The organism is Brevundimonas sp. TWP3-1-2b1 (assembly GCF_049896165.1).
Classification (GTDB): Bacteria; Pseudomonadota; Alphaproteobacteria; order Caulobacterales; family Caulobacteraceae; genus Brevundimonas; species Brevundimonas subvibrioides_B.
Genome location: NZ_JAFCTT010000001.1, coordinates 228,452 through 283,852 on the forward strand (window position 1 = coordinate 228,452; position 55,401 = coordinate 283,852).

At 66.7% G+C, this 55,401-nt stretch carries 54 protein-coding genes, 1 tRNA gene and 1 pseudogene (2 of these 56 only partly in view); 35 read left to right on the forward strand and 21 right to left on the reverse strand.

Annotated elements, in window-relative coordinates; all coding sequences use genetic code 11:
• On the forward strand, window positions 1-463 hold the 3' portion of the coding sequence (gene fliP / locus ACP7AB_RS01100; RefSeq protein WP_425988285.1) for a flagellar type III secretion system pore protein FliP. It extends 302 nt beyond the left edge of the window; the window shows 463 of its 765 coding nt (coding positions 303-765); its start codon lies beyond the left edge, outside the window; it ends in the stop codon at window positions 461-463.
• Window positions 464-580: 117 nt separating this feature from the next.
• Window positions 581-859 carry an HU family DNA-binding protein gene (locus tag ACP7AB_RS01105; protein WP_298162342.1) on the forward strand — a complete coding sequence of 93 codons (279 nt, stop codon included), beginning with the start codon at window positions 581-583 and terminating at the stop codon, window positions 857-859.
• 122 nt (window positions 860-981) lie between these two features.
• Here the strand turns inward: ACP7AB_RS01105 and ACP7AB_RS01110 are convergent, their stop codons facing one another.
• Complete coding sequence (locus tag ACP7AB_RS01110) at window positions 982-3,864, reverse strand: hypothetical protein (protein WP_425988074.1); 2,883 nt, start codon at window positions 3,862-3,864, stop codon at window positions 982-984.
• A gap of 111 nt (window positions 3,865-3,975) precedes the next feature.
• Between ACP7AB_RS01110 and ACP7AB_RS01115 the strand changes: the two genes are divergently transcribed.
• The 10 genes and pseudogenes from ACP7AB_RS01115 to ACP7AB_RS01160 all read left to right on the forward strand — a co-directional run bounded on the left by ACP7AB_RS01115 (window position 3,976) and on the right by ACP7AB_RS01160 (window position 10,393).
• Window positions 3,976-4,392, forward strand: a complete 417-nt coding sequence (locus ACP7AB_RS01115; protein WP_425988076.1) for a DUF983 domain-containing protein — start codon at window positions 3,976-3,978, stop codon at window positions 4,390-4,392.
• A 273-nt stretch (window positions 4,393-4,665) separates the two neighbouring features.
• A complete protein-coding gene (locus ACP7AB_RS01120; protein ID WP_426046054.1) occupies window positions 4,666-6,036 on the forward strand; it encodes a tyrosine-type recombinase/integrase in 1,371 nt (456 codons plus the stop codon).
• A complete protein-coding gene (locus ACP7AB_RS01125; protein ID WP_426046055.1) occupies window positions 6,036-6,854 on the forward strand; it encodes a hypothetical protein in 819 nt (272 codons plus the stop codon). The genes ACP7AB_RS01120 and ACP7AB_RS01125 overlap by 1 nt, the downstream gene beginning before the upstream one ends.
• A 100-nt stretch (window positions 6,855-6,954) precedes the next feature.
• On the forward strand, window positions 6,955-7,140 hold the full coding sequence (locus ACP7AB_RS01130; protein WP_426046056.1) for a helix-turn-helix transcriptional regulator: 186 nt from the start codon (window positions 6,955-6,957) through the stop codon (window positions 7,138-7,140).
• A 4-nt stretch (window positions 7,141-7,144) separates the two neighbouring features.
• A complete protein-coding gene (locus ACP7AB_RS01135; RefSeq protein WP_426046057.1) occupies window positions 7,145-7,459 on the forward strand; it encodes a hypothetical protein in 315 nt (104 codons plus the stop codon).
• The gene (locus tag ACP7AB_RS01140) at window positions 7,456-7,827 is read left to right on the forward strand and encodes a hypothetical protein (RefSeq protein WP_426046058.1); all 372 of its coding nucleotides are present in this window, start codon (window positions 7,456-7,458) and stop codon (window positions 7,825-7,827) included. Before ACP7AB_RS01135 ends, ACP7AB_RS01140 begins: the two co-directional genes overlap by 4 nt.
• Entirely contained in the window at window positions 7,820-8,074 is a 255-nt protein-coding gene (locus ACP7AB_RS01145) for a hypothetical protein (protein ID WP_426046059.1), read from the forward strand. Before ACP7AB_RS01140 ends, ACP7AB_RS01145 begins: the two co-directional genes overlap by 8 nt.
• Window positions 8,071-9,531: a replicative DNA helicase gene (locus tag ACP7AB_RS01150; protein ID WP_426046060.1), complete on the forward strand. Its 1,461-nt coding sequence runs from the start codon at window positions 8,071-8,073 to the stop codon at window positions 9,529-9,531. The genes ACP7AB_RS01145 and ACP7AB_RS01150 overlap by 4 nt, the downstream gene beginning before the upstream one ends.
• A 13-nt stretch (window positions 9,532-9,544) precedes the next feature.
• Window positions 9,545-9,772, forward strand: a pseudogene (locus ACP7AB_RS01155) (DUF1376 domain-containing protein); the annotation flags it as partial.
• Between the two features lie 276 nt (window positions 9,773-10,048).
• Entirely contained in the window at window positions 10,049-10,393 is a 345-nt protein-coding gene (locus tag ACP7AB_RS01160; protein WP_426046080.1) for a hypothetical protein, read from the forward strand.
• 355 nt (window positions 10,394-10,748) lie between these two features.
• Here ACP7AB_RS01160 and ACP7AB_RS01165 read toward each other — a convergent pair whose 3' ends face one another.
• Both ACP7AB_RS01165 and ACP7AB_RS01170 read right to left on the reverse strand, forming a co-directional pair.
• Entirely contained in the window at window positions 10,749-10,973 is a 225-nt protein-coding gene (locus tag ACP7AB_RS01165; protein ID WP_426046061.1) for a hypothetical protein, read from the reverse strand.
• Window positions 10,970-11,404 carry a thermonuclease family protein gene (locus ACP7AB_RS01170; protein ID WP_426046062.1) on the reverse strand — a complete coding sequence of 145 codons (435 nt, stop codon included), beginning with the start codon at window positions 11,402-11,404 and terminating at the stop codon, window positions 10,970-10,972. The genes ACP7AB_RS01165 and ACP7AB_RS01170 overlap by 4 nt, the downstream gene beginning before the upstream one ends.
• Before the next feature lie 557 nt (window positions 11,405-11,961).
• On the opposite strand from ACP7AB_RS01170, the gene ACP7AB_RS01175 reads away from it, so the two are divergent.
• The 6 genes from ACP7AB_RS01175 to ACP7AB_RS01200 all read left to right on the forward strand — a co-directional run bounded on the left by ACP7AB_RS01175 (window position 11,962) and on the right by ACP7AB_RS01200 (window position 15,002).
• Window positions 11,962-12,186, forward strand: coding sequence for a helix-turn-helix domain-containing protein (locus tag ACP7AB_RS01175; RefSeq protein WP_426046063.1), 225 nt, complete (start codon window positions 11,962-11,964; stop codon window positions 12,184-12,186).
• A gap of 447 nt (window positions 12,187-12,633) precedes the next feature.
• Window positions 12,634-12,942 (forward strand): hypothetical protein, encoded by a 309-nt coding sequence (locus ACP7AB_RS01180; RefSeq protein WP_426046064.1) that lies wholly within the window; start codon window positions 12,634-12,636, stop codon window positions 12,940-12,942.
• Window positions 12,942-13,814 (forward strand): hypothetical protein, encoded by an 873-nt coding sequence (locus tag ACP7AB_RS01185; protein WP_426046065.1) that lies wholly within the window; start codon window positions 12,942-12,944, stop codon window positions 13,812-13,814. Before ACP7AB_RS01180 ends, ACP7AB_RS01185 begins: the two co-directional genes overlap by 1 nt.
• A complete protein-coding gene (locus ACP7AB_RS01190; protein WP_426046066.1) occupies window positions 13,811-14,026 on the forward strand; it encodes a hypothetical protein in 216 nt (71 codons plus the stop codon). The genes ACP7AB_RS01185 and ACP7AB_RS01190 overlap by 4 nt, the downstream gene beginning before the upstream one ends.
• Before the next feature lie 2 nt (window positions 14,027-14,028).
• Window positions 14,029-14,619 carry a hypothetical protein gene (locus tag ACP7AB_RS01195; RefSeq protein WP_426046067.1) on the forward strand — a complete coding sequence of 197 codons (591 nt, stop codon included), beginning with the start codon at window positions 14,029-14,031 and terminating at the stop codon, window positions 14,617-14,619.
• Window positions 14,620-14,645: 26 nt separating this feature from the next.
• Window positions 14,646-15,002 (forward strand): hypothetical protein, encoded by a 357-nt coding sequence (locus ACP7AB_RS01200; protein WP_426046068.1) that lies wholly within the window; start codon window positions 14,646-14,648, stop codon window positions 15,000-15,002.
• A 248-nt stretch (window positions 15,003-15,250) separates the two neighbouring features.
• Here the strand turns inward: ACP7AB_RS01200 and ACP7AB_RS01205 are convergent, their stop codons facing one another.
• The 8 genes from ACP7AB_RS01205 to ACP7AB_RS01240 form a co-directional block, all read right to left on the reverse strand.
• Entirely contained in the window at window positions 15,251-15,427 is a 177-nt protein-coding gene (locus tag ACP7AB_RS01205) for a hypothetical protein (protein ID WP_426046069.1), read from the reverse strand.
• A gap of 544 nt (window positions 15,428-15,971) precedes the next feature.
• Window positions 15,972-16,358, reverse strand: a complete 387-nt coding sequence (locus tag ACP7AB_RS01210) for a hypothetical protein (protein WP_426046070.1) — start codon at window positions 16,356-16,358, stop codon at window positions 15,972-15,974.
• A gap of 189 nt (window positions 16,359-16,547) precedes the next feature.
• Window positions 16,548-16,913, reverse strand: a complete 366-nt coding sequence (locus tag ACP7AB_RS01215) for a hypothetical protein (protein ID WP_426046071.1) — start codon at window positions 16,911-16,913, stop codon at window positions 16,548-16,550.
• A complete protein-coding gene (locus tag ACP7AB_RS01220; RefSeq protein WP_426046072.1) occupies window positions 16,910-22,420 on the reverse strand; it encodes an LPD38 domain-containing protein in 5,511 nt (1,836 codons plus the stop codon). Before ACP7AB_RS01220 ends, ACP7AB_RS01215 begins: the two co-directional genes overlap by 4 nt.
• 287 nt (window positions 22,421-22,707) lie before the next feature.
• Entirely contained in the window at window positions 22,708-24,036 is a 1,329-nt protein-coding gene (locus ACP7AB_RS01225; RefSeq protein WP_426046073.1) for a hypothetical protein, read from the reverse strand.
• A gap of 3 nt (window positions 24,037-24,039) precedes the next feature.
• Window positions 24,040-24,618: a hypothetical protein gene (locus tag ACP7AB_RS01230; protein WP_426046074.1), complete on the reverse strand. Its 579-nt coding sequence runs from the start codon at window positions 24,616-24,618 to the stop codon at window positions 24,040-24,042.
• A 1-nt stretch (window position 24,619) separates the two neighbouring features.
• Window positions 24,620-25,120 (reverse strand): hypothetical protein, encoded by a 501-nt coding sequence (locus tag ACP7AB_RS01235; RefSeq protein WP_426046075.1) that lies wholly within the window; start codon window positions 25,118-25,120, stop codon window positions 24,620-24,622.
• Window positions 25,121-25,261: 141 nt separating this feature from the next.
• Window positions 25,262-25,338: transfer RNA gene (locus ACP7AB_RS01240), tRNA-Arg, on the reverse strand.
• A 283-nt stretch (window positions 25,339-25,621) separates the two neighbouring features.
• On the opposite strand from ACP7AB_RS01240, the gene ACP7AB_RS01245 reads away from it, so the two are divergent.
• The 6 genes from ACP7AB_RS01245 (at window position 25,622) to ACP7AB_RS01270 (ending at window position 31,404) form a co-directional block, all read left to right on the forward strand.
• Window positions 25,622-26,356, forward strand: coding sequence for an SDR family NAD(P)-dependent oxidoreductase (locus tag ACP7AB_RS01245; protein ID WP_425988078.1), 735 nt, complete (start codon window positions 25,622-25,624; stop codon window positions 26,354-26,356).
• Window positions 26,353-26,952 (forward strand): 2-hydroxychromene-2-carboxylate isomerase, encoded by a 600-nt coding sequence (locus ACP7AB_RS01250; protein WP_425988081.1) that lies wholly within the window; start codon window positions 26,353-26,355, stop codon window positions 26,950-26,952. Before ACP7AB_RS01245 ends, ACP7AB_RS01250 begins: the two co-directional genes overlap by 4 nt.
• A 206-nt stretch (window positions 26,953-27,158) precedes the next feature.
• On the forward strand, window positions 27,159-29,639 hold the full coding sequence (locus ACP7AB_RS01255; RefSeq protein WP_425988083.1) for a helicase-related protein: 2,481 nt from the start codon (window positions 27,159-27,161) through the stop codon (window positions 29,637-29,639).
• A 160-nt stretch (window positions 29,640-29,799) separates the two neighbouring features.
• Window positions 29,800-30,105, forward strand: a complete 306-nt coding sequence (locus ACP7AB_RS01260) for an RNA-binding S4 domain-containing protein (protein ID WP_425988085.1) — start codon at window positions 29,800-29,802, stop codon at window positions 30,103-30,105.
• Window positions 30,106-30,189: 84 nt separating this feature from the next.
• Entirely contained in the window at window positions 30,190-30,531 is a 342-nt protein-coding gene (gene fdxA, locus ACP7AB_RS01265; RefSeq protein ID WP_303695112.1) for a ferredoxin FdxA, read from the forward strand.
• 312 nt (window positions 30,532-30,843) lie between these two features.
• Window positions 30,844-31,404: a CarD family transcriptional regulator gene (locus ACP7AB_RS01270; protein WP_303695111.1), complete on the forward strand. Its 561-nt coding sequence runs from the start codon at window positions 30,844-30,846 to the stop codon at window positions 31,402-31,404.
• A 104-nt stretch (window positions 31,405-31,508) separates the two neighbouring features.
• Here the strand turns inward: ACP7AB_RS01270 and ACP7AB_RS01275 are convergent, their stop codons facing one another.
• Window positions 31,509-31,976, reverse strand: coding sequence for a DUF3617 domain-containing protein (locus ACP7AB_RS01275; RefSeq protein ID WP_425988088.1), 468 nt, complete (start codon window positions 31,974-31,976; stop codon window positions 31,509-31,511).
• Window positions 31,977-32,216: 240 nt separating this feature from the next.
• On the opposite strand from ACP7AB_RS01275, the gene rpmB reads away from it, so the two are divergent.
• The 3 genes from rpmB (at window position 32,217) to ACP7AB_RS01290 (ending at window position 36,219) form a co-directional block, all read left to right on the forward strand.
• Complete coding sequence (rpmB, locus tag ACP7AB_RS01280; protein ID WP_303695109.1) at window positions 32,217-32,513, forward strand: 50S ribosomal protein L28; 297 nt, start codon at window positions 32,217-32,219, stop codon at window positions 32,511-32,513.
• A gap of 222 nt (window positions 32,514-32,735) precedes the next feature.
• On the forward strand, window positions 32,736-34,493 hold the full coding sequence (locus ACP7AB_RS01285) for a M1 family metallopeptidase (protein ID WP_425988091.1): 1,758 nt from the start codon (window positions 32,736-32,738) through the stop codon (window positions 34,491-34,493).
• A 7-nt stretch (window positions 34,494-34,500) separates the two neighbouring features.
• Complete coding sequence (locus ACP7AB_RS01290) at window positions 34,501-36,219, forward strand: M1 family metallopeptidase (RefSeq protein WP_425988094.1); 1,719 nt, start codon at window positions 34,501-34,503, stop codon at window positions 36,217-36,219.
• Here ACP7AB_RS01290 and ACP7AB_RS01295 read toward each other — a convergent pair.
• From ACP7AB_RS01295 to ACP7AB_RS01315, 5 genes are all read right to left on the reverse strand, one after another.
• The gene (locus ACP7AB_RS01295) at window positions 36,180-36,998 is read right to left on the reverse strand and encodes a transglutaminase-like domain-containing protein (RefSeq protein ID WP_425988096.1); all 819 of its coding nucleotides are present in this window, start codon (window positions 36,996-36,998) and stop codon (window positions 36,180-36,182) included. The genes ACP7AB_RS01290 and ACP7AB_RS01295 overlap by 40 nt on opposite strands.
• A 104-nt stretch (window positions 36,999-37,102) precedes the next feature.
• Window positions 37,103-37,663, reverse strand: a complete 561-nt coding sequence (locus tag ACP7AB_RS01300) for an HNH endonuclease (protein WP_303695104.1) — start codon at window positions 37,661-37,663, stop codon at window positions 37,103-37,105.
• A gap of 120 nt (window positions 37,664-37,783) precedes the next feature.
• On the reverse strand, window positions 37,784-38,458 hold the full coding sequence (locus ACP7AB_RS01305) for a trimeric intracellular cation channel family protein (protein ID WP_425988098.1): 675 nt from the start codon (window positions 38,456-38,458) through the stop codon (window positions 37,784-37,786).
• Window positions 38,455-39,150, reverse strand: a complete 696-nt coding sequence (locus ACP7AB_RS01310) for a DNA-3-methyladenine glycosylase family protein (protein ID WP_425988101.1) — start codon at window positions 39,148-39,150, stop codon at window positions 38,455-38,457. The genes ACP7AB_RS01305 and ACP7AB_RS01310 overlap by 4 nt, the downstream gene beginning before the upstream one ends.
• A complete protein-coding gene (locus ACP7AB_RS01315; protein ID WP_425988103.1) occupies window positions 39,147-39,500 on the reverse strand; it encodes a hypothetical protein in 354 nt (117 codons plus the stop codon). Before ACP7AB_RS01315 ends, ACP7AB_RS01310 begins: the two co-directional genes overlap by 4 nt.
• 228 nt (window positions 39,501-39,728) lie before the next feature.
• Here ACP7AB_RS01315 and ACP7AB_RS01320 point away from each other — a divergent pair, with 228 nt between their 5' ends.
• Both ACP7AB_RS01320 and gluQRS read left to right on the forward strand, forming a co-directional pair.
• Complete coding sequence (locus tag ACP7AB_RS01320; protein WP_425988105.1) at window positions 39,729-40,853, forward strand: JmjC domain-containing protein; 1,125 nt, start codon at window positions 39,729-39,731, stop codon at window positions 40,851-40,853.
• Complete coding sequence (gluQRS, locus tag ACP7AB_RS01325; RefSeq protein ID WP_425988108.1) at window positions 40,850-41,698, forward strand: tRNA glutamyl-Q(34) synthetase GluQRS; 849 nt, start codon at window positions 40,850-40,852, stop codon at window positions 41,696-41,698. Before ACP7AB_RS01320 ends, gluQRS begins: the two co-directional genes overlap by 4 nt.
• A 246-nt stretch (window positions 41,699-41,944) precedes the next feature.
• Here gluQRS and ACP7AB_RS01330 read toward each other — a convergent pair whose 3' ends face one another.
• Together ACP7AB_RS01330 and ACP7AB_RS01335 are read right to left on the reverse strand one after the other, a co-directional pair.
• Window positions 41,945-45,601, reverse strand: coding sequence for a tetratricopeptide repeat protein (locus tag ACP7AB_RS01330; RefSeq protein ID WP_426046076.1), 3,657 nt, complete (start codon window positions 45,599-45,601; stop codon window positions 41,945-41,947).
• A gap of 144 nt (window positions 45,602-45,745) precedes the next feature.
• Window positions 45,746-46,477 (reverse strand): hypothetical protein, encoded by a 732-nt coding sequence (locus tag ACP7AB_RS01335; RefSeq protein ID WP_425988111.1) that lies wholly within the window; start codon window positions 46,475-46,477, stop codon window positions 45,746-45,748.
• A gap of 254 nt (window positions 46,478-46,731) precedes the next feature.
• Here ACP7AB_RS01335 and ACP7AB_RS01340 point away from each other — a divergent pair, with 254 nt between their 5' ends.
• A complete protein-coding gene (locus ACP7AB_RS01340; RefSeq protein ID WP_425988113.1) occupies window positions 46,732-48,108 on the forward strand; it encodes a transposase in 1,377 nt (458 codons plus the stop codon).
• A gap of 214 nt (window positions 48,109-48,322) precedes the next feature.
• A complete protein-coding gene (locus ACP7AB_RS01345) occupies window positions 48,323-49,231 on the forward strand; it encodes a DMT family transporter (RefSeq protein ID WP_425988116.1) in 909 nt (302 codons plus the stop codon).
• Window positions 49,232-49,260: 29 nt separating this feature from the next.
• Here ACP7AB_RS01345 and ACP7AB_RS01350 read toward each other — a convergent pair whose 3' ends face one another.
• Window positions 49,261-49,464, reverse strand: coding sequence for a cold-shock protein (locus ACP7AB_RS01350; protein WP_303695099.1), 204 nt, complete (start codon window positions 49,462-49,464; stop codon window positions 49,261-49,263).
• 207 nt (window positions 49,465-49,671) lie between these two features.
• Window positions 49,672-50,433, reverse strand: a complete 762-nt coding sequence (locus ACP7AB_RS01355; protein WP_425988118.1) for an extensin family protein — start codon at window positions 50,431-50,433, stop codon at window positions 49,672-49,674.
• 121 nt (window positions 50,434-50,554) lie between these two features.
• Here ACP7AB_RS01355 and ppk2 point away from each other — a divergent pair, with 121 nt between their 5' ends.
• From ppk2 to ACP7AB_RS01375, 4 genes are all read left to right on the forward strand, one after another.
• Window positions 50,555-51,301 carry a polyphosphate kinase 2 gene (ppk2, locus tag ACP7AB_RS01360; protein WP_425988120.1) on the forward strand — a complete coding sequence of 249 codons (747 nt, stop codon included), beginning with the start codon at window positions 50,555-50,557 and terminating at the stop codon, window positions 51,299-51,301.
• A gap of 119 nt (window positions 51,302-51,420) precedes the next feature.
• Window positions 51,421-51,768, forward strand: a complete 348-nt coding sequence (locus ACP7AB_RS01365) for a DUF1428 domain-containing protein (RefSeq protein ID WP_426046077.1) — start codon at window positions 51,421-51,423, stop codon at window positions 51,766-51,768.
• A gap of 357 nt (window positions 51,769-52,125) precedes the next feature.
• Window positions 52,126-53,829 carry a type IIL restriction-modification enzyme MmeI gene (locus ACP7AB_RS01370; RefSeq protein WP_425988124.1) on the forward strand — a complete coding sequence of 568 codons (1,704 nt, stop codon included), beginning with the start codon at window positions 52,126-52,128 and terminating at the stop codon, window positions 53,827-53,829.
• 30 nt (window positions 53,830-53,859) lie between these two features.
• On the forward strand, window positions 53,860-55,401 hold the 5' portion of the coding sequence (locus ACP7AB_RS01375; RefSeq protein ID WP_425988126.1) for a hypothetical protein. Its footprint extends 255 nt past the window's final position; the window shows 1,542 of its 1,797 coding nt (coding positions 1-1,542); its start codon is at window positions 53,860-53,862; its stop codon lies beyond the right edge, outside the window.

The window sequence follows — 55,401 nt, forward strand, 5'->3', positions numbered from 1 at the left end:
CGCCATCGTCATGGCTCCGACGTGGCAGGACGCCTATGATTCGGGCATCCGACCCCTGATGGATCAGCAGATGGAACTGCCCCAGGCCTTCGATCTGGCGTCGGAACCTGTGAAGACTTTCATGCTCGCCCAGGTGGACCAGGGAGACCTCGCCCTGTTCACCCGGCTGAGCCGTCTGGAGGTCCCCACGACGGCCGCCGAACTGCCCCTGCGGGTCATCGTTCCCAGCTTCATGATCTCGGAGTTGAAGAAGGCCTTCGAAATCGGATTTCTCCTTTTTATTCCGTTTCTTGTGATCGATCTTGTGGTCGCCAGCGTGCTCATGTCCATGGGTATGATGATGCTGCCGCCGGTGGTGATTTCACTCCCGTTCAAGCTGATCTTTTTCGTGCTGGTTGATGGCTGGAGACTGGTCGCCGGAAGCCTGGTCGAGAGCTTCCGACAGGCGTCCGGAACGGGCTAGGTTCCCACCCTCAAAGGCTTTGCGCGCCATTGGCGCTTGCCAAGTCGCCCAAAAGGCGTGTTGATCCATCCGTCGTCGCCCGGAATCACGGGCGAGCTTTTCGGGAAACGACCCATAATGACCACTCAAGCTGAACTCATCGCCGCCGTCGCCAAGGATGCCGGTGTCAGCCAGGCCGACGCCGGCCGCGTGCTGGAAGCCATCGTCAAGAACATCCATTCGTCGCTGACCGGCGGCGGTGATGTCCGCATCTCCAACCTGGGTGTTTTCGACACCGCTGCCCGCGCCGCTCGCGAAGGCCGCAACCCGGCCACGGGCGCGACCATCAAGATCGCCGCGTCAAAGGCCGTGCGCTTCCGCGTATCGAAGCCGCTCAAGGATGCGGTCAACAAGTAAGGATCAATCCTCCCCCACCGGGGGAGGTGGCATGGCGCGGCTTCGCGCCATGACGGAGGGGGCCAACCGCGAAGAGGGTGTCTGGGGCAAACCCCCTCCACCGCTACGCGGTCCCCCTCCCCCTACGGGGGAGGATTAGTCGCGGCAGCGCGATTCCCGCCCGTTCTTTCTCTGAGCTGGGTCTTCATCTGGTTGACCCAGCCGGTGAAGGTGTCGGCGCCGGCAGTCAGTCCGGCGAAGTCCTGGGCGTTCGCCGCCCCTTCCATTCCATCCAGACCGTCCAGGGCGATGCGCAGGGCCGCCCCCGACCGCGCACGGTCCTCGAACGGGCCATAGTTCCGCGACAGTCGCGACAGCGCGCCAGCATCCCTCGCCAGCGAGTAGCCGACGCCGGCCCGGATCACCTGGCTTTCCTCGGCCGGCGTCAGCGCCGTGGCCGTGTCCTTGTAGCGATCGCCCAGCCGGGCCTCGTACAGCGCCGCCGCCCCGGCCCAGTTCTCCTGCTTCCAGAAGATGTCGGCCCGGACCTGCTGCGCCTCGGGGCTGCGGTCGTCGGCCAGGGTTTCCAGCGCGTGGTCGTATCGGCCGAGATCCATGAGCGCCCGCGCCTCCAGCGCCCGGCGCTCGGCGTTCAGGGCGGTCGGCAACAGGGTCGTGCGCGAGGCCCAGATGGCCTGCAGAGCCGGCTCTGGCTGGCGGTCCATCAAGAGGACCGTGGCCAGGGTCGTCGCGACCTGGGCCTTGGCGACACCCTCCAGCCGGTTCTCGACCTGGTATTTCAGCAGCTCGGCGGCCTGGTCCAGCAGGTCGACGTCGACCAGACGCCGGGCCAGACGACGCACCATCTCGTCCCCGTCGGCGCCCACCGGCGTCAGGTCGCGGAAGTCGTAGAACAGGGCCAGCGCCTGCACCGGCTGCAGCCCATCGGCGGCGCCGTCCAGGAACAGGGCGCGGAAGGCGTTCGACAGGTCGGTCTGCAGTTCGACGGCCCCCGGCAGGTCGGCCAGCCGCTTGCCCGCCCCGCGCAGCGCATCCAGCGCCTCGCGATAGCGCCCCTGTGACAGATAGAGGCCGCCCAGGGTGCGGATGACCGACAGTTCGGTCGCGTCTCCGCGCCAGCGCCACTTCAGCTGCTCCAGCTGGGCGGCCGCGGCCGTCGGCGTCAGCGTGCCCTTGGCGAGTTCAATACGGATCACGCCGAGTTTGGCCGGGGTGGCGATGCCGTCCAGCGGCGCCCGGCCGATGGCCTTGTAGACCGCCAGAGCCCGGTCGGTGGCCCCCTCCAGTTCGAACAGCCTCGCCTGCACCAGGCGGGCGACGAGTTGGTCGGCGGCCGGCGCCTCCTGCGAGAAACTGTAGGCCAGCAGCGACTTCGAAGCGTCCAGATCGCCGGTCTCCAGCGCCGCCATTGCGTGGGCCGCGCCGAAGCGGGCGCGCCAGATCGGCGGGAAGTCGTCGATGGCGGCGGCCCCGCCCGCGAAGGCGCGGCGCGCTTCCTCCCAGTCGCCTCGCTCGGCCGCCAGCCAGCCCTGCCAGACCTTGGTCGACGGGTCCCCGGCCAGAGCCCCGGACGAGAAGTCCAGCGTCGCCTCTTCCAGCCGCCCGATCGAGGCCCGCGCCGCGCCACGCAGGCCGCGCAGTTCCGGCTCGCCCTGCAGGGACGGTGTTTTCGCGAACATGGCGTTGACCACGCCGATGGCCTCGAAACCGAGGCCCGATCCAACCAGGAACCGCGTCAGGGCCAACCGCGCCTCGATCGGCGCGCGCGGGTTGTCGGAGGCGGCGATCGACTCCAGCGCCGCAGCGTCCTGGAGCTTGCGGTAACGGGTGGAGAAGCCCTCCTCGCCCGCATCGCCCCATTCGCTCAGGATCAGGGCGGGATACTTGGCCTTCCCCGGCGCCTCGGCATGGGCGGGCTCGACCGCCTCGAGCGCCATCGAAGGCGGCGACAGGAGCAGGCCGCCCGGCCGTGACAGGGTGACGAGATCGCCCTCGGCCTTGATCGACAGGTCGTCGGTCGGCGTCTCGATCGCCAGCCCCTGGGCCGTCGGCAACAGGGTCAGGTCGATCGTACGGCGCGTGTCGGCGAACCCCTTGCCGGGAGCCAGGACCGTAACGGCGGCGAACCGGTCGCCGACCATCGGATCGGTCAGCCAGACCGTCCGGGTCGCCCCGGCCATGCGGGCCACAAGCGCCGTGTCGCCCGTGTCGTCGCGATCGATCACGACGCTGGCTGGGGGCGCTGTCGGCCCGCCGATCGTGACGGTCCAGGTCGCGCCTTCTCCCCTGGCGGTGACCGACAGGGCTTCCGGCGCCGAGATGCGGATGGCGGTATAGTCTGGCCCCACGGCCCAGCGCGCGTCCCCGGCGACCCCCAGGTCGCTTGCCTTCGACATGTCCATTCGGGCGGCGGTGTCGAACACCACCCAGACCGCATCGCCGCGCCTGAACACGGCCGCGCCCACCGGCGCCCCCCAGGCGAACGACAGGCTGACCTGTTCGGCGGCCTTGGTCGCGATGACAGGCACCGCGCCGCCCGCGGGCACGGCCGCTCCGGCCGGCGCGGCCGGCGCGGCGCCGGCGGGATAGAGGTTCAGCCAGACCGCACCATCCGCGCTTCCGGTGCGGGCGTCCGACCCTTCCGCCAGGGTGATGACCAGTTCGGTGGCGTCCAGGGCCGCGCGGGTCTCGACCTTTTCCACGCCCGGGGGCGGATCGTTCTTCAGGCGGCTGACGTCAGGGGCGGCGGTCGAGCCGATCCGCACGACGACGGTCTGGCCGTCGCGACGCACGCGCGACCGCGATCCGACGATCCCGGCGAACTCGATCCGGGTGAAGCCGTCATTGGCGCCGACGCGGATGGTGATGGGATCCAGGGCCGCCGCAGCCTCCTGGGCGAAGGCCGGAACGACGGCGCCCGCGATCGGCGCGAGCGCAATCGTCCCTGCGACGCCGAGCGCCGCCGTGGTTCGTCCTATCGCTGTGCTGGTGCGCGGGCCTGCCATTCGCGCGCACACTCGCGCGATCGCCCTTTAGAGGCGGTTAATGGGATGTGACCGAAGGCCCCCTTGCGGCGTTGTATCAAAGCGCCGACCTGAGCGGCGTCAGGAGCGACCATGATCCCCGCCGAAGCCCCCGTCTATCCCCGTCTCTCGACCCTCTCGACCGGTCTGCGCTGCCGTTGCCCGCGTTGCGGCGAGGGTCCGCTACTGCAGGGATATCTGACCATCCGGCCCGCCTGCCCCGTCTGCGACCTGGACTACGGTTTCGCCGAACCCGCCGACGGCCCGGCCTTCTTCGCCATGTCCGCCATAGGCATCCTCGGCATGATGGCCTTCATGGCTTTCGAGTTCACGGTCCACCCGCCGATCTGGGTCCATTTCGCCTTCACCTTCCCCCTGATCGCGGCCGCCTGCCTGCTGGTCCTGCGGCCGTTCAAGGGCTGGATGGTGTCCGAGCAATACGTCCACAAGGCCGCCCCGCCCGAATGGGAGAGCGTCGGCGGCCACGGCGAAGGCTCGAGGTGGCGATAGCTCGCTGAAGGGATGGCGACCCCGGAGGGACTCGAACCCCCGACCTCTGCTTTAGGAAAGCACCGAAGTAGGGTGTCAACGGGGATTAGCCGTGTCATCCACACCTTAGCAAATCCCCGCCCCGCCTAGCCCGTTGCGTCAACCGTATCAGCGGCGCACAGTGCAGTTCATGTTCTGTGTGTCCCCACGATTTGCCGGGGACACAGGACATTCCGGATAGGATGACAAGTTGTCACCCTTTCGGATCGCTTGGCGGCGAAGGGACAAAGACGAATGGCACGGGTCAACCTGACCGACCGCGCCGTGCAGGCTGCGAAGGCGAAGCCCGGCGAACGGCTGGAGCTTCACGACGCCCTCACGCCGGGACTGACGCTCCGGGTTACGGACAAGGGCGTCAAATCATGGGTGCTGCGATATCGCGCACCGGACGGACGCTCGCAGCGCCACAAGGTAGGGGACGCCGCGCGCATGGGCCTACGGGCCGCGCGTCTGGAAGCGGGCAGGCTCAAGAACGAAATCGACAAGGGCGCGGACCCGTTGGGCGAGAAGCGGAAGGCGCGCGTCATCGCGAAGGCCCTCACCGTCCGCACCTTCGGCGACCTCGCCGCCGCCTATTGGGTCGCCTGCGAAACCGGCGAGTGGAAGCCGAAGAAGAAGCGCAAGCGCCCCCAGACCATCGCCTATGAGAAGGGCATCTACACCCGACATATCGAGCCGGGCCTAGGACCTCTCGCCCTGGCAGAGATCACCCGCGCCACGATCAAGGGCCTGCTCCGGGACATGACGGCCAAGGGCATCGGAGCGCAGACCAACCGCACGCAAGCCCTGATCCGGCAGATATTCAACTTCGGCATTGCCGAGGAACACGTCGTCATCAACCCGGCTATGGGCTTCGACTCCTTCCATGACGCGAAGTCCCGCCGCCGCATCTGGTCCGATCCAGAACTGAAGCTGCTTTGGACTGCCCTGTCAGACCCGAGCGACCTTCGCGACAAGGACGGCGAGCGGCTGCATGTCGGCCGCCCCGTGGCAATCGCGATCCAGCTTTGCGCCTTGCTGCTTCAGCGCCGCGTCGAAGTGGTCGGCATGGCGATCGATGAGCTGAACCTAGACGCCGGCACTTGGATCATTCCGCCCGAGCGGATGAAGAACGGCAAGCCGCATCAGGTGGCGCTACCCCCTCGCGCCGTCGTCCTGATCCGGGAAGCCCTCGCCATCGCGGCCGAAGCGCAGGCGAGACGGGAGGCGGCGGATAGCAATGCCAAGCGACCGAATCGCATTGTCGTGTTCCCCGGGCCTCGCGATGCGAACACGCCTATCCGCCCCGACAGCCTCACCCACGCGATGGACAAGTTGCGTTCCAGCATCGGCGTTGAGGGCGCCACGATCCATGACCTCCGCCGCACAGGATCCACGATCCTCACCAGCGAACGTCTCGGTGTCTCGCCCTTCATCCGGTCGAAGGTGCTCGGCCACGGCACGGACGCAGGCGGAGGGGCGGCGGTCTCTTCGGCGCACTATGACGTCAATGAGTACGTGAGCGAGAAGCGGCGGGCACTGGAAGCGTGGGAAAGCCTGCTGCTGGAGATCGTCGGCGAGAAGCGCAGGCCGTCGAATGTCGAACATCTCCGAGCACTCGGCTGATGACTGCGGGAAAGCCGCGGCTTGACCCGGCCTCATCCAAACGAAGCTTCAGTCCGTCATCCAACGATTGGGATGCCTTCGCCGCTGCGGCCTTCCCGCTCGGCAAGGATGACCGCCGCCGCCGGATGACGGAGGGTGATCGCGACATTCTCATGAGGGCGGGTGAGCGCTATTTGTCGATGCTCAATTTCGAGGCCGCTCCGCCGATTTCAGACGGGCTCGATGAGTTAGCAAAGATGCGTAAAGCGGTGACGCTGATTGGGCGTCAGCTTACCGGGAGGGGTGAGGTCGCTGTGGCGGTCCAGTCGGTGATCGAGAGCCAGCTCGCGGACCCGGAGTTCGAAAGGCTCATGGCGCGCGGCTTCAGCGCGGAAGCGGCCACCAAGAAGGCGTTGAACTCTGCGCCGGAAATGTTCGCGATCATCGAGGCGATCGCAACCCTGAAGCGCGCCATCGAAGACGCCCAGCAGGAACTGCAAGACCGCTCGAAGGCCGAACGGGCCTGGCGGGCAGGGGGCAACGACAGCGGGCCATTACTTTCAGATAAGACGCTGTTCACCGACCTAGCGGACTTCTTCCCGGATCAATGGCCGGTGCGTTATCGCAATGACCATTCGTTCGGTCGATCGACAGCCTTCATCACCTTCGTCTTGCAGTTCTTGAAGCTATTGGGAATCGATCCCCCGCCAATCAACGAGGACGATCCAATCGCTGTCAGCAAGCGCGACAGGGCCTTCTCTGTCAGGGTTGAAAGAGCAGTGCGCGCAAGGCGCAAGGAACTGCTTGAGCAGACGAAAGAGCACACGACCAGCGCATAAAATCTGCGGTCGTGTGCTGTGACAGAGAAGCTTCCAACTTCGATCTTGCTCCTGTCATCCAGAAGCAATCCCGCGATCTGTGATGTCCGGAGACAACGGCATGGGTCAAGCCCAATTCGTTTCGATCCGTGACTTCTGCAAACGCACCAGCCTGAGCAGAGGCACGGTCTACAACATGGTGGAGCGCGGCGAGATCGCGAAGCCGGTCCGCCTTACCGAAAACCGCATCGCCTTCCCGGCCGAAGTTGTGGACGCCTGGTGCGCTTCCAAGTTGGAGGCGGCGTAGGGACATGTTGATCAATGAAACGCCCGCCGTGCGCGGGCACGGCGGGCGATCCGTCTCTGTTCAGCTTGGCGGCATCGAACAGCGGGAAGATAAGCCCAAAACCCCTCAAGCAACAAGCCGCCTGTTCCACCCCCGGACCCACGCCGAAGCCGTCAGCAGCGCCCACGAGTTTAGCGCCGCCGCCCGCCGTTGCGCCGCTGCCGTGTCGGACTGCCCGGGGACCGCTGGGCTGGCGCTGGCAGCCCTCGCAGGGCGCTATGCTGCGCAGGCCCGCCACTTCACGGCTTTGGTCATGACGCTCCCCGAGGTGGCCTCGTGACCGCCCCCGACCTGTCCGGCCCCGGCCTCTCCCGCCGCAACTCCACCGGGGAGACCTCGCGTGATGCGGCCAAGGGCGACAAGCGCACCCTCCGCGAACGCGTTCTGGACCGCCTCGGGCGCGGCCCCGCCATCCCGGAGACCATCCTCGCCGATTTGAGGGCCGAGGGTATCTCGACTGTCCTCACGTCGATCCGCCCCCGGTGCAGCGAACTGCTGCGCATGGGGCTGATCCGCGATAGCGGTCAGCGTCAGACCGGCGAGGGCGGCAAGAAGGCCATAGTCTGGCGTTTGGCGGATGACGCAGAGCGCGCGGCCCATGTCTCGGCAAAGATCGCTGAGCAGCGGACGGAGGGGTCGGATGACTGAGTCCACCTGCCTGATCGCCACCATCGGCAAGAACGCCTCCGAAGAGGTGCGCGTCGTTCTGGACACCTACAAAGCCCATCGGCTCTGCGACATGAGGGTCTTCGCCAGCTTCTCGGCGGCGGCGGTCCCCATGCCGACCCGCAAGGGCCTGAGCGTTCAGGTCTCCCTGTTGCCCGACCTGATCGAAGCGCTGACGGCCGCGCGCGATCAGGCTGTGGCGCTGGGCTGGCTGGAGGTTAAGGCGTGACCGGCTTCGCTCTTCAACGCCCTGCCCCGCCCCGCAATCTGGAGGCGGAACAAGCCCTGCTCGGCTGCTTGATGATGTCGGGCGACGTCCTCGATGCCGTCGATGGGCTGGTTTCCGCGGAGACGTTTTCGGAGCCCTATCACCAGCTCGTCTTCGGTGAACTGGCGACAATGATCCGTAGTGGCCGGCGGCCGGACCCAACCCTCGTAATGGACAGTCTCAAGCTGTCCCCCGCGTTCGAGGAGTTCGGCGGCCTCCGCTACCTTGCCGACCTGATGGATCGGAGCCCTCCGGTCCATACGGCTCGTGACTATGGCGTTTCGCTGGCCGACCTCGCCACCCGCCGCGCGCTCATCGAGTCCGCCGACATCGCCGCCTTCAATGCTGCTGACCCTGGCATCGAAGGTCTGGATCATGTCGCCGCTCTGGAGGCGCGTCTGGCGGATATCGCCAGCGTCGGCGGCGCGCGTGACGAATGGGAGCAGGCCGGTGAGATGGTCGGTCGCGCCATCGACGCAGCGCAGCAGCGGGACGGGGTGATCCGCTTCTCGTGGGGAATCGCAGAGCTGGACGACCTGACGGGTGGGCTTCAGGCCGGAGAGGTCGCCATCGTGGCCGGCAGGCCTGGGATGTTGAAGACCGGCGTTGCCATCAGCATTGCCCTCGCAAACGCGGCGAAGGGGTTCGGGACCGCCTTCAACAGTCTTGAGATGTCCGGTGCCGCTCTCGGCCTCCGGGTGGCCTGTGCGGTCGCTCACGATCGCTCAGAGGAGACGTTCAGTGGACAGCCCGGGCCGGATGGGAATCCCTGGTACATCTCCGCGTCGAAGGGGACGCTGACCCGTCGTCAATGGGAGCGGTTGCGCGAAGCCCAGGCGGCGGTCGCCTCGATGCCTCTCCTCATCGACGCGCGCGCGGGCCTCACCGTCGCGCGTATCGAGGCGGCGGCCCGCCGGGCGCACCGGAAATGGCGGAAGAAGGGCATCGAGCCCGGGCCGGTCATCGTGGACCACCTCGGCATCGTGAGGCCCGACAAAGATCGGAAGGGGTCCCGGCACGCCGAGGTCGCCGATGTGTCGCGGGGCTTGGCGGAGATGGCGAAGCGCCTCGGCGTCCCCGTCGTCGCGCTCTGCCAACTAAACCGGGGCGTGGAAGGGCGGGACGACAAGCGGCCCCAGCTTTCGGACCTCCGGCAAGCCGGCGAGATTGAGGAAGACGCCCGCGCCGTCGTGATGCTCTATCGGGCGTCGTATTACCTCCGGCCCCCGATGGACCCGAGCAGGGAGGGGCCGGCTGAAGCCGCCGAGCGCGAAGCCAAACTGGCGAGGGCGAAGGGCAAGCTGACCTTCCTCGTGGAGAAGAACAGCCATGGCCCCGCCGGGGTTCAGGTTGAAGCCTTCTGCGATCCGGCGACCTCCGCCGTTGGGGATCTGATGATCGGGGGCGCTCGTGGCTAATGCCGACGCATGGATGCCCCTGTGGATCGGGGACTATCTGAAGGACACCTCCCGCCTGACGCTCTCCCAGCACGGGACCTATCTGCGCCTCTTGATGGACCAGTGGGTGAACGGCCCGACGCCCGACGACGACACCTCCATCTGCCGCATCCTCGGATGCACCGCCGCTGAATGGCGCAAAAATCGGCCAGAAATTTCCCGATTTTTCGAGGTTTCTGGAGGGCGCTGGACCCACGGACGTCTTGAGCATGAGAGGGCCGAAGCTCAGCGCCGGTCGGACAAGGCTCAGGCCAAGGCCAGACAGGGCGCGGAGGCCCGGTGGCGCGGCCGGAAGACCGGTCGGCGGGATGCCCCAAGCAATGCTCCAAGCATCGCCGACCCCATGCCCCAAGCAATGCTTGAGCACATGCCTATGCAATGCCCTTCACCATCACCTCTTTCCGTTCCTCCGGAACGGGCGACGCCGGATCAGAGGGCTTGGCAGGAAGCCGTTGGAGTTCTGACGGCGAACGGCCGGATGACGGAGGTTCAGGCCCGGTCGTTCTTCGGAAAGCTGATCTCGACCCACAGGCTACAGCCCCATCAGCTTCTGTCCTCGCTGGCGACGGCCTTCGTCAATGGCACGCCCGACCCAACGGCTTACCTCACAGCCGCAGCGAGGGCGGTTGCCGGTCGCAGCGGGCCGAGGCCCGCGCCGACCGTGGCCGACTGGTCCGATGACGTCTGGCGCAGCGCCGTCGCAGCCTACGAAGGCGATCCGGCGCGCTGGGATGTGGCAGTGATGGGGCCTAAGCCCGGTGTGGCCGGGTGTCTCGTGCCAGAAGCCGTCTTGGCCGGGTTTGTTCGGGCGGCCGCAGCGTGAGCCGGGGAGCCCCAGGGCAAACGCGAAGCCGCAGGTTGGTCGGCGGGGAAGGGCGGCAGCGGAAGAGCTACGCCACGACGCCCGAGCGCTTGTCTCGCATCGAGTCGCTCCGGCAGGCGTTCGGCGTGGCCCACGCTTCCGAAGTCATGGATAAGGCCATCGACGTTGTTTACGACATGATCGTGGAAGGTCGGTTTGGGTCTTCGCCTGCCGCACATTGTCGCGACCTCCTCCGAGCTTCCCGCGCCTCTCTCGCCATGGCTATCTCCCAGATGGAAGAACACGACGTGGCGCTGTCCCTCATTGAACGGGCGGCGTCGCTGGGGCTTGAGGACAGCCCGGACTCCGCTGATGGCTACGGAGCCGCGGCCCGGGCCGAATAGTCGGCGGGATCGGGGCGGCAGCTCAGAGGGCTACAGAACTCGCCTCGACCGGTGATGAGGTTCTGGCGATAGACCGCTCCCTCCCCGGCTGGCGTGGTCCGGGTCGTCATCGAGACCGCGCCGATGATCGACGCGAAAGATACGCAGAGCGCGGCGAGGATCAGGCTCGCGCGGGTGGCGGTATCGAGACGGATCATCGGTTGGCTTCCAGCATCGAGGCGATAGGGGAAGGCGGGGATCGAAGGATGGCAGCACCGTTCGGATCGTCGGAGACGGCAGCGCACCAATCCCAACGCCGGCCAGTCCATGGTGACGCCATGCCGCGCGCAATCATGGTCTCGCCAGCGTCCGTCCGCCCTCCGTCGTATGAGACGCGGGCAAGGGTCCGGCTGTAACGGTCCTGCCCCTCGCGGGTGATGCGGAAGCCGCCCGGCGTCCCTTCGCCCCGGATCCGCTGGAGTTCCATCGTCGCAGCGCGTGCGAGGCGGGCCTCTGCCCAGCACCGGGACCGGGGCGGCATCTCTGGAGCGTCGATGTTCGAGATGCGGATGACCTCGCCGGCTAGGCGGAAGGTGTCTCCGTCGATGATCCCGAGGCCTTGGGCAAGGGCCGTGTCGCCTTCGACCACGACAGCGGCGTCACTCCGAGGAAGGTCTGACGCGCGGTCGCCCATCTCCACGGGTTGGCAGGCTGCTAGGACGAGAAGGGCAAGCGGGGCGAGGCGCATGGTCTGACCATAACACCGCTCGCAGTTCTGAGAAGTGTTCTCTGTCCGTTCGGCAGGACGCCTATCGTCACGTGGTGAAGATCAAAGCAGCCAGAGCAGAGGCAGGCCCATCATGCCGAGCATCACCGCGCGGTTGTGGCGGTGCAGGAACGCAAGGATCTCGCCGAACATCGGGTCGCCTCCTCATTCAAAGAGGCAGGGTGACAGACGCCAGATGAACCTTGGCTGAAACCTCAGTTGGCCTCGCGCCATGTCGTGATCGGAGCGAAGCGACAACCCAGGAAAAAGACGGGCGCGAAGACAAAGCCTTCTCGCTCGAACACCTGATTAGCAGCGAACGGGCCTCCAGCATCTGGCCTTGCCGCCTGTGTCGGCCTTGTCATTCGAGGAGGAGGTGCGTTGCCATTTTCCGCCCCTGTCTTCAGGATCGGGCGGGTGGTTAGAAAGAGGCGGGCCTGATGACGTCACACGAGAGCCAAGCGCCCAGGGCACCCCTTCCCGATCCTCTGGCCTATGGGGTCAAGGATGCGGCGGTCGCCATGTCCGTCAGCGAGTGGACTGTCTGGTCGTGGATACGGCAGAAGAAGATCACGGCCATCAAGCTGGGTGGTCGGACGGTGATTGCCCGGACGGAACTACTCAAGCTTCTCTCACCAACAGTGTCCGAAGTTCCGGGCGACTGACTGCCTCGGCACTGGCCCGCCTACCCAGTGGGTCGGAATAGGGCGTCGGGTCTAGGCCTCACGCCCGGGTCCACCTGGACGCAGCCGAGCGCCGGGGCTGTCCCCGTTCAGTATCTTGACGCCGTGCGCGGCGAAGGTCGCAATCAGTCGAGCCTCTGTACTGGCTCGACCAGCGAGGCCGTTTTCAAGCCGATTGATGGTGGTGCCAGCCACCCCGCTTTCACGCGCCAAGTCTTCAGTCGTCCAGCGCAGGATAGCGCGTCCAGCGCGGCAGGCTTCAGGCAGCAGTCGAGTCATGCCCGGAGCCTAAACGCTAATGGCCATATTGACAAGGTGGGCGTAACGCTTATCATCATTAGCGTTAGGCAATACCGCCTCACTAGGTAGGGCGACCCGCTCCGGCAAAGAACCGGGCCGCCCCCAACCTCGAAAGGAAGGCTCACCGTGATGAGCACACTGACAAATAGGCCCGCCACCATTGACCCTCAAGACGCGGCCACGCTTGCCGCGCTTGATGAGGTCTTCTTCCAGCTCCGCGACACCATGAAGCCGAAGACCGCCGCCAAGGCGAAGGCCCGGCTGGAGGCCTACGCAACCCGTCTGGAGACATGGGAAGGTTGCCGCCTCCCCCGCAACGTGACGCCGCTCCGGGGCTTCCAGAGCCGCAGGGAACAGGCCAGCGCGAGCGAAGCCCAACGGCAGGAGCGCCTTGAACGCGCCGCCGCCGTGCGCGCTCTGATCGGGAGAGCCTTCTAATGGCCCGCCCAAACAAGCGGGGCTTCATCCCCCCGCAGCCCGCAGCCGCGCTGTCCTCGCTGGACTTCGCCGCCGCGTCTCAGGCGTTCGACCGCGCACAAGCGCTGGTCGAAAAAGATGGCAACACCGATGAACAGGTCCGGGCCGCCTTGTTCGCAGCAAAGGATTTCGCCGATAAACTCCTCGGCCTCCCGACCCACGATCCGGTCCAGATAGGACAGAAGATCGCTGCGTATGAGTGGCTCCACGGGGACAGCCCCGGCTTGCTCACTGACCCTGCCGTTCGCAAGTGGGTGGCGTCGAATGGGAAAGACGCCTCCAAGGGCCTGTTGGCGATCTACCTCGACCTGACAGCGAAGAGGCTGGACCCAAACGCCGACTACATCAGCCGAGCCACGGCGGCACTGGAACTGGAGCGCCGCGCCATTGCCGGTGATCGCGTGGCGGAGGCCGATGCCGACGAGCCTGTTTCGGCTGCAATCAACGAGGCCGATGCCCTTCCTGCCACGCCGGAAAACATCGGAGCGAAGCTGATGGGTCTCCGCCTGATCTACGAGAACAGCGGCGGGTTCGATGAACTGGAAGACGCGACGACCGACTGTCGGTTGATGCGCGACATCATGAAAGCCCTTCTGACCCAGGCGGGCGGCCCACATCCGGACGCTCTCAACCCCTGCATTTGGGTCCACAAGGTAGCGCGCGAGACAGGCGGCACCGTCGAAGTGGTAGGCGACGCCCTGCGCATCTCGTTCGATGACGGGGGCTTGCAAGACGGCGCCATGGCGAAGGCCGAGGCAATGTGGGAGGCCCTGTCCCCCCAGCAAAAGCTCGTCGTTCGCGATTGGCTGTCGGATCGCAGAGAGGCGGCATGATCGCCTCGCAACAGGGAGGGGCTTCGGCCTCTCCCGACTTCGACGCTCGCGGGTTCCTCCGCGAGTTCGAGGCCATCGGCGGAACGGTCATCTCCAACGGCCAGAGCTTCGCCGTGATCTATCCGGCCGAGACTGACGTCATCCCCACGGCCTTGATCGATTGGGGCGCTGTCGTCGCCGAGGCGAGGGACCGGGCCATCTACGGAGCTTGATTTTGGCCGGAAATATCAAAGGGCCGTCCCTTCCCGGGGCGGCCCTTCTCATTGCGAGCAAGGTGGGGTTCTCTGCTCGGATGGCACGAGAACCCAGCGAGTCGTCGAAAGCCAGCGTCGCTGAAGCGGTGCGCCTTCGCGGCCAGATCATCGGGTCTTACTCTCAAGTTGAGCATTTGATCACCGACATCGTCCTGCGCGCCCGGGTGCTGGCCTGTTATCGTCACCTTCCCGAAGGACTTCCATACAAGCTCGCGACGAGGATCCAGCGCGTCCAGACCCTGTTCCGCACGCCCGGCCCGCTGTTGAAATACGCGGATGAGGCCATGCCACTGCTTGATGGCCTGACCGCTTACGAGGCTATCCGCGTGATGATGGCGCACGGCTTATTCATCCTCGAGGCGAGGACCAACCCGCACACCTTCGAGTTCCGAATGTATCGTGCGGAAAAGGGAAACGTCATCTCGGAAGGCCTCATGGAGACTGACGCCCAGCAGCTTCGTTTTGCCGCCCGAGAAATTACAGACTACGCTCAGGCTGTCGTGGTCTTGTTCCACCGCATCTACCTGGCTGAACGCCTCCAAGAGGTATGACGCCCGCCAACAGAGGAGCCTAGTGCATGATCGCAGAAGCACTTGTCTTGGTTTGCTACGGCGTGTCTTCTGCCGGCGGCGGCCAGGCCCGCCAACGGATGGATGTCGAGGTCGTGGAGGAGGTCGTCCGCGTTCGACTACCGACTGGGATCATCTACCAGATCGCTGGCAGGGGTGAGGCAGACGGTTGGCGGACCCTGAACGACGTCGAAATCTCTGATCGAGAGATCAGGGGCCGAGCGTCCCTGAACTGGATCAACCGCCCGCTGGTGGTGATCAACCGTATGACTGGCACCGTAGACGTGACGGGAGGTGACGTTGTCGGGGGACCGGCCACCTTCACTGGGGAGTGCGAACGAGCCAGCGAGCGCCCTCTCTTCTAGGGAACTCAGGTCGTCAACGAGGTGGAGAAGCCCGATGAAGCTTGAGCCCCCAGGCTCCCTTGAGGATTTTCTGAAGGCGGCCGACCAAACGACGAGCGACATGCTCGACGCTAGTGGGCCGCTGATCGATCCGGGGCACCCTGCCCGTGTGGTAATCTGAGGGATTGGCACTCTCAGGCCAGATAACGCAGCGTCGCGCGACACGCCTTCGCCAGAGCAGATGGTCAAGTGATCTTGTGGCGAGTGGTTCAGGCGAGGCTATCGAGGAAACGGGCGACGGCGGATTCATTGGACCGAGGGAAGCGGGCCTCAAATCGTGCCTGGTTCTCTGGAGACGGGTCCTCCAGTAGCTCCAGCCAGTCCTCGTGGATTGGCGTTTGGCCGTTGCCGGTTTCCAGCTTGGCGATACGACTACGGGCGGTCATGCGCGGGGCTCCTGGGCAGGCTTACGGATGATGACCGCGTGGTAATTGGGAGGCGGCACCGGCTCTGCGTCACCTTCCCGCCATGCCAGACACACCCACGGCCAGCGGCGTTCATCGGTCGACAGTGCGCCCCTGCCCTCAAGTGCGGCGATGCGGCTTAACGCCTTCATGCAGCGTCTCCAGTCATGGCCATCCACTCGGGAGGATCGCCCGGTGTTACAACCCTGGAGATGATTGCATTGTGGCGAGGCGGGATAACCGGCTCCGGTTCTCCCCGTTCCCAGATCAGGCGAACCCAAGGCCAGGTCCGTTCATCATCCTTGGGCGACACGGCCTCCAGCGCCGAAATGCGACGTTCAACGGGCTTGTACATAATTCCTCCGAGGTTCGACGCCAACGATACGGATTGAGCGGGGTGGGCAGGCGGGGGTGCGGTCGGGCCAGTCTCCGACATCGGGATCAGCCGGGCCTAGCAGGGAGATGTCCCGAAGCGGCGCGCTGTGGTCCGCGCCCTCCAGTCGAGCTACGCGTTTGCTCATCGGGTTCATGCCTTTGCCTCCAGTGCCGCCAGTCGTTGTTCCAAATCATTCGCTTCCCACGCCTTCACGTACAGGCCGACCACGTTCATGACCGACGTTGCCTCGGTTGGCGTGATGTCCCCGGCGCCCATGCTGGCGATCACCCGGCCCATACAGGCGAGCGCATCCTTGGGGCCGGTGATCTCCCCGACGTCGAACGCCAGCGGCCGGTCCTTCGCCTCGGGCACCACCTTGCCCAGCAGCGAGCGCCCCGCAGCCATCATGTCCGCGAGGGTCGGTTGATAGGTCGCGGCCCCCTCACCTTCGCCCGTCACCTGGGGTTCACCCTTCATCACGGACGACAGGAACCCAATGGGGTCACACTCCTCCACGATCCGCTGACGCGCCGCCATCGTGATCTTGTTAGGTCCGGGCGGGCGTCCATCAGGGTTCCCGCTTTTGCCTCGCTTAAAGGCCATGCGGTTGATCCTGCCTTGCTGTTTTCAAGGTTCCCTCGGCTAGACGGCGCACGATGGCGGCCCGAAGTTCGTCGGTCAGGTTCGAAGCCTTCACCCGTTCCCCGGCTGGTGTGCTGCTGGCTTTCATGCGTGTCCCTCCGCTGGAGCGAACGCCCAATCTGAGACAATAACCTGGCCCGTTGTGTCGGGCTCTCGGCTCATCACCTGACCGTCCAGCCAGAGCGCCAGCACAACCGTCCGGCTCTTGATGGAGGCGGCATCGGCCGCGCTCAGGTGCAGGACCATCCCGGCCTCTGCGGGGAACAGGCGGCTTCCGTTTGGGGTCGGGTCTGCGGTGATGACTGCGCTGTCGCCGCCGTTGGCAACCAGCAGGGCGCTCGCCGCGTCAGCATCGACCGGCTCGGCTAGCCATCGGAACAGCACGAGAGTGTCCTCCGTCTCCTTCACCCAGACGGGCGGGAACAGCTCTTGAAACAGGTGATCGATCATTGGGGAGCCAAAAGGCCACGAGGGGCGGGACGGCCAGACGGAGGGGCCAGCAGCCCCATGGACGCAGACTGCCCCTGAGAGGCCGCAGGAGGGGCAAGCAGGCCCATCGGGGCCGGTGACGCCGACCTAGACGCGCCCGCCGCCCTCTGGCCTTCCCTGTAGCGCGCAAGGCGGTCTCCCGAGGACTGGCGCTCCCTCTGCATCACGGGCGCCATCTGTGCGGGGTCCACCCGACCCCGGAAGGCGGGCGCGGTTGCCTGCCAGCGGGCTTGCGAGGCGGCCAGCTCACCTGGTGCGAACACGGTCGGCGCACGGGCCAGCGCCAGCCAGCCTTGCAGTTGGCCGGCTACGGCGGGATCGGCCCGACCAATCCGGGCGGCAGCTGCGTAGGTGTCCATGGGCTGCTTCTGTTCCCAGCCCTTCACCTTGGCTTCGATCAGAGCGTTGCGCATCTCCGCTTGGGCCAGGTCCCCTATGGCGTTGTCGATCGTGCGACGCTGCTGTGGCGTGAGCCGTATCGTCGTGGCGGTCTGGTCTCGCAGCGACCCGTCACGGACTGCCGTGCGGAAGTCGCTCAGGATCGAGACCACGTTCTGAACGCGCACGAGCGGATGATCGCGGCTGGACCCGTCCTCTGAGAAGACCTTGGCCGCCACATAGGCGCGCTCGTCAGGGTCAAGACGGTTGAGGTAGGCAGTCGCCTCTGCGTCCTTGCCCTCTTTCATGAGGGATCGGAACGAACCTTCCGCCCGAACCATCCTGCCGCCGTCGCGCGAAACCTGATCCCAGAACTGACCCTGCGACACGGAGCCCCGTGCGATCTGGCGGACGAAGCGCCGGGCGAGGAACATATCCTCAGGCCCCGCAGCAGTGCGAGGGCGGCCGGTGGCGGCTTCGCCCACGATGTTGGACCCTTGGAGAACGTAGCGGCCCAGCGAGCCGCCAAACCCGGTCACGACGTAATCGACCACGGCGGGGGAGACCTTGAACGTTCGTCCAATCAGCTTGCCGAGGTCCGACGTGAAGCCGGTGAACTGCATTTCCGGATCGACTGTGCCGCGCAGGTGATCGGGGACAATCGGACGGTCCAGATAGTCGCGGTTCGAGGCGATGTGGAACGGCACCGACAGCGCAGGGATTTCCGAGGGCGGAGCGATGGTGTGGCGGAAGTCGGACAGCAGGCGTTCGCCCGCCAGCGGGTCTTTCAGCACCGTTCCTTCGTAGCCACGCTCCAGAATGTTGGAGATTGTCGCCAGCTCGAACGGCTTGGGAATGAAGATCCACGAGCCTCCCGAACGGAAGATCCAGTTCGTCGCGCGAAGAGTGGTGTTGATCTCCTGATATTCAGGGTCATCAGCATAGAGCATCCGCAGACCGAGCCCGAGGGCGCCCAGAGCGGAGACTTTCGCCCAGGCCTTGTAGGCATGGCCCAACGCCGCCTTCTCGGCAGGGGTCCGGGCTTCCTTGGTCAGGGGCAGAAGCACGCGCTGGAGGTTACCCCCGGCCGACAGGACGCGAACGCTCTTGTCGAGACCTTGGAGTGCTGCGTTCAGGAAGGTGACGACCCGAGAGGCCGTCATCATCTTCGAACCGCGCCGGCCGAAGTCGAGGTAGTCGCGCGAGGTGAACCCGCTTTCGATGATCGCCTCGTAATCGGTGAGGCCTTGCTTCTTCGCCTTGTCAAAACCCTTGGCGAACACGCCCATGCGGGTCGAGGTCTCGGACAGGTCGGTAAACTCCGCCAGCCCACGCCACGAGGCGTAACGCTTGATCTTCCAGCCTTTGCGGCGAAGGTGCTGTAGCTGGGCTTCCGCCTCTGCATCGGTCTTCGGGAAAGGCTTGGACGTGGCGGCCACGTTCGCCCCGCCGCGCATCCCGCCCGCATTGGCGTAGCGCTTGGCGGTCTGGCCCTGCGCCACCTCCAAGATTCCGCCCCGGATCGTATCGACCACAGGGACGAAGCCCACGTCCGAGTTGATCCACGTCGCCAGGGCGTCGCGCACGAGGTTCGCCCCCATGAACTCAGGGCTCAGCGTAACGCCGTAGCGGAGGAGCTGGGTCGCGGCAGCCATGCTATCGACCACCACGTTGGTGAGTTGCTTGTTCATCCCCGCGAGGGATTCGAACATCGCCTTGCCGAACTCGCCATCCGGCAGCAGCAGCGGCGTCTTCTGCCCATTGCGCCAAACGAACACGACCGACTCCCCCTTACGAGGGCTGAACTCGGATTGCTTGAACAGGGTGATCATCGCATCTGATGCCTGCGCATCGTCGGCGAACTTCTGCATGGTGGACAGGTCGCGGCCCGACAGCTCCAACTCATCGGCCGTCTTCTGGAGCGCGTCTGCCGCGTTGACGGTGAAGGCTTCGATCTCCTTCGCAGGCAGGCGTTCGACAATGGAGCCAGCCCCACGGCCCGCCGCCTGGGCCAGATCATCCAGCGCCAGCATCACGTCGTTTTTCTTGATGATCGCGTTTAGCTCATAGGCGCGGCGCATGATCGAGGACAGCGGGGAGATGATGTCCCGGCTGGAGCCTTCGAACGCCTTCACCCCGCCCGCAAACTGGAGGGCGCCCCGTGGTTTCCCGGCCTTGCCCAGTCCCTTGTCGCTCATATCGCGCATCAACGGGACGTAGGATTCGTGGGCGTCCAGACCGTGCCGATAGCTGGCCTCCGTGATCAGCCCGGCGTCGAACTCCTTTTTCCAGAGGTTATTCAGGAACTCGTAGACCTGATCCGCCGCCTTGCCCCACGTCGGGTTCGAGGCCTCTGCATCAGCGATAACCTGCTCGTGAAAAGCCTTGGTGTTGCGGTCGGGCGGGTTCGGAAGATCGCCCTTCGCATAACGGTCCCACTCGTGAACCATCCGGCGAGCGATCAGGTAGACATCGAACTCCTTCAGCGCGTCGCTCTTGATCTTCCCGGTCGCGGTCGTGTCGAGGCCAGCGGTCGCCAGCGCATCCGCCAGCGATGCGCCCTCCGCGTCCACAGTGCGATAGGGCGTAACCCCGTTCATGAGGTCGCCATGCCCTGCGGCGTAGGCTTCACGGGACAGGCGTGCCAGCGCGTATGGATCGTTGGCGCGCTTCAGCTCCAGCTTCTTGCCGGTGTTCTCTGCGTATATTTCGCTGAGCTTGCGGACGGCGACGGCTACCGGATGCAGATCGTCAATGGCTGCGGTGTAAAGATCATCCACAACACGGCGGAGCGTTGAACCGGGGCCGCTACGGCGGACCTCATCGACAAGGTTTCCGATGGGGCCTTTGCTTCCGGTGTAGGCAAGCGAGCCTTTGGCGACATCGATCGACGCCGACGCCAGCAGGTTTTGATAACCGGCCTGAACTGCCTGCATCCCGGCCAGGGCGTTAGGCGCGTCTTTCGCCATCGCAGCTTCGAAGGCGTCGTAGAAGTCCGGTGCGATCCGGCGGGCATGGTCTGGGTTGCTCAAATACCAGCGGCCAAACTCCGCAAAGCCCTCCTCACGCTTCACGCCGGGAGCCGCGCCCGGATAGGCGAGGGTTTCGAGGTGCTTCGCGTGGGTCTGTAGCGCCGCAGACAGGGTCGGCCCCTTGATCTCGAACTCCAGCGCGTGGGTCGCTTCGTGGGCCAAAACGTCCAGCTCTTGAACGGCCTTCGTGCGGATCACGCCGGAGCCGGTGTCGTACTCGCCCAGCGCCTTCTTGGCCGTGACCCGCCCTTGACGATGCGTCAGGCCCAAGGCGGAGCGGAGGTCATCCGCCAACTGCGAGACGGTCTTGCCGGCGTAATCGGCCCCCGCTCCCCGAGCGATGGCGTCCGGTCGCGGTGCGTCCCGCAGCCCGCCGACAGTTTGACCGCCCGAGGGCATGGTCTGGCCGATGCGGCCTGCATATCCCCCTAAATCGACGTTGAGCTTTTCGGGAGTGAAGGGCTTTGCCGGGTTGAAGGCTCTCGCCTCCGGGGCGTTCAGCTTCTCAAAGGGGCGACCGGGGTCAAAGGCAGTATCAGCAGCGGGCGCGCTCAGGCGTTCGCCATCGACGGGGCGAAGCGGCTCGCCGGGGGAAGGGGTGCTGACAGCGGTCGGCGTCTCGACTTCAGCGAGCCGCGAGGTCGGGAGGTCAACGGCGCGGGCAACCTGTGGTCCATCACTCCCTAGCGCAGCATTGTCCAGCCGCGAGGGGTTGAAGGTCGATGCGACCGAAGGCGAGGCCTCCCGAGACACGCCGGGTTCTGCGTAGGTGGAAGCCACCCCACGTGACGTGACCGGGGCTCCACCCGCCCCGAACCCTTGGGCAAGACGGGCTTGCACTTCCGCCACGGTGCGAGCGCGACGGCCTTCATAGAAGATCGATCGGTTCGCGCGGGCAGCGGCCGGGAACATGCTGGCTGCGTTGGCGTCAGGAGCGGCCATCGCCAGACGGCCAGCGTTGCCGTCCCCTAGGAAGTGGGCCGTGTAAAGCTCGGCATCCGTGGGATTGCGACCCAAGGTCCGGCGGAGGCTGGCGGCGTTGTCCTGTGTCAGAGCGGCCGCAGCCCGCGACGACAGGTCGGGATCGTTCCGCATCGCCAGCACGGCGAACGGGTTGCTGCGAATCCGGGCGTCAATGTCAGACACACCCAGATCAGCCGCGTGACGGCGAAGCGTTCCAAGCCAGGTGTCTTCGGTGAACTGATACAGGCCGCGAGCGGTGGACGTTCCGGCGGCGGCCGAGGGATTGAACGCGCTCTCACGGCGGGCAAGGTTCGTCAGGTAATCCGCCGACACTCCCGAGCGTTCAGAAGCGCGGGCGATGTGCGGAGCGATGGTAGCGGGAGCGGGGGCCATGCGCGCCACAGGGGCAGCGCGGGCGGCAACGTCAGGGCGAGCCCGGGCGACAGACCCGGTATCCATACCAGCGCCGAACTCGGGGACAGGGTTCGCAACGCGGGCGTTCAGGCTCTCGCCTGCCCAGCGTCCATAGTCGAACACGCGGCGGCCAGCGTCAGCTACCGCCCGACCTCCCGCCTCAACACCGTGGACGCCGCCACCGATTACGCCGCCGACGACTCCGGCAAGCGCAGTCCGGCCCGGGTCATAGCCGCCTTGCTGGACGCCGGACCCTAGGTCGAAACCTTGCGCGCCCGCATCAGAGGCGGCGTTCACGGCCACCTCTCCCAGCACCCTTTGAAGGATGGTCTTTCCGCCGAGGCCGAGCAGGTTCGTAGGATCGGACAGTGCACCCGCCACCGTCCCCGCGAGGGTCGCTGCGCCCGCCACGGCTCGACCTTGCAGGCCGCCGGGGGCGCGATACCACTCGTCCCCCTGAACGGTCTGCCCATAGGTTTCGCGGCTGGCGCGCTCGTCGCTTCGAAGCTGTGTGCCGAGGCTGCGGTAAGTGAAGCTCTGACCCGTCGCGGGGTCCGTGTGAGTCTGATCGTCTGGCTTGATCAGGAAGCGAGCCGCCGCCTGTGCCAGACCTTCGCGGGTCTGACGGCCCGCCGTAGAGGTAACGCGGTCCCAAAGGGTTCGGCGCGGCTGCGCCTCCACAGCGACCGGGCCAGCCGCCGGGGGCGCGGCTTGGAGAGACTCGGCATAGACGGGCCGGGCCGTAGGGAAGCGGTCCAGCGGACCCGACGCACCGCCCTGCGTTTCCAGCCATGTGCTTCCGTCCGGTCGCGCGCTGACAAAGGCGGGGCCTTGGTCGGTATCGTATCGCAGCACCCGACGTTCGACGTTGAACGGCGAGGCCGGGTTGAAGCCGGTCGCAGGCGTCCCCGTTGCGGGTGTCTGGGTCGCAGGCTGACGTTCGAACGGACGGTTCGGGTTGAACTGCATTAGTTGGCCGGCACCATCTGGTTGCCACGGCGCATGTAGCGAACGCCGTCCTGCGTCACGACATCGCCCTCGCGGATACCGGGGAAGGGATCACGCGGGGTCTGCGCTGCTGCCTGCGGGGCAACCGGAGCTGCGCCCACGCCGGGGAGCGGAGCCCCCATGCCAGGATAGGCTCCGAACGGCTGCTGCGATGAGCGCTGATAGTTCTGCCAGATTGCAGCTTCGCCCGGCGTCAGGGCCTCAATGCCCATGGTTGCGATCTTGTTCAGGATCGGGGCCATAACGTCGCCCGTGCTGTTGGGCGTGGTGAGGCCAAGCTTCGTCACGTCGAGAGCGTCGTAGCGATACTCGTCATCCGCAGCCGCGCGGGACTGGCGAAACTCCCGGTCGGCTGCGCTTTCGCTCTGGCGGAACCCTAGATCCTGCGAGCGGTAGGCTTCGGCAGCTTGGTTGCTGCGCTCTTGCTCCCCCTGCACCCGGTCACCCCGGCGGTTATCGAGGAATGGGTCAGCGCCCATAGCGCCGCCAACCATCGAGGCGACAGCGGCGGGCGGGGTTGTCGGATCAAACCTGTAGCCCTCTTGCGCCAGATAGTCGGACGCGCCCTGGAACGCTTGGGGTTGTTGCTCTTCGGGCAAGCCAAGCGTGGGAGCCAAGGCCCCCGCCGTGACGTTCCGGCGTTCAGTCCGGCCACGGAAGCCGCGCACGTCCTGACTGTCCGTCATGCCTTCAAGCTGCGTCATGCCCGCCATGTCGGGGGCTTGGCCCAGCTCCGCCATGCGCGCCTGATAGTCGGCCGGGTTAAACGAACCTCCTGCCGACGCGGCGGCGAAGGCGTCACGATGTGCGGCCTGAGCCGCCTCGCCCTGGTCGCGCTGGCGGCGTTCGGACGCCCGCTCACCGGCAGCGCCGCCGAACAGGACATCATCGAGCGTAGACCAGAGGCTCGGGCGCTGTCGGGATTGCGTAGGCGGGGCAATGGACGCAGGCCCCTGACCCGAGACAGCGGCAAGTAAGCCGCCTGGCTGCGCCTTCGGGGCGTCCGGCGGAGCGAGCAGGCCGCGAGGCTGCGGGCCGCCGATGTTCGGCTTCGCATTGACCGCCGCCATAAGCGACGCCATTCCTTCACGGCCCACCAAGGGCGGGGGTGCCGACGAGCCCCCACCGGTCGGCGAACGGGGGTCCGACCCCATACCCCCTGACAACAGCCCCATGGCGGGCGCTGCGGGTGGCAGAAGCCCACGCTGGCCGGGAGCGGGTGACAGCAGGCCGAGGCGGTTCAGGGCCTCGATCTCGCGGAGCTTGTCGCCGATTACATCGCGGGCCATCGCTCAGCCTCCCGCTTGCTTGCCAAAGGGCGAGCCGTTGAAGCCGAACTGGTAACCCGTCTGGCTTCCGGTCGTCATGCCGTTGGTCCGCGACGTGCCTTCGTTTCCGAACTGCGAAATCAGTTGATTGATCAGTTCTTGGATGCCGAGGTTGTACTGGTTGAAGTCCTGATTTTCGGTCTGGGCCGCGCCGAGGGCCTGCGAATATCCCGCGCTGTTTAGACCGGCCAAGGTGGAGGCGGCGGTGCGGTCGTACTGGCCGCCAAGCTCAGCCTCATAAACGGCCCGGCGGTCGTCACCGAACGCACCGGCCCGTGCGAACTCTGCCTTCTGCTTGTTTGCCGCGACGTCGCGCTCGTAGCCAAGCTGGCCCATCGTCGCGTCGCGGACGTCCTTGTTATAGGGGTCGGTGAAGCGGGCGATGGAGGTCGGGTCCAACTCGCGGTAACTCTTGCCCTGGAGGTTGCCGATCCCGCTGGTCAGCAGACCGGACGCACGATCCGAAAGGGTGTTGACCTGCGTCTGATCCACCACCTCCTTCGTCTTGCTCTTTCCCTTCCCGCCGTTGAGTGAAAGTCCCACGCTACAGTTCCTTTTCGACAGTGGTCAGCGCGGCTGGCGCGTAGCCGAAGCGTCGCAGGAATCGGATCCAGCCCTTCCGGCCGGTCGCGCCGCCGAAGTTGCAGCCGGCCATCCGGGCGAACCGTTCAATGTCCGGGGTCAGCTTGGCGACAGCGCCCAGCGTCCCACCCGCCGCGAAGACGTGGATTGCCCGGAGACGGGGCGAGGCGACGATCTCGGAGACCATGGCCCCTTCGACGTCCTTGCCGGACCAGAGGTGGAACCAGCCGCCCACCACGCCTTCCCGGACCTCAGCAGCGGTCAGGCTGGCGGACTTGAGGGCGTCGGCGATCCAGTGAGCGCAGCGGTCGAACTCGGTTCCCCGCTCGATTGCCGACCACGGTTGGGAGTCGGAAACTTCGCAGAGGCCCTGACCCGCCATGATCGAGCCCATCACGGCGGCGGCAAGGGCGGGGTTCGGGGCAGGCCAAGTCCGGGACGTGGCGAAGGCAGGAGCTTCCATGACCCGGACAGTGCCGGAGCCCCCCTCCTACAGAAGGGGCCGGTTCCGACAATTTCAGGGGCCTGTTGCCGGGCTTTCGTGTCCCCTGTGTGTCCCCAGAGAAACAGCCCGCGCGGCTGGTCCGCTAAGGCATTGATTTAATGGCGACCCCGGAGGGACTCGAACCCCCGACCTCTGCTTTAGGAAAGCCTTGCTCTATCCGGCTGAGCTACGGGGCCACGCGGCCTGTCCCTAGCGGGTTGCGCCCCGCTCCGTAAACCCGTGGAGCAACAGTCGCCGCGTCCTGGCGAAATCAGTTTGTGGTTAATCGGTCTTAAGATACAATATCTTGGGGTGAACAAACCCCGAATCTGGCCGTGTCGCTGATTCGGTCCCGATTCGTTTCGCGCCTGTTCCACCGCATTGTCGTCTGCCGTTAAGCGCCGCCCTGCCCGGGGCGCCCATCGCGCGTTGACGACTTAGTTTCGATATGAAACGGTCTCGCTGCCGCCGGAGATCGCCATGCCGTCCACGCCGTCCTGTCTGATCGTCGGCGCCGGAGACGGCGTCGGATCGGCCATCGCGCGCGCCTTTGCCCGGGAAGGCCTCGCGGTCTGCGTCACCCGCCGTCCGCGACATCTGGAACAGCTTGAGGCGCTCGCCGACTCGATCCGCGCCGAGGGCGGTCAGGCCCACGCCTTCGGCGTCGACGCCCGGAACGAGGCCGGGATGATCGCCCTGGTCGACCGGATCGAGGCCGAGATCGGCCCGCTCGAGGTCGTCGTCTTCAACATCGGCGCGAACGTCCGCTTCCCGGTCGTCGAGACCACCGCCCAGGTCTATTCCAAGGTCTGGGAGATGGCCGCCCTGGCCGGCTTCTTCACCGGACGCGAGGCCGCCCGCGTCATGGGCCCGCGCGGCAAAGGCTCCATCCTGTTCACCGGCGCCACGGCCTCGACCCGGGGCGGCGCGGGCTTCTCCGCCTTCGCCGGGGCCAAGGCGGCGCTGCGCCAATTGGCCCAGAGCCTGGCCCGCGAGATGGGACCCCAGGGTCTCCACGTCGCCCACGTCGTCGTCGACGGCATGATCGACGGGACCTTCGCCCGCTCCATCGCCCCCGACATCCAGAGCCTGCTGGACGAGGACGCGATCCTGAAACCCGACGAGATCGCAAAAAACTACGTCTGGCTGCACAATCAGCAACGCAGCGCCTGGACCTTCGAACTGGACCTGCGCCCATGGAAGGAAAACTGGTGACCGCAACCATCGACTTCATCTTCGATTTCGCCAGCCTGAACGCCTATCTGGCCGAGCGTGCCCTGCCGGAGCTGGTCGGGCGCACGGGTGCGGCGGTCAACGTCATCCCCTGTCTTCTGGGTGGCATCTTCAAGGCCACGGGCAACCAGGCGCCGTTCAGCGCCTATGCCGGGATCAAGGGCAAGCTCGACTACGAGATGCTGGAGATTCGCCGCTTCGTGAAGGCGCACGGGTTGGAGGATTTCCAGATGAACCCGCATTTCCCGGTCAACAGTTTGCTGGCCATGCGCGGCCTTTGCGCCTGCGAACCCGGCGACGAGTTCGACCGCTATCTCGACGGGGTCCTCGCCGGCTTCTGGGAGCGTGGCCTCCCGATGGGCGACCCGGCCGTCCTCGCCTCGGTCCTGACCGAGGCCGGTCTTGACGCCGAACGGCTGATCGCCCTGGCCCAGACCGACGCGGTCAAGGCGAAACTGGCCGACAACACGGCCGCCGCTGTCGAACGCGGCGCCTTCGGAGCCCCCACCTTCTTCGTCGGCGACGAGATGTTCTTCGGCAAGGAACGGCTGGGCCAGATCGAGGCGATGCTGACCTAACCTCTCCCTCCCACTCGGGGGAGGGTGGCTGAGCGAAGCGAAGTCGGGTGGGGGCGGCAAGGCGAAAGACCCACGGAGGCGGCGTCGCTCGGTCGCGCGGCCGCCCCCACCCGGTCGCTGGCGCGACCACCCTCCCCCGAATGGGAGGGAGAGATCGCACAATCCCGCTTGAGGAACCCCCACCGAATCGCCACCTTGTTGAGACCATGAGCGACCGCCCCACCGGCCTCGCCCCGTCCCGCGTCGTCGCGGTGCTGGGGCCGACCAATACCGGCAAGACCCATCTGGCGGTCGAACGGATGCTGGGTCATGCGTCAGGCATGATCGGCCTGCCGCTGCGGCTGCTGGCGCGCGAGATCTATGAGCGGATCGTCAAACAGCGCGGCGCCAATGCCGTCGCCCTGATCACCGGCGAAGAGAAGATCATCCCGGCCCGGCCCCATTTCTGGGTCTGCACGGTCGAGGCCATGCCGTTGGAGCGCGAGGTCGAGTTCCTGGCCATCGACGAGATCCAGCTGGCCGCCGACCCGGAGCGGGGTCACGTCTTCACCCAGCGCCTGCTCCATGCGCGGGGCCGGTTCGAGACCATGTTCCTGGGCGCCTCCACCATGGCGCCCCTGATGCGCCGGCTGATCCCCGATCTGGAGATCGTCACCCGCGAGCGGCTGTCGAACCTGACCTATGCGGGGTCCAAGAAGCTGACCCGCCTGCCCCGGCGCAGCGCGATCGTCGCCTTCAGCACCGAGCAGGTTTACGCCATCGCCGAACTTATCCGGCGCCAGCGCGGCGGGGCGGCGGTGGTGATGGGCAGCCTGTCCCCTCGCACCCGTAACGCCCAGGTGGCCCTGTTCCAGTCCGGCGAGGTCGACTTCCTGGTCGCCACCGACGCCATCGGCATGGGGCTGAACATGGACGTCGACCATGTCGCCTTCGCCGGGATGCGCAAGTTCGACGGCCGCCGCACCCGCTGGCTGCATGCCCACGAGATCGCCCAGATCGCCGGCCGCGCCGGCCGCCACATCCGCGACGGCACCTTCGGCGTCACCGGCGAGGCCGAGGAGCTGGACGAGGATCTGGTCGAACAGGTCGTCGAGCACCGCTTCGACCCCATCCAGGCGATCGAGTGGCGCAACGCCCGGCTGGATTTCGACACCCTGCCCGACCTGTTGCGCTCGCTGGTCCAGACGCCGAATGTCTCCGGCCTGAAGCTGACCGGTCAGGCTCTGGACGAGACCCTTCTGCGTCGCGCCCTGCAGGACGATGAGGTCAAGCGGATCGGCCGTTCGCGCGGGACCATCATGCGGCTCTGGGAAGCCTGCCAGCTGCCCGACTTCCAGAAGACGACGCTGGAAGAGCACGCCCGCCTGTCGCGCGACGTCTTCCATGCCCTGACCGGCAAGCGCGGCCGATTGACCGACGACTGGTTCGCGCCTCGCTTCGCCGAGGTCGACCGCGACGACGGCCAGATCGACCAGCTGTCGGCCCGGCTCGCAGGCGTCCGCACCCTGTCCTACATCGCCAACCGGCCGGACTGGCTGGACGGGATGAAGGGCTGGCGCGAGCGCGCGAGGGCGCTGGAGGACCGGCTGTCCGATGTCCTGCACGAACGCCTGACCGCCCGTTTCGTGGACCGCAAGACGACGGCCCTCATGCGGTCGCTGCACGACCACGCCCAGACCATGGCCGAGGTCGCCGACGACGGCGTCGTCACCGTCGACGGAGAGGCGGTCGGCCATCTGGACGGCGTGCGGTTCGCTATTGCCTCGGGCGGCTCGGCCCTGGCCGACCGCACCCTGAAGACCGCCGCCCTGCGCGCCGTCGGGCCAGAGATCGCGCGACGCCTCGGCAAGCTGGCGAGCGATGACGACGAGGCCTTCTCGGTCACGCCGGAAGGCGATGTCCTGTGGTCGGGCGCGCTCGCCGCGAAGATCATCAACACAGAGCCGTTCAGTCCCCGCGTGCGCCTGATGGGCGACCTCGGTCCCCAGGCCGCCCGCGACCGGGCCCAGCGCCGCATCGAGGCCTGGCTGGCATCCGAAGCCGGACGGGCGCTACGAGACCTGCGGCGCCTCAAACAGGCCGTCGAATCCGGCGCCCTGAAAGGCCTCCCGCGCGGCATCGCCTTCCGCCTGCTGGAGGCCGGGGGCGTCATCGACCGACGCGACGTCGAACGCGACCTCGCCGCCCTCAGCCAGGTCGAGCGCCGGACGATCAAGACCTTCGCCATCCGCGTCGGGACCCATTCGGTCTGGCTGCCCGGCGCCCTGAAACCGCGCAGTCGGATCCTGTCCCAGGCCTTTGCCGCCGCCGAACCCTTCCGCGCCAGGCCCGAGGGCCTGACCCTCCTGCCCGGCGCCACCCCGTCGCCCCGCGCCCTCTCCGCCTTCGGTGTCCGCGCCGCCGGACGCTGGGCCGTGCCGGTCGAGGATCTCGAACGCGCCTCCGACCTCCGCCGGGAGCACAAGGGCATCCTTTCCGACGACGCACTCAAGTCCCTCGGCTGGACCGCCGGTGACGCCCGGGCGATCTGGACCGCCCTCAAGACCGTCCGCGCCCGGATGCCTGACCGCGAGGGCAAGACCCCCGTCGTGGTCAGGGACTCGCCCTTCGCCAAACTGGCCGAACTGACGGCAGCGCCCCAACCCGCCCGCCGCAAACGGCTCCGGAGAAAAAAGGCGGCGTCGTGAGCCTGGCTCTAGCCCGTCGCGATTGCCGCCCTGGCGGTATCGGCGAGGGCTTTGGCGGTGTCTGCGGTCGATGTCGCTTGAATTTGGCGGTTGGCCTTTCCTGCAATGAGTGCCGTGGCCCTGATTTTTCAGGCCCTGCATTGACGGCCGTTCGCCGCCCATGAGCGACGACAGCGTCCGCGTGGACATCTGGCTGTGGCGTGCGCGGTTCGTGAAGTCGCGCGGTCTGGCCGCCGATCTGGTCGAGCGAGGCGCTGTTCGGCTGACCCATAACGGCAAACAGGTCCGGCTCGACAAGCCCAGCCGCGTCGTCCACCGCGGCGACAACCTGACCTTCGCCCTGGAGGGTCGCGTCAAGGCCGTGCGGATCGACGCGCTGGGCGAACGACGCGGACCTCCGGCGGAGGCCCGCGCCCTCTATGTCGATCTGGCCGAAGACGAGAGTTTTCCTGCAAGCCCCGATTAGCGGCGCTCCGGTTGACAGCGGACCCTCGCAGGGCCATTTCCCGGGCCTCCCCCGCCCTTCGCAAATGCCGATTATCGCCCGCCCATGACCTACATCGTCACCGACGCCTGCGTGAAATGTAAGTTCATGGACTGCATCGAGGTCTGCCCCGTCGACTGCTTCTACGAAGGCGAGAACTTCCTCGTCATCGCGCCCGACGAATGCATCGACTGTGGCGTCTGTGAACCGGAGTGCCCGGTCGACGCCATCGTGCCCGACACCGAGGACGAACCGGACGGCAAGTGGCTTCAGGTCAACGCCGAATACGCCAAGGTCTGGCCCAACATCACGGTCAAGGGCACGCCCCCCGCGGACAAGGAACAGTTCGAACGCGAGACCGGCAAGTTCGAGAAATATTTCTCGCCCAAGCCCGGCAAGGGTTCCTGAACGCTCGCGAGCGCGGATAAAGCTCAGGGTCAGGAATAGCGCCGGTTTCGCAAGGGACGCTTGCGACGTTTTGAAATTGCCTCGTTTTGTGATATGTTCCTTCACATTGGGTCGGGCGGTATGCGTTTCATGCGCGCCGCCCGCGTTTGCGACAGAACCTCGTCCATGAAGACGGGGTCGGCCAGAGGTTGGGTGATCCGTTTCCACGACTGACGACTGCATCATTCCGATCGGCGACCCCCGTCGCCGGTCCGGGAGCAATTGTCCGTCGTGCCTTCGACGCCCTGTCCCTGCGTCCGGGAAAGGAATGACATGACCACCAAGAGCGTTCTGGAATTCAAGGTTGGCGATGCAGTCGTCTATCCGGCGCACGGCGTCGGCAAGGTCGCGGCGGTCGAGGTCCAGGAAATCGCCGGCATGTCGCTGGAGGTCTATGTCGTCACCTTCGACCACGAGAAGATGACCCTGCGCGTCCCGACCAAGAAGGCCAAGACCGCCGGCCTGCGCTCGCTGGCCACCGACGACGTGGTCACCAAGGCCCTGACGACGCTGAAGGGCCGCGCGCGCATCAAGCGTACGATGTGGAGCCGCCGCGCCCAGGAATACGAAGCCAAGATCAACTCCGGCGACCTGGTCTCCATCGCCGAAGTGGTCCGCGACCTGCACCGCGCAGACTCGCAGCCGGAACAGTCGTACTCGGAGCGCCAGCTCTATGAGTCCGCCCTGGACCGGATGGCTCGCGAAGTCGCCGCCGCCAACCGCATCGACAAGGACGCCGCCGTCCAGCTGCTGTCCAAGTCGCTGAGCGCCAAGAAGGCCGTCATCGCTGCTGCTGAAGCCGCGGAAGCCGAGGAAGAGGCTGAAGCCGCATAATGCCTCGGGGCATTTGCTGAATGTGAGAAAGGCCCGGTGGAAACACCGGGCCTTTCTTCTTTCGTCTCCCTCCCCCGAGAGGGAGGGAAAGGCCGCGTCTCTGCTCAGAAATACTCAGCGTCCGCCGGGCAGACCGCCGCAAGCCTGCGCGCGGTGATCGAAGCCGGCAGATAGGGCGTGCCGCGCGCGAGCTGGGCGCCGCCGGTGAAGCGGAAATTCTCCTGCTGGTACGAACCGCCCAGACGGACGTTCACCCGCCGTCCGCGCGGATCAGTGCACGTCCCCTCGAACCGGGCCGTGCCGCCGCCGATCACGCGGGTCGGATAGACGCACTGCCAGCGGCGCGTCGACAGGCCGCCGAAAAAGCGGTTGATCTCCGACGGGCGCACGCATTTGGTTTCGGTGCTGCGGATGCCCACGGCGCTGGTCGTGTACTCCCAGTAGCCCGGCAGGACCTCGCTGACGGCCCCCTGGGCCTGCGACGGAGACGAAGGCGCGGCCAGCAGGACGGCCCCTGCGATCGCAGGGGCGGCGACGGCGACAGTGCGCCTCAGAAAGGAAGGCAGGGTCATCGTGGATCTCATCCTCGGGACAGTCCCGAATAGCTTAAGCTTTGAAACGCGGCGATTGAACGACGCATGAACGTCTCGGCGCGAAGACTCGGCCCGGGAGTCCAATCTGGCCCTCGAAGCCTTGACGGCGCGGGATCGGTTCCCCTATACGGCCCCCTCTCGCGCGGGGGTCCACCCTCGCGCGCCTCCGTTTCATGCGCCCTCTCTCCTTCGGAGCGGCGCCACCTCAAGGATAAGACGATGTCGCGTCGTTGCGAACTTACCGGTGTCGGGCCGATGGTCGGCCACTCGGTCAGCCACTCGAACATCAAGACCAAGCGCCGCTTCCTGCCGTCGCTCAAGAAGGTCAAGCTGGCGTCGGAGGCCCTGGGCCAGTCGTACAGCCTGCGCATCTCGAACGCCGCGCTGCGCACCCTCGACTTCAAGGGCGGCCTGGACCCCTTCATCGTCAAGGCCAAGGACGAGCAGCTGTCGATCACGGCCCAGCGCATCAAGCGTCAGATCAAGGCCAAGCTGGCCGAACAAGCCGCCGCCTGAGTCCTGACAGACCACGAATTCTGAACGAGGCCGGTGGAAACACCGGCCTTTTTCTTTGCCGCATATCTCCCCATGCACCCCGGCGAAGGCCGGGGTCCAGATCGCGGACGCCGTCGGCCGGGATCAAAGACCATCCAAAACCCGGAGATCGCTTTTTCCATCTGGACCCCGGCCTTCGCCGGGGTGCACGGTGAACAGGAATTCTGACGAGGATAGACGCTGATGGCCGGATCGAGTCTGCGTGCGGCGAGCATGGCCGTCCTGGCCTGCATGCTGTCTGTTCCCGCGACGGCCCAGGACGCCCCCGCCCGCCAGCCGACCGCCTTCACTCTCGAAACCGACAATCCCCGCACGCCGGAGCAGGAGGCCGTCCGCTTCGACAAGGCCGATCTGTCGATCAAGATCCTGCCCGAGGACAAGGCGATCGACGGCGTGGCCGTGCTGGACTTCACCGTGCTTCAGCCGATCCAGCGTCTGGCGGTCGAGCTGGACACACTCTTCACCATCTCCGAGATCCGGCTGGACGGCGAGATCGTGCCCGCCGATCGCTGGTCCAACCCCGAAGGCCGTCTGACCGTAGAGGTTCCGGCGGGTCTGGCCGAAGGCGCCACCCCCACCCTGACCATCGCCTATGCCGGCCAGCCCCGTGTCGCTCCACGTGCGCCCTGGAACGGCGGCTGGGTCTGGGCCACCGCCCCGACGGGCGAGCCCTGGATCGGTTCTGCCGTCCAGCTCAACGGCTGTGACCTGGTCTGGCCCTGTATCGACAACTCCAACGCCGAGCCCGGCCAGCTGGATATGCATATCACCACGCCGGGCAATGTCTCGGCGCCGGGACCCGGCGTGTTCAAGGGCGTGACCGAAAACACCGACGGCACGAAGACCTGGAGCTGGAGCATCGCCCATCCGAACATCTATGCCGGGATGATCAACGTCGGCCCCTATGAGGAGGTCACCGCCCCGTACCAGAGCCGGTTCGGCAACACGATCCCGATGCACTACTGGCACCTGCGGTCCGACGACCCGGCCAAGGTCCAGAGACTGTTCGCCGAGTTCGCGCCCATGCTCGACTTCTTCGAATCGACCATCGGCCCCTACCCGTTCGGCGACTCCAAGATGGGGGTGGTCGAGACACCCTATCTCGGCATGGAGCACCAGACGATCAACGCCTACGGCAATGCCTACAGGATCGAGACGCGCGGCTACGACACCCTGCTGCAGCACGAGTTCAGCCACGAGTGGTTCGCCAACCAGCTGACCAACCGCAACGCCGACGACATGTGGCTGCACGAAGGGCTGGGCAGCTATATGCAGCCCCTCTACGCCCGCTACCTGCATGGCGAGCGGTTCATGCAGTCCGAGCTGCAGCACCAGCGCGAGGGTCTGGTCAACGCCTTCCCGGTCGTCTCGCAGACCAACCGCACCGTCAACCAGGTCTATGGCGGCTCTGAGGGCCCCGGCGGCGACATCTATTCCAAGGGTTCGCTGATCGCCCACACCCTGCGGATGACGATCGGCGACGACGACTTCTACGAGGTGATCCGCCGTCTGGTGTACGGCCGCCCCGATCCGCGCCCGGGTAATTTCGTCCCCCAGACCAGTTCGACGCGCGAGATGAACGCCATCGTCAATCAGGTGACGGGTCAGGACTACGACTGGTTCTTCCAGACCTATCTGTATGAGGCGGGCCTGCCTGTGCTGTCGCAGGCCCGCGAAGGCGATCAGCTGACTCTGACCTGGACCACCGACGGCGGCGGCGACTTCCCCATGCCGGTGGAGATCGAGATCGACGGCCGGTCGCAGACGGTGTCCATGCCCGACGGCAGCACGACCATCACCGTCCCGGTCGGCGCGACCGTGCTGATCGATCCGCAGAACAGGCTGCTGCGCCAGCTCGACGTCGTCGACGACTGGCAGGCCTGGAACCGCATAGAACGCGAGCGGGCCGCCGCCGAACGCCTCGCCCGCTCCGCCAGCTGAGGCCCACATGCGCACTGCCCTGACAGCCGCCGCCGCCGCCGCGGCATCCCTGCTGGCGAGTCCCGCCCTCGCCCAGGACGCGGCGCCGCGACAGTCCACGGCCTTCACCCTGATGACGGATCAGTCGCGCACGCCGGAACAGCAGGCCGTGCGCATCGATCTCGTCGATCTGGCGATCAAGGTCATCCCGGACGACAAGGCCATCGACGCGACGGCGACCCTGACCTTCACCGCCACCGAGCCGGCCGCCAGGTTGGTGGTCGAACTGGACACCGTGTTCGAGGTCTCGGCCGTGACCGTGGACGGACAGGCCGTGAGCGACTGGTCCAATCCCGAAGGGCGGATGACCGTTCCCCTGGCCCGGCCGTTGGCGGCGGGCCAGTCCGCGACCCTGCGCATCGCCTATTCTGGTCATCCCCGCGTGGCGCCCCGCGCACCCTGGTCCGGCGGCTTCGTCTGGGCGAGCGCGCCCGGCGGCGAGCCGTGGATCGCCACAGCGGTCCAGGGCGAGGGCTGCGACCTGTTCTGGCCCTGTATCGACAGCCCCCTGGCCGAGCCCGGCCGGGTCGACCTGCACATCACCGTCCCGACCGGCCTGTCCGCGCCGTCCAACGGCCGCTTCCTCGGCACGGAAGATCACGGCGACGGCTGGACCACCTGGAACTGGTCAGCCGCCCAGCCCAACACCTACGCCATAGCCCTGAACATCGGCCCCTATACGGAGCTGAAGACCGACTACCGCAGCCGGTTCGGCAACAGCTTCCCGATGTCCTTCTGGCATCTGAACTCCGACGACCCGGCGCGCGCCGCCGCCCTGTTCGCCGAGTTCCCGCAACAGATGGACTTCTACGAGGCGACCGTCGGCCCCTTCCCTTTCTCCGACGAGAAGATGGGCGTCGTGGAGACCCCGCACCTGGGCATGGAGCACCAGACCATCAACGCCTACGGCAACCAGTATCGGCTGGACGGCAAGGGCTACGACTGGTTGCTGCAGCACGAGCTGGCCCACGAATGGTTCGGCAACCAGATGACCAATGCCAACGCCGACGACATGTGGCTGCACGAAGGGCTGGGCAGCTATATGCAGCCCCTCTACGGCGGCTGGCTGCACGGCGACCGCTACATGCAGACCGAACTGGCCGAGCAGCAGCAGGGCCTGATCAACCGCTTTCCCGTCGTCTCGGGCGAACTCAGGAGCGAGGGCGAGGTCTATGACGGCGCGGTCGGGCCGGGCAACGACATCTATTCCAAGGGTTCGCTGATCGCCCATTCGCTGCGGATGCTGATCGGCGACGAGGCCTTCTTCCGAGCCGTGACCACCCTGGTCTATGGCCGCCCCGATCCGCGCCCGGGCAATTTCGAGCCGATCTACCGCTCGACGCCGGACTTCCTGCGGATCGTCAATGACATCACCGACAGGGACTACGGCTGGTTCTTCCGCGGCTATCTCTATCAGGCCGCCCTGCCGGTCCTGAACGAGACGCGCGAGGGCGACACCCTCAACCTGTCATGGACGACCGGCGACGGCGCAGCCTTTCCAATGCCGGTCGAGGTGTCCGTGGACGGCCGGGTCGAAACGCTGGCCATGACCGGCGGCCGGGGGGCGATCGTTGTCCCCGCCGCGGCTCACATCGTGATCGATCCGCAGAACAAGGTCCTGCGCCGGCTCGACTTCATCGAGACCTATCAGGCGCGCAGAAGGTCCGATCGCGCCTCGACGGAATAGTCGTCCGCAGCCTCGGCGGTGATCGACTGGCTGACCATCTTGCAAGTTCCCTGGGTCGACAGGAAGGCGATGTCGGCGGCGTCGCGCCCGCAGGCGATCCGCACCAGTCCCTCGATCGGCGCCAGCCCGGTCGGATCGACCAGCCACCATCCGTTCGACAGCCAGATCTCGAAGATGGCGTGGAAGTCGGGCGGGCTCAGCTGGTGCGCGAAGGCGCTGACCGCGCGGGCCGGAATGCCCGAGGCCCGGCACAGGGTGATGCCCATATGGGTAAAGTCGCGGCACACGCCCGCCCGATCGATGAAGGTCCGCGCGGCCGTCGTCTCGGAGTCCGACACGCCGCGCTCATAGTCGATGTTCCCGGTGATCCAGTTCAGGATCGCGAGCACCCGCTCGCCGCCCGAGGTCTCTCCGAACTGACGCTCCACGAACCGGCCGAACTGGTCCGAGGGGCAATAGCGGCTGGGCCACAGATAGGTCAGCACCTCGGCCGGTAGGTCGTTCCAGTCGTGCTGGGTCACGCCCGGCGGCAGGCCCAACAGCGAGCCGTTATCGACCACCGCCTCGTAGGACACGGCCACGTCGCCGCTGAGGCGCGCACGGAGGGTGCGGGCGCCGAACTCCTCGTCCTCGTCCTGATGGAAGGCCTGGGGCGGCGTGATCGTCAGCCGTTCCTCCAGGATGTCCTGGCCCGGCCAGTGCGCGACCTGAATCTTGTAGATCGCGTCGGTCGGGGGATCGAAGCGATAGACGAGCTCGGCGCGGACGCGAATTTTCATGGACGACCTGATGTGAGGGGCGAGCCGTCAACGTCGCGCATCGGCGGCCGTTCCGGATCGTGCAATGCTCTAGCAGGTCATGCGGCGCAGGATAGTGGCGCCGTCTAAGGCTCCAACTCGATGTCCCAGTACAGATAGTCGAGCCAGCTCTGGTGCAGGTAGTGCGGCGGGAACCGTCGGCCTGCGTCCTGGAGCTGGAAGGCATTGGGCCGGTTGGGCGCACGTCGGATCGGCATGTGCGCCTGCTGCGGCGTCCGCCCGCCCTTCCTCAGATTGCAGGGGGAACAGGCGGCGACGATGTTCTCCCACGTCGTGCGTCCGCCCCGGCTGCGCGGGATGACATGGTCGAAGGTCAGTTCGGCGGTGTCGCCGCAGTACTGGCAGGTGAAGCCGTCGCGCAGGAAGACGTTGAAGCGGGTGAAGGCCGGGCTGCGATTCTGGTCGACATAGCTCTTCAGCGCGATGACGCTGGGGATCTGCATCTCCATCGACGGACTGCGCACGACCCTGTCATAGGTCGAGACGACGTCCACGCGCTCTTGATAGACCGCCTTCACCGCCTCCTCCCACGGCCAGAGCGACAGTGGATAGTAGGACAGCGGACGGAAATCGGCGTTCAGCACCAAGGCTGGAAAGCCGGAGGGCGGCTTGTGAAGGACCTGCATCAGACCCTCCCGCTCACGCCGGATATCGAGGAAATCGGACTGAAAACGTCTCTCCTTCTCTCTAGTAAAGCCAGCCTATTCCCGATTCGCACGCACCGCCATGACGACGATGCAGCGGTTTCATGACGCGCCCTTTCTGATGAGGCCGCCAGGGAAGGCCGGAAGGCTCCAGCCCCAGGCCAGAGCGCCGGCCCGGAGCGCGAATCCGATCGGCGCTGCGATCGCCGCAGCGGGCCAGTGATCGATGCCGAACTGTCGCGCCACGACATAGATGGTCGCCGCAGCCAGGGCCGCCGAGACGTTGATCTCTCGCCGCAGAAGAATTGACGGCTGCCCCGCCAGGATGTCGCGCACAATGCCGCCGAAACAGGCTGTCAGCGCCCCCATGACGATGCAGATCAGGGGCGGTGCCCCGACCGCCTCGGCCTTGGCCGCGCCGAGCACGCCGTAAGCCCCGAGCCCGATCGCATCGAGCCACAACAGCGCCCGGAAGCGCCAGGCCCCTGCCCCGACCAGCCAGACCGCCAGGGCCGCGGCGAGGCAGACGGCGATGTATCTCCAGTCCTGGACCCAGAAGACCGGGGCATCGATGAGCAGGTCCCGCAGGGTCCCGCCGCCCACGCCGGTGATGGCGCCGAAGAAGGCGAAGGTGACGAGGTCGTGCTTCTCCCGCGCCGCCGCCAGCGCTCCGGTCGCGGCGAACACCGCAACGCCCGCGAAGTCCAGCGCGCCAAGCACCGTCTCCGGGTAGGCGAGCGCAGGACTCAGGATCGTGGGGTCGACCAGTGCGTTCACGGCTGTCTGCGTTCCCTGGGTCTCGGCTTGGCGCCCGCCGGGTTGAGGGGATGATCTAGCACGATCTGGCCCGCCTTCACCCCGACGTACCAGGCCCAGAGCAGATGAACCGCCACGCCCCGGTGCGGCCGCCACATCTCGGCGCGGGCGTAGGCGGCCTTGGTGTCCGGTCTGAACTCGAGCCTGTCAGCCCAGCGGATCGCCTCTTGAAGCGCAATGTCGCCGCCCGGAAAGACATCCAGCCGCCCCTCGCAGATCAGCAGATAGGCCTCCGCCGTCCACAGACCGACGCCCTTCAGCGACACCAGGGCGGAGATCGCCGCCTCGTCGTCCAGGGTCGACAGATGCTCCAGATCGACCGTCCCATCCAGTTGCGCCCGTGCGATGCCCTGTCCGTAGGTCGCCTTCTGTCGCGACAGCCCCATGCCGCGCAGTGAGTCCAGATTGTGGGCCAGCAGGGTCTCTGGCGTGATTTCCCCAAGCCCCGCCTGCAGCCGGGCCCAGACCGATGCTGCCGAGGCTACGGACACCTGTTGCTCGACGATCATCCTGAACAGGCCGACGAACCCCGGCTGACGGACCCGCCAATCGAATACCGGCGTCTGGGCGTGGGCCCGGGCCAGGGCGGGGTCGGCGGCGGCCAGCGCCTCCCGCGCGGCCGCAATGGCCTGGGGCTCGAGGACGCGCCTCACGAACGAAGGAGATCGCGAAGGCTGAAGCCGGCCAGCAGGATGCCGAGACTGATCAGGGCGATCGACTCGGGCGCGAACAGCAGGTCGGGACGGGATGCGGCGATCAGGGCGCCGGAGACAAGGATGGCGACGGAACCGCTGAGCGCGGTCAGGCTCTGCAGCCGCGTGCGCGAGGAGGCGCGAGCGCGTGCCAGATTCGCCAGGGCGGTCACGACAAGGAGGAAGCCGGCCGAAAGAAACCACACCCCCCGTTCGGTGGGGCTGACAAAAGCCTGATGGCCAACCGCGAGGTGCGCGACCCCGAACAGGGCGACGAGCACGGCGGCGATCTGATCGATGATCCGGACCATTGATCATGGTTAAGCCCTGGCTCACCCCCCGACAAGGCACGCAACCTGCCCCAGCGACCTCAGGAGTCCGAAAGTCGCTGTCTCGGGCGCGATGTCGTTATCCTACCCGCACGGTTTGGGTATGGGCGTGGTCCAGCGTGGCAAAGGTTGCGTGTACGAGGGCCTGTTCGGCGAGGGTGATCTCAACCATGCTTTCGATCCGGCAGCCGAGCGGCTAGCCTTTGCGCCATGCACAGTCTGGACGAACTTCTGGCGCCGATCACCCCTGCGGTGTTCCACGCCGACCATGACGACCGGCAACCGCTGCATATTCCAGCCGGCCCCGGCACGCCCAAGGCCGACCTTCTGGACTGGGGCCGCTTCAACGCCCTGCTCGACCAGACCTCGATCTGGACGGCCCACAGCCTGAAGGTCCTCTACAACGGCCAGCGGGTCCCGCCGCCGCGGTATTGTCACGACGCCGCGACCGGATCGGGCGTGGCGAACCGGCCCTCGCCCGCCAAGGTCAAGGTCCTGCTGGCCCAGGGCGCCAGCCTCGTGCTCGACGAGGTTCAGGATCTGGTCCCGTCGATCCGCGCCCTGACCCCGGCGCTGGGCCGCGCCTTCGCCGGCCAGGTCAGCGCCAACCTCTACTGCTCCTTCGGCGGGGTGCAGGCGTTCGGGACCCACTTCGACCTGCACCACGTCTTCGCGGTCCAGTGCGAGGGCGAGAAGGTCTGGACCCTCTACTCCAACCGCGCAGACGCCCCGACCACCTTCCCGATCGACAACGAGGAGACCCGCGCCTGGCTGGCGGCCCAGCGCGGACCGGTGATGACCCAGGTGCATATGCGGCCCGGCGATGTCCTCTATCTTCCCCGCGGCTGGTATCACGACGCCATGGCGACCGATGGCGCGTCCCTGCACGTCACCTATTCGATCACTCCGGCCGACGGACGCACCGTCTTCGACATCCTGAAGCGGCTGACACAGGACGAGGCCGCCTTCCGCCACTTCCTGCGTCCCGCGGGATCCGAAATCCTGAAGGCCCAACTCGCCGACCTGGGCCGACGCCTGTCCGCCCTGGCCGTCAGCGACGTCTTCGCCGACGAGATCGCCATGGCCCAGGAACGGCTGATTGCGCGCGAACCCGGCTACGCCCTGCCTCATCGTCCGACACTGACCCTCTATGGTCGCGGCCAGGGGCCGGCGCCCGCCGTCGCCGGCCCCGCCGCCGTGGCGCTGGACTGGGCCCTGTCGCAGCCGCGTCTGTCCCTTGAGGACATGATCGCCCAGTTCGACGTCGTGCCCGAGGCGGAGCTCCGCGCCATGATCGACGCGGCCGTCAGGACGGGCGCCCTGGTCCGCCTTTGACCTTCGTCACCCGCTTCGCGCCGTCGCCGACCGGCCTGCTCCATCGCGGCCACGCCTTCTCCGCCCTGACGGCCTGGACGGCGGCAAGGCGCGCGAACGGCCGCTTCCTGCTGCGGATCGAGGACACCGACTTCACCCGTTGCCGCCCGGAGTACGAGGCCGCGATTCTCAACGACCTCGCCTGGCTGGGTCTCGATTGGGAGCCCCCCGTCCGTCGCCAGTCCGAACACCGCGCCGACTACGACGCCGCACTGGTCCGCCTCCGGGACATGGGCGTCCTCTACCGCTGCTTCCGCACGCGCAAGGAGCTGATGGCCTTGGCCGGGATGGCGCCTCATGCCGACGACCCGACCGACGCCCAGGCCTTCGCAGGCGGCCCACTGTCCCCCGGCGAGGAAGCCGAAACGCTCGCCTCCGGCCAACCCTTCGCCTGGCGTCTGTCGCTCGCAGCGGCGCGCGACCGTCTCGGCGACTTCCAGCAACTGACCTGGGTCGAGGAGACCGCCGGGCCGGGCATCAGGACCGCGCGGCCCGAGGCGCTCGGCGACATGGTCCTCGGCCGCAAGGTCATCGGCGCCGGCTATGTCATCGCCTCGGTCGTCGACGATGCCTTGCAGGGCGTGACCCATGTCATCCGGGGCGAGGACCTGATCGAAACCACGTCTATCCAACGCATGCTTCAGGCCCTGCTGGACCTGCCGACGCCGGTCTATCGGCACCACCCACTGCTGCTGGGACCGGACGGCAAACGCTATGCCAAGCGCGACGGATCGGTGACGCTCGCCGCCTTGCGCGAGGCGGGGATGACGGCGGAGGTGTTGCGGACCGAACTCGGCTTTGCTTGATTTCCGGCCCCGTCTAGCGCCCGACCTTGGCGGGAAGCGGCCCTGATCGATTTCCGCTCTGGGTGGAGAGCGGTCTCGGAGATCGACTCCAAAAGCAGACATTCCCTGCCAGTTCGCGCCTGAGCGCCAGTCTTCGAAACGGCACGGCGGGTTCGAGTGCGCCAAGGGCCGTCATGGGAGACCGGCTATCCTATGGAGCGCTTCCCGGTGGTGGCCTTCACGAAGACGAAGGAGCGGGGGCAGGTTTCAAGGCAGGGCAGCGTGCTTGGCTTCGAGCTGTTCGAGCAATGCGCGGAACGTCTCGACCCGGTCAGCGGCGCCCGCCGCCTCATAGGCCTCCAACGCCCCGCGCACATCGGTCAGGGCGGCATCCAGATGGGCGACGTCCCCCGTTCGATCGAACAGAGTGTTCCGCACAAAGGCCAGGTTGCCCGTGGCCGTGGCCCAGTACAGCGGCACGCGCTCGCGGGTGTTTTCCTCAAGCGACGCCTGATAGGCCGCGACCGCCTCCTCCAGACGCGCCGTCCCGCTCTCGCGCTCACCGAGGGCCCAAAGGGCATTGCCGAGGTTGTTCTGGGTCGCGGCCCATTGCAGCGGCGCGCGCTCGCGGGAGTATTCCTCAAGCAACGCCTGATATGCCGCGACCGCCTCCTCCAGACGCGCCGTCCCGCTCTCGCGCTTGCCGAGGGCCGCAAGGGCATCGCCAAGGTTGTACTGGGTCGAAGCCCAGTCCAGCGGCGCGCGCTCGCGGGTGTATTCCTCAAGCGACGCCCGATAGGCCGCGACCGCGTCCTCCAGACGCGCCGTCCCGCTCTCGCGCTGGCCGAGAGCCGCAAGGGCGCCGCCGAGGTTGTACTGGGTCCAGACCCAGTCCAGCGGCACGCGTTCACGGGTGCGTTCCTCAAGCGACGCCCGATAGGCCGCGACGGCCTCTTCCAGACGCGCCGTCCCGCTCTCGCGCGAGCCGATTGTAGAAAGGGCCCTCCCCAGATTGGTCTGGGTCGCGGCCCATTCCAGCGGCACGCTTTCACGGGTGCGTTCCTCAAGCGACGCCCGATAGGCTGTGACCGCCTCCTCCAGACGCGCCGTCCCGCTCTCGCGCTGGCCGAGGAACTGAAGGGCATCGCCGAGGTTGTCCTGGGTCGCGGCCCAGTCCAGCGGCACGCGCTCGCGAGTGCGTTCCTCAAGCGCTGCCCGAAAGGCATCGACGGCCTCTTCCAGACGCGCCGTCCCGCTCTCGCGCTCGCCGAGGGTCCCAAGGACAACGCCGAGGTTGTTCTGGATCGCGGCCCAGTCCAGCGGCACGCGATCGCGGGTGCGTTCCTCAAGCGACGCCCGATAGGCCGCGACCGCCTCCTCCAGGCGCGCCGTCCCGCTCTCGCGCTGGCCAAGTTCAAAAAGGACACCGCCGAGGTTGCCCTGGGTCGCGGCCCAGTCCAGCGGCGCGCGCTCGCGGGTGTTTTCCTCAAGCGACGCCCGATAGGCCGCAACCGCCTCCTCCAGACGCGCCGACCCACTCTCGCGCTCGCCGAGTACAGAAAGAGCGATCCCCAGATTGTTCTGGGTCCCGGCCCATTCTAGCGGCACGCGTTCACGGGTGCGTTCCTCAAGCGACGCCCGATAGGCCGCGACCGCCTCCTCCAGGCGCGCCGTACCGCTCTCCCGCTCACCGAGGGACCGAAGGGCAGCGCCGAGGTTGTTCTGGGTCTGGGCCCAGTCCAGAGGCGCGCGCTCGCGAGTGCGCTCCTCAAGCGCTGCCCGAAAGGCCGCGACCGCCTCCTCCAGACGCGCCGTCCCGCTCTCGCGCTCGCCGAGGGACCGAAGGGCAGTGCCGAGGTTGTTCTCGGTCGCGGCCCAAACCAGCGGCCCGCGATCGCGGGTGCGTTCCTCAAGCGCTGCCCGATAGGCCGCGACCGCCTCCTCCAGACGCGCCGTCCCGCTCTCGCGCTCGCCGAGGGCCGCAAGGGCATCGCCAAGGTTGTTCTCGGTCGCGGCCCACCCCAGCGGCACGCGCTCGCGGGTGCGTTCCTCAAGCGCTGCCCGAAGGGCATCGACGGCCTCCTCCAGACGCGCCGTCCCGCTCTCGCGCTCGCCGAGCTCAGAAAGAGCGGTCCCCAGATTGTTCTGGGTCGCGGCCCAGTCCAGCGGCACGCGATCCCGGGTCCGTTCCTCAAGCGACGCCCGATAGGCCGCGACCGCCTCCTCCAGACGCGCCGTCCCGCTCTCGCGCTTGCCGAGGGCCGCAAGGGCAGCGCCGAGGTTGCTCTGGGTCTCGGCCCAGTCCAGCGGCACGCGATCGCGGGTGCGTTCCTCAAGCGACGTCCGATAGGCTGCGACTGCCTCCTCCAGACGTGCCGTCCCATTCTCGCGCTCGTCGAGAATCGCGAGGGCACTGCCGAGGTTGCTCTGGGTCCGCGCCCAAGCCAGTGGCACGCGATCGCGGGTGTTTTCTTCAAGCGACGCCCGAAGGGCATCGACCGCCTCCTCCAGGCCCGCCGTCCCGCTCTCGCGCTTGCCGAGTTCAAAAAGGACAGCAGCGAGGTTGCCCTGGGCCACGGCCCATTCCAGCGGCACGCGTTCACGGGTCAGCTCCAGGCGTGCCGCCCGAAGGGCATCGACCGCCTCCTCCAGACGCGCCGTCCCGCTCTCGCGTGAGCCGAGCATCAAAAGGACAACGCCGAGGTTGCCCTGGGTCTTGGCCCAGTCCAGCGGCACGCGCTCGCGGGTGCGTTCCTCAAGCGACGCCCGAAAGGCTGCGGCCGCCTCCTCCAGACGCGCCGTCCCGCTCTCGCGCTCGCCGAGGATCCCAAGGACACTGCCGAGGCTACTCTGGGTCCTGGCCCAGTCCAGCGGCACGCGTTCACGGGTGCTTTCCTCAAGCGACGCCCGAAAGGCTGCGGCCGCCTCCTCCAGACGCGCCGTCCCGCTCTCGCGCGAGCCGAGGATCCCAAGGGTATTGCCGAGGTTGCTCTGGGTCGAGGCCCAGTCCAATGGCACGCGTTCACGGGTGCTTTCCTCAAGCGACGCCCGAAAGGCTGCGGCCGCCTCCTCCAGACGCGCCGTCCCGCTCTCGCGCGAACCGAGGGCCTGAAGGGCAACGCCGAGGCTATTCTGGGTCTGAGCCCAGTCCAGCGGCACGCGCTCGCGGGTGCGTTCCTCAAGCGCTGTCCGAAAGGCATCGACCGCCTCCTCCAGGCGCGCCGTCCCGCTCTCGCGATCGCCGAGGGTCCCAAGGGCCCTGCCGAAGCTGTGCTGGGTCGCAGCCCAGTCGTCTGGATTTTCCGAGCGGTCCACAAGGGACGCGGCTTCCGAATAATAGTCGATCGCGCGGACGAGGGCGGCATTGTCGCCCTTCTCATCGCCGCGTTGATACGCCGTCAGGCCGAGGTCCGAGGTGAGAAGGAAATCGTCATGCCGCGCGCGGCGTCTTGCTTCCCGACGGGCCTCCAGCGCTATCCGCTCAGCTCCGTCGAAATCCTGGCGCTGGCGGGCGAAGGCCGAGCGCGTCGTGACGGACCCGATCCACAAATCTCCCGCCTCGACCGACGCCGATTGGCGCAGGAACGCCAGTTGTTCCAGGGCCCGGTCGGCCTCCTGCAGGCGACCGTCCTCGAAGGCGATCCGGGCCTCCTCCACGAAACGCGCGGCCCGGTCCCGGATCTCGCCGGTCTCGATCCGGGCAACGATCTCGGTCAGATCGGCGAGCTTTTGGCGGTTGTCGACGTCCTGCTCGACCCAGCGAGCGGCGGCCTGAACGACATCCTCCGGCGAAGCGTCCGTCGCCAGGCCGAGCAGTTGCCCCACCCGGACGACATCGGCCCGCGAAGCGGCGGCCTGGCGACTGGCTGTGCCCGCCTCGCCTCGCGCAGTCCTGGCGGCAGAGAGCGCGACGCTGAGTTCCACCCGCAATTCGCGGACCTGGGCCGGGCCCAGCCCCGTCCCCTCCCGTCCCCTCCCGTCCCTGGGCAAAGGCCGGCATGGGCCCCGCCAGGGTCACGCCCGCGCCTGCGACGATCGCCAGGGCCATGAGACCTGCGCTGAAGCGCTTCACAAACAGCGCTCCAGCTTCGTCCCGCCGTAACCGGCGTGGGTCAGATTACGCCAGTTCAGCCGTTCCTCATCCCCCGCCTTTGAATAGGTGAAGATCAGTGCCTGGCCTTCCGTCTCCCCCGCGTCCGACGACCGCGCGATGCTGGCGTGCAGCTCTTCACCTGTCCCTCCCGGCACGAGGGCGGCGGTCATGGCGTAGTCGTCCATGCCCGGCGTCTTGCGGACCCGCGTGATCATGAGACCCCCGTCCTGAACCCGGAAGTCGTAGATCACGCCGCAGCCCGCCTCACCCCACAGTCCTGGAATGGCCTCGGCGACCGCGCGCTGAGGCGGCGAAAGGGCGGCGATGATCTCGTCCCTGGCCTCGCCAACCTCGGTCCGCGTCTTCGCCCCGTCTTCCTCGACGGTCCTGTCCGTGGCGGCCGGCGGGTCGATCAACGGAAACAGCAAGGACATGGCGCCGAGGCCCGCCACCGCACCCGAGACCAGGGTCGCAACCCCCTTGCCCGTGGTCCAGAACGGCCGACCCGGCGAAGAGCCATCCCTGGAGGCCAGCACATAGTACGATACCGCCGCCGCGATCCCGACGCCCAAAAGGGCGAAGGCCGCCACCCAGCCGCCGGTCTTGGACTGGGCGGTATTCAGCGTCATCCAGCCGAACGCCAGGACGACGGCGATGACCGCCAGCACCGCGACCGCGACAGCCGTCCAGCGATAGTCTCGTCTCATGTCGGCCCCTTGCCTCTCAACTTTGAACATGCGGCGACCACATGAACAACCTTCGTTCGACCAGTTAGGTCACAGCACCCGCATTGTTCAAAGTCGGACTGTCTGTGCGGCGCGACGGACCTTGTGCAAAGTCACCCTCAGGCCAAACAGACATTGCCGACGTCCGCTTTGGGTCGATACCGTTGAAAAAGTCGGCAATTGCCACGGGCTTCAGGGGCTGATTCACTCTGGTCATTGAGGCTGGAGGCAGCGCGATGATGGGCGAGCGGCGGGTCGATCAGGCGGCCCTGTTCTATACTTTCTCGCTGGAGGACCACGTCCCTGCGAACCATCTGCTGAGGTCGATCGACCGGTTTGTCGAGTTGGAGGGCCTGCGAGCGCATCTTGCTCCGTTCTACAGCGCCATGGGCCGTCCCTCGATCGATCCCGAGCTGCTGATCCGGATGCTGCTGGTAGGCTACTGCTTCGGGATCCGCTCGGAGCGGCGGCTGTGCGAGGAAGTCCATCTCAACCTGGCCTATCGTTGGTTCTGCCGTCTGGGTCTGGACGGGGCTGTGCCGGACCACTCCACGTTCTCCAAGAACCGCCACGGCCGCTTCCGGGATAGCGATCTGCTGCGCCAGTTGTTCGACACGGTCCTGCGCCGGTGCATGTTGGAAGGCCTGGTCGGCGGCGAGGGCTTCGCGGTGGACGCCAGCCTGATCAAGGCCGAGGCGAACCGCGAGCGCAGCGTGCCTGGCGATCCCGGCCTACCGCCCGAGGCGTCGAGCCGGGCGATCGACGAGTATCTGGCGGTGCTGGACGACGCGGCATTCGGTGGAGCCACGCCGGTGACGCCCAAGTTCATCTCGCCGGTGGATCCGGCCGCGCGCTGGACCGCCGCCAACAAGGGGCCGGCCTTCTTCGCCTATGCCACCAACTACCTGATCGATCTGAAGCACGCCGTCATCGTCGATGTCGAGGCGTCCACCGCCGTGCGGCCGGCCGAGCTGACCGCGGCCCGCACCATGATCGAGCGGGTTCAGGACAGGCATGATCTCCACCCCGATCGCCTTGCCGCCGACACCGCCTATGGCTCGGCCGAGATGCTGGATTGGCTGGTCAACGACCAGGGGATCGCACCCCACATCCCGATCATCGACAAGTCTGGCCGGACGGACGGGACCTTCTCCCGAGCCGACTTCACCTATGATCCCGCCGCCGACCTTTATCGCTGTCCGGGCGGCAAGGAACTGAAGCAATATCGACGAGCCTTCCGCGCCGATCACCCCGATACCCCGCCGGATGACACCTATCGGTATCGCGCCTCCAAGATCGATTGCGACGCCTGCGCGCTGAAGCCCAACTGCTGCCCCAACGGGCCGGCTCGGAAGGTGACGCGTTCCATCCACGAAGCCGCCAGGGACGTCGCCCGCGACATCGCCAGGACCGATGCCTACGTCACCTCCCGACGCGAGCGGAAGAAGGTCGAGATGCTGTTCGCCCACCTCAAGCGCATCCTCAGGCTGGACCGACTGCGCCTTCGCGGTCCCTGCGGCGCCCGCGACGAGTTCCTACTCGCCGCCACCGCCCAGAACCTGCGGAAAATGGCCCGCCTGATCCAGCTGCAGACCGCCCCGACGCCCGCCTGAAGGACCCCGAGCCCCGCGATCTCGTCACAGCCTGATCAACCAGCCGCGACGCCTCGTCAGCCAGCCGACTTTTTCAACGGTATCGGTCGAGAGCGATCTTTGGATCCGTGACGGAAACAGGACCTATCCTCCGGTCGTTTTCGGCCCCTCCCCTCGCTTCTCCCGTGGGCTCAAGCCCCCTCCCTATTGGAGAGGGTAAGGGGTATGCGACATCATGCCTCCCTCCCCCTCCCGCCTGATCCCCCTGCTGGTCGTGCTGGCCTCCGCCAGCATCCTCGGCCTCGCTCCGATCCTCGTCCGCCTGACCGAGACCGGTCCGGCGGCCGCCGGCTTCTGGCGGCTCCTGTTCGCCCTGCCCCTACTGCTCATCCTCGTCGGTCGTCCCGGCGCAGAAGGCTTCGGGCGGCCGTCGAAATGGATGCTGCTGGCCGGCCTGTTCTTCGCCTTCGACCTCAGCTTCTGGCACTACGGCATCGTCATGACCTCGGTCGCCAATGCGACGGTGCTGTGCAACCTGACGCCGGTCGTGGTCACCCTGGTGGGCTGGTTCCTGTTCAAGGAGCGGCCCGCGCGGCTGTTCATCCTGGCCCTGGCCCTGGCCATGGGCGGAGCCTTCGCCATGGCCGCCGGGGCCGCGCCGGGTCAGGGGACCAACCCGGTGCTGGGCGACATCTTCTCCCTGTCCGTGGCCCTCTGGTACTCCGGCTACTTCCTGGCGGTAAAACAGGCGCGCACCACGGCGGGCGCTCTGCGGATCACCCTCTGGGCGACGGTCGCGGGCATTCCAATCATGGCGGGGGCGGCGCTGCTGCTGGGCGAGGACATGATCCCCGCCACCGCCGCCGGCTGGGCCGCCTGCGCCGGCATGGGCGTCATGCATGTGGCGGGACAGGGCGGCGTCGCCTGGGCCCTGGGCAAGCTGCCGGCCTCCATCACCGCCGTGACCATCCTGATCCAGCCGATCGTGGCCGCCGCCCTCGGCTGGATGATCTTCGGCGAGACCCTCGCGCCGGTGCAGGCCCTGGGCGGCGCCCTCGTCCTGGCGGCGATCGTCCTGGCCCAGTGGTCGAACCGGGCGAAAACGAAAACGGGCGCGGCTCCCGAAGGAACCGCGCCCGCCTAGATCACGTCAGCGATCCCGATCCGTTTGGATCAGAGAAGCTTCAGGTCCACGGCCGAGGTCTTGCCGCGCTGGGATTCCAGCTCGTACTGAACCTTGGCGTTCTCATCGAGGCCCGTCAGGCCAGCCTTCTGCACGGCGGTGATGTGAACGAACACATCGGCGCCGCCGCTTTCGGGCTGGATGAAGCCGAAGCCCTTCGTGGGGTTGAACCACTTGACCGTACCGGTCGCCATTGTTGCGTCTCCATAAACGCGCTTTTCCAGGCGGACGCCCTGTCGAGGGGGTCCGACAATCCATCTGGACAGCTCGTTCAGGCGAAGGAGCGAAACGCGGGTTTGGACCCCACGCGAAATCCGGATTGCGCGGATGTTTTCTCTCAGCCGCAAAGCCCGGTCAACCGGAAACGATTCGTGCGTCAGGCGGGCCTGTGCGGAAGGATTTTACGCGCACAGCCCTCGAGGGGCCCCGTCAAGGTGAAGATGATCCTTGTGCGCATCATTGTAGTCGGGGCTGAGCACCGTCGAGAACACCCGGCAGGCGCCTTCGCGGATGCGTCTCAATAACCCGGAACCCTCTGTTCCGTTTGGACCTTGTCCGTCCCAGTCGTTGAGAACCGACACCGTCCGACCGTCCGCAAGAGTCACCGAGGCGACGTCGAGCGCATTGGCCCTGGCATGCTCGCTGGGCCGGTCCGAGACCTCGGTCGAGCCGTAGATCCGGCGGCAGGAATAAGTCCCGTAGTTGTTCACCGAGACGGCGCGGGAGCCGTAGATCGCCTCCGCCGCGGGCTGCAGCACCTGCCGGTCCCAGATGACGTAGCGCACGGCCAGCGGGCACTGCATGGTCAGGCCGCCCGGCTTCAGCGGCGTCACCGCGCCGCCGGTGATGGTGACCGCGCCGCGCACCTGGCAGAAGCCGCCGTCGTCCCTGTCCCCGGCCGGCCGCACCTCGACCCCTGCGTCGCGCAGGGTCTGGATACAGGCCTCGGTCGCGCCCCTGACCTCCTCCGGCGACGCCGCGAACGGAACCTCGAAGTCCGCGACCTTGGCCTCCGTCGCCTGGCCCAGCGGATGGTTGAGGTCCAGCGGCTTCCACGGCAGATCCTGCGGCGGGGCGAAGGCGTTCATCAGGGCGAAGGCCGCGCAGACGCCCAGCGCCAGCTCCCACATCAGGTTCCAGAAATCGGCGAAATCGCGTTTCATGCCCGATGACAATGGACGGACGGGCGAAAGGTAACAATCGCGCGCGCGCGTTTCCCATGTCCCCATCTCGACGCGCGGGCGCAAACCGCTCAAACCTGCGGCCGAACACGGAGCGATCACGATGGGCAAGGCCAAGGACTACGACAAAATGCTGGAGGCGCTGCAGGTGGAGCTCGTCGACACCCAGCACTGGGCCATCGAACAGGGGCTGAAGGTCCTCGTCGTGTTCGAGGGCCGCGACACGGCCGGCAAGGACGGAGCGATCAAGCGGATCACCGAATACGCCTCGCCCCGCCAGACCCGCATCGTCGCCCTGCCCAAGCCGACCGAGCGAGAATCCACACAGTGGTATTTCCAGCGCTATGTCTCCCATCTGCCGGCGGCAGGCGAAATGGTCCTGCTGAACCGGTCCTGGTACAATCGCGGCGGCGTCGAGCCCGTCATGGGCTTCTGCACCCCCGAGCAGCACGAGCATTTCCTCGACGACGCGCCCCGGTTCGAGCGGTCGCTGACCGGCTCCGGCATCATCCTGATCAAGCTCTGGCTCGACATCTCCAAGGACGAACAGGCCAAACGCCTCGCCGAGCGGATGGAAGACCCGCTGAAAAAATTCAAGGTTTCGTCCCTCGACGCGGAGGCCCAGATTCGCTGGGACGCCTATACCGGCGCCCGAGACCGCATGCTGGCCGAGACCCACCATCGCGACGCGCCCTGGACCATCGTCGCCACCGATGACAAGAAGACGGCCCGGCTGAACATCATCCGCCACATCCTGCATCGGCTGGGGCGGCCGGGCGCAAGGATCGGCCATGTCGACAAGGGCGTGATCCTCGACGCCAGCCGCGCGAAAGGCAAGCTGAACGCCTAGATGTGACGCCTTCTTACAAGACGCCTGCCTGTGTCATCATCCACATCCGGGGCTCAGGCTGCGAGGCTCCGCGAGCCGGGCATAGGGCCGCCAACAAAGTCCTGCGAAGGAGAAGAACGATGTCCTACATCACCGGCTTCCTGACCCCCGTGAAGGCCGCGGACAGGGACCGCTACATCCGGTCCGCCGAGTTCAGCGCCCCCCTGTTCAAGGAGTTCGGCGCCCTCGAACAGGTCGAGACCTGGGGTGTCGACGTCCCGGCCGGCAAGGTCACCGGCTTCGACCTGGCCGTGAAGCTGGAAGAAGGCGAGGTCGTCATCTTCTCCTGGCTGAAGTGGCCCGACAAGGCGACCGCCGACGCCGCCTGGGCCAGGATGATGGAAGACCCCCGCTTCGCCGACATGGACATGCCCTTCGACGGCAAGCGCATGATGTGGGGCGGCTTCGAGGTCGTGTTCGAGGGATAGAACCCTCTCCCCCTCTCGTCCCCTCTCCCGGCGGGAGAGGGCTTGAGCGCCCGAGAGCCGTCAGGCGATCGGACTCGCGCGAAAGGGTGAGGGACACCCCGCCAACCGTCTCTCACCAACCCCTCACCCTTTCGGCTATACGCATCGCTACGCTCTGCGAGCCTCAAGCCCTCTCCCGCCGGGGAGAGGGAAGGGTCAGTGCTGGCCGGTGATGGAGGCTTCCAGCAGGGCGATCTCGTCGGGAGTCAGGTCGAACAGGCGATAGACCATGGCGTCGATCTCGCGTTCGGCCGCCGCGTTCCGCCTTTCCAGACCGTGTGCTCAACCCTAAGGTCATCTCAAGGGGAAACGCCGCACGTGGACATCGAGACCTTCATCCAGCGCTGGAGCCAGGCGCGCGGCGGCGCCGAGCGCGCCAACTACCAGATGTTCCTGACCGAGCTTTGCGAGGCGCTGGACCTCCCGCGTCCCGACCCGGCCTCGGACGACACCCGCACCAACGACTATGTCTTCGAACGCGGCGTGAAGCGGCGCGAGTCCGAGGGCACGGCCTCCACCCTGCGGATCGACCTCTACAAGAAGGGGGCCTTCATTCTGGAGGCCAAACAGTCGCGCGCCGCCCACCGTGATGACGGCCAGCAGGCCTTGTTCAAGGCCGACGAGACGGCCTCCACCGCCGCCTCCGAGGGCAAGTGGGACGTGCTCATGCGCAACGCCCGCAAACAGGCCGAGGACTATGTCTTCCGCCTGCCCGCCGACCACCCGGCCCCGCCCTTCATCATCGTCTGCGACGTCGGCTATGTGTTCGAGGTCTATGCCGACTTCTCCGGCTCCGGCCGCGCCTATTCCCACTTCCCCGACCGCAAGGGCTTCCGCATCCGGCTGGAGGACCTGCGCGATCCGGCCGTCGTCAAACGGCTCACGGCCATCTGGACAGAGCCGCAGTCGCTGGACCCGACGCGGGAAGCCGCCCGCGTCACGCGCCAGATCGCCGAACGTCTGGCCGAGGTCTCCAAGCGGCTGGAAAAGAAGCATCCGCCGGAAGAGGTCGCCCATTTCCTGATGCGCTGCATCTTCACGATGTTCGCCGAGGACACCGACCTTTTGCCCCGGGGCCGGTTCACCGCCCTGCTGCAGGAACAGCTGGACCACCCCGACAGCTTCGCCCCCATGCTTCAGGCCCTGTGGAAGAGCATGGACGCGCCCGACTACGACAACCGCTTCTATGCCGGGTTCGGCCTGCACCTGAAGCACTTCAACGGCAGCCTGTTCAAGGAGGCCAGGGCCTTTCCGATGGACCGCGAGGAGATCGGCGAACTGCTGGCCGCCGCCCGGCACGACTGGCGCTATGTCGAGCCCGCCATCTTCGGCACCCTGGTCGAACAGGCGCTTGAGCCGTCCGAGCGCCGCAAGCTGGGCGCCCATTACACCCCCCGCTCCTATGTCGAACGCCTCGTCGAGGTCACGGTCATGGAGCCCCTGCGCGCCGACTGGAACGCGGCTCTGGTCAAGGCTGCCGACGCCCGCGAACGCAACGAGCCGAAAGAGGCGGTGGAAGCCGTGCGCACCTTCCACCATCGGCTCTGCACCACCCGCGTCCTCGACCCCGCCTGCGGCACCGGCAACTTCCTCTATGTGTCGCTGGAGCTGATGAAGCGGCTGGAGGGCGAGGTGCTGGAGACCCTGGCCGAACTGGGCGAGACCGAGGGCATCGGCTTCGAGACCGTCGACCCGCACCAGTTCCTCGGCATCGAGCTGAACGTCCGCGCCGCCGCCATCGCCGAACTGGTGCTGTGGATCGGCTATCTTCAGCAGCACTACCGCAACCGCTCCGAACACCCGGCCGAACCCATCCTCAAGGCCTTCGGCAATATCCAGCAGAAGGACGCCGTCCTGACCTGGGACGGCTATCCCGAACTTCAGTTCGAGATGAAGGATGGGGTGGCGGTGCAGGTCTATCCAAGCGCGCGGCGACCGGAGTGGCCCGAGGCGGAGTTCATCGTGGGAAACCCGCCGTTCATCGGTGGCAAGGACCTGCGTTCACGTATGGCACCCGGTTAAGCAGAGGCGCTGTGGAAAGCGCACAAGGACATGACCGAGAGCGCCGACTTCGTTATGTACTGGTGGGACCGGGCGGCCGAACTACTGACCCGCAAGAAGACGCCGCTCCGTCGGTTCGGGCTCGTAACAACCAACTCCATCAGCCAAGTGTTCCAGCGCCGGGTGATGGAGCGTCACCTCGACGCCAAAGCTCCGGTCTCCCTCATCCTTGCCGTGCCTGACCATCCGTGGACCAAGGCGACCAAGGACAGCGCTGCTGTGCGGATCGCCATGACCGTGGCCCGCGCTGGAGCTCACGAAGGCGTGTTGCGAGAGGTTGCGGGCGAAGCCGGGCTGGATACAGACGACCCCCGACTGGCGTTCGAAGCGCGCGAAGGCAAGATCAATGCTGACCTGACCGTGGGAGTGAACATTACGAGCGCTCTGCCGCTTACGTCGAACCGCGGGCTGTGTGGACGGGGCGTGCAGCTAATGGGTGGAGGCTTCATTCTCACCCGTGAGGAGGTCGACCTATTCGGTCTTTCAAAATCGCCAGTGGTCCGCCGTTACATGAATGGTCGAGATGTTACGGATCGAAGCCGTGGGGTTTCCGTCACCGACTTTTTTGGCATCAATGCCGCGATTGCGCGCAGCGACTACCCCGAAGAGTATCAGCATCTGCTTGAGAACGTGCATCCCGAGCGGCAACTCAATCGTCGGGACAGCTATCGAGAACGGTGGTGGCAGTTTGGCGAAAATTCTGTCTCCACGCGCGACGCGATGTCGGGCCTCGGTCGTTACATCGTCACCGTCCGCACGGCGAAGCATCGCATCTTTAGCTTCCTGAGCGGGGACGTGGTGCCCGACGCAAAGCTCATTGTTGTGGGATCAGACGATCCGCTGCTCTTGGCGCACATGTCATCTCGTATTCACTGTTCATGGTCATTTCACCGTGGGGCGCTCCTTGAGGATCGACCGACGTATCACCATAGCGAATGCTTCTACCCCTTCCCCTTCCCCGACCCGACCGACGCCATCCGCACGACCCTCCGCGCCTTGGGCGAGGAACTCGACGCCACGCGCAAGACCGTCCAGGCCGAGCATCCCGACCTGACCCTGACCGGCCTCTACAATGTGCTGGAGAAGGTCCGCGCCGGGACGCCGCTCGATGCGAAGGACGAGGACGTCAAGGATCGCGGCCGGGTGCTGATCCTCAAGGACCTGCACGACCAGATCGACCGGGCGACGATGCAGGCCTACGGCTGGGACGACCTCTTGTCCCCTCTCCCGGTGGGAGAGGGCTTGAGCGCCCGGGAGCGCGAAGCGCGATCGGCAGCGCGAAAGGGTGAGGGTCGGGTCCCGGATGGCGGCTTCGCCGCTTCGACAGACGACCCTCATCCGGCCCTTCGGGCCACCTTCTCCCAACGGGAGAAGGACGCCCAACTGGACGAGATCATCCTCGAACGCCTCGTCGCCCTGAACGCCGAGCGCGCGGCGGAGGAGGCCGCCGGCCACGTCCGCTGGCTGCGTCCCGACTACCAGATTCCCCGCTTCGCCAAGGGCGCCGCCGCGCCGAAGTCCGGCGAACTGGAC

What these genes read in the sequence shown, in the direction of transcription:
- ACP7AB_RS01105 (WP_298162342.1), top strand. Translation starts at nt 581, where the DNA reads ATGACCACTCAAGCTGAACTCATCGCCGCCGTCGCCAAGGATGCCGGT.
- ACP7AB_RS01110 (WP_425988074.1), bottom strand. Translation starts at nt 3,864, where the DNA reads ATGGCAGGCCCGCGCACCAGCACAGCGATAGGACGAACCACGGCGGCG.
- ACP7AB_RS01115 (WP_425988076.1), top strand. Translation starts at nt 3,976, where the DNA reads ATGATCCCCGCCGAAGCCCCCGTCTATCCCCGTCTCTCGACCCTCTCG.
- ACP7AB_RS01120 (WP_426046054.1), top strand. Translation starts at nt 4,666, where the DNA reads ATGGCACGGGTCAACCTGACCGACCGCGCCGTGCAGGCTGCGAAGGCG.
- ACP7AB_RS01125 (WP_426046055.1), top strand. Translation starts at nt 6,036, where the DNA reads ATGACTGCGGGAAAGCCGCGGCTTGACCCGGCCTCATCCAAACGAAGC.
- ACP7AB_RS01130 (WP_426046056.1), top strand. Translation starts at nt 6,955, where the DNA reads ATGGGTCAAGCCCAATTCGTTTCGATCCGTGACTTCTGCAAACGCACC.
- ACP7AB_RS01135 (WP_426046057.1), top strand. Translation starts at nt 7,145, where the DNA reads ATGTTGATCAATGAAACGCCCGCCGTGCGCGGGCACGGCGGGCGATCC.
- ACP7AB_RS01145 (WP_426046059.1), top strand. Translation starts at nt 7,820, where the DNA reads ATGACTGAGTCCACCTGCCTGATCGCCACCATCGGCAAGAACGCCTCC.
- ACP7AB_RS01160 (WP_426046080.1), top strand. Translation starts at nt 10,049, where the DNA reads ATGACGGAGGTTCAGGCCCGGTCGTTCTTCGGAAAGCTGATCTCGACC.
- ACP7AB_RS01165 (WP_426046061.1), bottom strand. Translation starts at nt 10,973, where the DNA reads ATGATCCGTCTCGATACCGCCACCCGCGCGAGCCTGATCCTCGCCGCG.
- ACP7AB_RS01175 (WP_426046063.1), top strand. Translation starts at nt 11,962, where the DNA reads ATGACGTCACACGAGAGCCAAGCGCCCAGGGCACCCCTTCCCGATCCT.
- ACP7AB_RS01180 (WP_426046064.1), top strand. Translation starts at nt 12,634, where the DNA reads ATGAGCACACTGACAAATAGGCCCGCCACCATTGACCCTCAAGACGCG.
- ACP7AB_RS01185 (WP_426046065.1), top strand. Translation starts at nt 12,942, where the DNA reads ATGGCCCGCCCAAACAAGCGGGGCTTCATCCCCCCGCAGCCCGCAGCC.
- ACP7AB_RS01190 (WP_426046066.1), top strand. Translation starts at nt 13,811, where the DNA reads ATGATCGCCTCGCAACAGGGAGGGGCTTCGGCCTCTCCCGACTTCGAC.
- ACP7AB_RS01200 (WP_426046068.1), top strand. Translation starts at nt 14,646, where the DNA reads ATGATCGCAGAAGCACTTGTCTTGGTTTGCTACGGCGTGTCTTCTGCC.
- ACP7AB_RS01205 (WP_426046069.1), bottom strand. Translation starts at nt 15,427, where the DNA reads ATGACCGCCCGTAGTCGTATCGCCAAGCTGGAAACCGGCAACGGCCAA.
- ACP7AB_RS01210 (WP_426046070.1), bottom strand. Translation starts at nt 16,358, where the DNA reads ATGGCGGCGCGTCAGCGGATCGTGGAGGAGTGTGACCCCATTGGGTTC.
- ACP7AB_RS01215 (WP_426046071.1), bottom strand. Translation starts at nt 16,913, where the DNA reads ATGATCGATCACCTGTTTCAAGAGCTGTTCCCGCCCGTCTGGGTGAAG.
- ACP7AB_RS01225 (WP_426046073.1), bottom strand. Translation starts at nt 24,036, where the DNA reads ATGGCCCGCGATGTAATCGGCGACAAGCTCCGCGAGATCGAGGCCCTG.
- ACP7AB_RS01235 (WP_426046075.1), bottom strand. Translation starts at nt 25,120, where the DNA reads ATGGAAGCTCCTGCCTTCGCCACGTCCCGGACTTGGCCTGCCCCGAAC.
- ACP7AB_RS01245 (WP_425988078.1), top strand. Translation starts at nt 25,622, where the DNA reads ATGCCGTCCACGCCGTCCTGTCTGATCGTCGGCGCCGGAGACGGCGTC.
- ACP7AB_RS01255 (WP_425988083.1), top strand. Translation starts at nt 27,159, where the DNA reads ATGAGCGACCGCCCCACCGGCCTCGCCCCGTCCCGCGTCGTCGCGGTG.
- ACP7AB_RS01260 (WP_425988085.1), top strand. Translation starts at nt 29,800, where the DNA reads ATGAGCGACGACAGCGTCCGCGTGGACATCTGGCTGTGGCGTGCGCGG.
- fdxA (WP_303695112.1), top strand. Translation starts at nt 30,190, where the DNA reads ATGACCTACATCGTCACCGACGCCTGCGTGAAATGTAAGTTCATGGAC.
- ACP7AB_RS01270 (WP_303695111.1), top strand. Translation starts at nt 30,844, where the DNA reads ATGACCACCAAGAGCGTTCTGGAATTCAAGGTTGGCGATGCAGTCGTC.
- ACP7AB_RS01275 (WP_425988088.1), bottom strand. Translation starts at nt 31,976, where the DNA reads ATGACCCTGCCTTCCTTTCTGAGGCGCACTGTCGCCGTCGCCGCCCCT.
- rpmB (WP_303695109.1), top strand. Translation starts at nt 32,217, where the DNA reads ATGTCGCGTCGTTGCGAACTTACCGGTGTCGGGCCGATGGTCGGCCAC.
- ACP7AB_RS01285 (WP_425988091.1), top strand. Translation starts at nt 32,736, where the DNA reads ATGGCCGGATCGAGTCTGCGTGCGGCGAGCATGGCCGTCCTGGCCTGC.
- ACP7AB_RS01290 (WP_425988094.1), top strand. Translation starts at nt 34,501, where the DNA reads ATGCGCACTGCCCTGACAGCCGCCGCCGCCGCCGCGGCATCCCTGCTG.
- ACP7AB_RS01295 (WP_425988096.1), bottom strand. Translation starts at nt 36,998, where the DNA reads ATGAAAATTCGCGTCCGCGCCGAGCTCGTCTATCGCTTCGATCCCCCG.
- ACP7AB_RS01300 (WP_303695104.1), bottom strand. Translation starts at nt 37,663, where the DNA reads ATGCAGGTCCTTCACAAGCCGCCCTCCGGCTTTCCAGCCTTGGTGCTG.
- ACP7AB_RS01315 (WP_425988103.1), bottom strand. Translation starts at nt 39,500, where the DNA reads ATGGTCCGGATCATCGATCAGATCGCCGCCGTGCTCGTCGCCCTGTTC.
- ACP7AB_RS01320 (WP_425988105.1), top strand. Translation starts at nt 39,729, where the DNA reads ATGCACAGTCTGGACGAACTTCTGGCGCCGATCACCCCTGCGGTGTTC.
- ACP7AB_RS01335 (WP_425988111.1), bottom strand. Translation starts at nt 46,477, where the DNA reads ATGAGACGAGACTATCGCTGGACGGCTGTCGCGGTCGCGGTGCTGGCG.
- ACP7AB_RS01340 (WP_425988113.1), top strand. Translation starts at nt 46,732, where the DNA reads ATGATGGGCGAGCGGCGGGTCGATCAGGCGGCCCTGTTCTATACTTTC.
- ACP7AB_RS01345 (WP_425988116.1), top strand. Translation starts at nt 48,323, where the DNA reads ATGCCTCCCTCCCCCTCCCGCCTGATCCCCCTGCTGGTCGTGCTGGCC.
- ACP7AB_RS01350 (WP_303695099.1), bottom strand. Translation starts at nt 49,464, where the DNA reads ATGGCGACCGGTACGGTCAAGTGGTTCAACCCCACGAAGGGCTTCGGC.
- ACP7AB_RS01355 (WP_425988118.1), bottom strand. Translation starts at nt 50,433, where the DNA reads ATGAAACGCGATTTCGCCGATTTCTGGAACCTGATGTGGGAGCTGGCG.
- ppk2 (WP_425988120.1), top strand. Translation starts at nt 50,555, where the DNA reads ATGGGCAAGGCCAAGGACTACGACAAAATGCTGGAGGCGCTGCAGGTG.
- ACP7AB_RS01365 (WP_426046077.1), top strand. Translation starts at nt 51,421, where the DNA reads ATGTCCTACATCACCGGCTTCCTGACCCCCGTGAAGGCCGCGGACAGG.